The 57,671-nt window shown below is 43.3% G+C and carries 60 protein-coding genes (2 of these 60 cut by a window edge); 41 read left to right on the top strand and 19 right to left on the bottom strand.

Annotated features, from left to right (window positions below; genetic code table 11):
* Window positions 1-239: the 5' portion of an acyl-CoA thioesterase gene (locus KIT51_08660; protein ID UYN88536.1), read on the bottom strand. 160 nt of this gene lie to the left of the window's left edge; only the first 239 of its 399 coding nucleotides appear in the window; its start codon is at window positions 237-239; its stop codon lies off the left edge, out of view.
* Between the two features lie 26 nt (window positions 240-265).
* Complete coding sequence (locus tag KIT51_08655) at window positions 266-2,719, bottom strand: ABC transporter permease (GenBank protein ID UYN88299.1); 2,454 nt, start codon at window positions 2,717-2,719, stop codon at window positions 266-268.
* Between the two features lie 119 nt (window positions 2,720-2,838).
* Between KIT51_08655 and KIT51_08650 the strand changes: the two genes are divergently transcribed.
* Window positions 2,839-3,582 carry a sulfite exporter TauE/SafE family protein gene (locus KIT51_08650; GenBank protein UYN88298.1) on the top strand — a complete coding sequence of 248 codons (744 nt, stop codon included), beginning with the start codon at window positions 2,839-2,841 and terminating at the stop codon, window positions 3,580-3,582.
* Here the strand turns inward: KIT51_08650 and KIT51_08645 are convergent, their stop codons facing one another.
* The 7 genes from KIT51_08645 to KIT51_08615 all read right to left on the bottom strand — a co-directional run bounded on the left by KIT51_08645 (window position 3,583) and on the right by KIT51_08615 (window position 11,580).
* Window positions 3,583-4,524 (bottom strand): M48 family metallopeptidase, encoded by a 942-nt coding sequence (locus KIT51_08645; protein ID UYN88297.1) that lies wholly within the window; start codon window positions 4,522-4,524, stop codon window positions 3,583-3,585.
* Between the two features lie 3 nt (window positions 4,525-4,527).
* Entirely contained in the window at window positions 4,528-5,091 is a 564-nt protein-coding gene (locus tag KIT51_08640) for a LemA family protein (GenBank protein ID UYN88296.1), read from the bottom strand.
* Between the two features lie 94 nt (window positions 5,092-5,185).
* Window positions 5,186-5,680 (bottom strand): N-acetyltransferase, encoded by a 495-nt coding sequence (locus KIT51_08635; protein UYN88295.1) that lies wholly within the window; start codon window positions 5,678-5,680, stop codon window positions 5,186-5,188.
* Between the two features lie 2 nt (window positions 5,681-5,682).
* Window positions 5,683-6,519, bottom strand: coding sequence for an alpha/beta hydrolase (locus KIT51_08630; protein ID UYN88294.1), 837 nt, complete (start codon window positions 6,517-6,519; stop codon window positions 5,683-5,685).
* A gap of 300 nt (window positions 6,520-6,819) precedes the next feature.
* Complete coding sequence (locus tag KIT51_08625; protein ID UYN88293.1) at window positions 6,820-9,549, bottom strand: T9SS type A sorting domain-containing protein; 2,730 nt, start codon at window positions 9,547-9,549, stop codon at window positions 6,820-6,822.
* Window positions 9,550-9,569: 20 nt separating this feature from the next.
* Entirely contained in the window at window positions 9,570-10,334 is a 765-nt protein-coding gene (locus KIT51_08620; GenBank protein ID UYN88292.1) for a DUF1080 domain-containing protein, read from the bottom strand.
* Between the two features lie 220 nt (window positions 10,335-10,554).
* Window positions 10,555-11,580, bottom strand: a complete 1,026-nt coding sequence (locus KIT51_08615; protein UYN88291.1) for a tetratricopeptide repeat protein — start codon at window positions 11,578-11,580, stop codon at window positions 10,555-10,557.
* A 47-nt stretch (window positions 11,581-11,627) separates the two neighbouring features.
* On the opposite strand from KIT51_08615, the gene KIT51_08610 reads away from it, so the two are divergent.
* The 11 genes from KIT51_08610 (at window position 11,628) to KIT51_08560 (ending at window position 20,803) form a co-directional block, all read left to right on the top strand.
* Window positions 11,628-12,278, top strand: coding sequence for a DUF3592 domain-containing protein (locus tag KIT51_08610; protein ID UYN88290.1), 651 nt, complete (start codon window positions 11,628-11,630; stop codon window positions 12,276-12,278).
* A 220-nt stretch (window positions 12,279-12,498) separates the two neighbouring features.
* The gene (locus tag KIT51_08605) at window positions 12,499-13,359 is read left to right on the top strand and encodes an ATP phosphoribosyltransferase (GenBank protein UYN88289.1); all 861 of its coding nucleotides are present in this window, start codon (window positions 12,499-12,501) and stop codon (window positions 13,357-13,359) included.
* A gap of 68 nt (window positions 13,360-13,427) precedes the next feature.
* Window positions 13,428-14,711, top strand: a complete 1,284-nt coding sequence (hisD, locus tag KIT51_08600) for a histidinol dehydrogenase (protein UYN88288.1) — start codon at window positions 13,428-13,430, stop codon at window positions 14,709-14,711.
* A 36-nt stretch (window positions 14,712-14,747) separates the two neighbouring features.
* Window positions 14,748-15,776, top strand: coding sequence for a histidinol-phosphate transaminase (gene hisC, locus KIT51_08595; protein UYN88287.1), 1,029 nt, complete (start codon window positions 14,748-14,750; stop codon window positions 15,774-15,776).
* A complete protein-coding gene (gene hisB, locus KIT51_08590) occupies window positions 15,773-16,888 on the top strand; it encodes a bifunctional histidinol-phosphatase/imidazoleglycerol-phosphate dehydratase HisB (GenBank protein ID UYN88286.1) in 1,116 nt (371 codons plus the stop codon). Before hisC ends, hisB begins: the two co-directional genes overlap by 4 nt.
* 73 nt (window positions 16,889-16,961) lie before the next feature.
* Window positions 16,962-17,318 carry a four helix bundle protein gene (locus KIT51_08585; GenBank protein ID UYN88285.1) on the top strand — a complete coding sequence of 119 codons (357 nt, stop codon included), beginning with the start codon at window positions 16,962-16,964 and terminating at the stop codon, window positions 17,316-17,318.
* Between the two features lie 16 nt (window positions 17,319-17,334).
* Complete coding sequence (gene hisH / locus KIT51_08580) at window positions 17,335-17,919, top strand: imidazole glycerol phosphate synthase subunit HisH (GenBank protein UYN88284.1); 585 nt, start codon at window positions 17,335-17,337, stop codon at window positions 17,917-17,919.
* Window positions 17,916-18,641: a 1-(5-phosphoribosyl)-5-[(5-phosphoribosylamino)methylideneamino]imidazole-4-carboxamide isomerase gene (gene hisA / locus KIT51_08575; GenBank protein ID UYN88283.1), complete on the top strand. Its 726-nt coding sequence runs from the start codon at window positions 17,916-17,918 to the stop codon at window positions 18,639-18,641. Before hisH ends, hisA begins: the two co-directional genes overlap by 4 nt.
* A gap of 54 nt (window positions 18,642-18,695) precedes the next feature.
* On the top strand, window positions 18,696-19,451 hold the full coding sequence (gene hisF / locus KIT51_08570) for an imidazole glycerol phosphate synthase subunit HisF (GenBank protein UYN88282.1): 756 nt from the start codon (window positions 18,696-18,698) through the stop codon (window positions 19,449-19,451).
* On the top strand, window positions 19,448-20,038 hold the full coding sequence (locus tag KIT51_08565) for a bifunctional phosphoribosyl-AMP cyclohydrolase/phosphoribosyl-ATP diphosphatase HisIE (protein UYN88281.1): 591 nt from the start codon (window positions 19,448-19,450) through the stop codon (window positions 20,036-20,038). The genes hisF and KIT51_08565 overlap by 4 nt, the downstream gene beginning before the upstream one ends.
* A 75-nt stretch (window positions 20,039-20,113) precedes the next feature.
* The gene (locus tag KIT51_08560) at window positions 20,114-20,803 is read left to right on the top strand and encodes a nitroreductase family protein (protein ID UYN88280.1); all 690 of its coding nucleotides are present in this window, start codon (window positions 20,114-20,116) and stop codon (window positions 20,801-20,803) included.
* A 3-nt stretch (window positions 20,804-20,806) separates the two neighbouring features.
* Here the strand turns inward: KIT51_08560 and KIT51_08555 are convergent, their stop codons facing one another.
* Window positions 20,807-21,403 carry a hypothetical protein gene (locus KIT51_08555; GenBank protein UYN88279.1) on the bottom strand — a complete coding sequence of 199 codons (597 nt, stop codon included), beginning with the start codon at window positions 21,401-21,403 and terminating at the stop codon, window positions 20,807-20,809.
* A gap of 10 nt (window positions 21,404-21,413) precedes the next feature.
* Complete coding sequence (locus KIT51_08550; protein ID UYN88278.1) at window positions 21,414-22,889, bottom strand: NAD(P)/FAD-dependent oxidoreductase; 1,476 nt, start codon at window positions 22,887-22,889, stop codon at window positions 21,414-21,416.
* Between the two features lie 77 nt (window positions 22,890-22,966).
* Here KIT51_08550 and KIT51_08545 point away from each other — a divergent pair, with 77 nt between their 5' ends.
* Window positions 22,967-24,952 carry a hypothetical protein gene (locus KIT51_08545; GenBank protein ID UYN88277.1) on the top strand — a complete coding sequence of 662 codons (1,986 nt, stop codon included), beginning with the start codon at window positions 22,967-22,969 and terminating at the stop codon, window positions 24,950-24,952.
* Here the strand turns inward: KIT51_08545 and KIT51_08540 are convergent.
* Complete coding sequence (locus KIT51_08540; protein UYN88276.1) at window positions 24,949-25,872, bottom strand: amidinotransferase; 924 nt, start codon at window positions 25,870-25,872, stop codon at window positions 24,949-24,951. The genes KIT51_08545 and KIT51_08540 overlap by 4 nt on opposite strands.
* A gap of 53 nt (window positions 25,873-25,925) precedes the next feature.
* Here KIT51_08540 and KIT51_08535 point away from each other — a divergent pair, with 53 nt between their 5' ends.
* Window positions 25,926-26,495, top strand: a complete 570-nt coding sequence (locus tag KIT51_08535) for a phosphatase PAP2 family protein (protein ID UYN88275.1) — start codon at window positions 25,926-25,928, stop codon at window positions 26,493-26,495.
* A gap of 9 nt (window positions 26,496-26,504) precedes the next feature.
* Here KIT51_08535 and KIT51_08530 read toward each other — a convergent pair whose 3' ends face one another.
* From KIT51_08530 to KIT51_08520, 3 genes are all read right to left on the bottom strand, one after another.
* Window positions 26,505-27,203, bottom strand: a complete 699-nt coding sequence (locus KIT51_08530; protein UYN88274.1) for a DUF2807 domain-containing protein — start codon at window positions 27,201-27,203, stop codon at window positions 26,505-26,507.
* A gap of 61 nt (window positions 27,204-27,264) precedes the next feature.
* Window positions 27,265-27,849, bottom strand: a complete 585-nt coding sequence (locus KIT51_08525) for a riboflavin synthase (GenBank protein UYN88273.1) — start codon at window positions 27,847-27,849, stop codon at window positions 27,265-27,267.
* 1 nt (window position 27,850) lies between these two features.
* On the bottom strand, window positions 27,851-29,494 hold the full coding sequence (locus tag KIT51_08520; protein UYN88272.1) for an amidohydrolase: 1,644 nt from the start codon (window positions 29,492-29,494) through the stop codon (window positions 27,851-27,853).
* Window positions 29,495-29,661: 167 nt separating this feature from the next.
* On the opposite strand from KIT51_08520, the gene KIT51_08515 reads away from it, so the two are divergent.
* The 9 genes from KIT51_08515 to KIT51_08475 all read left to right on the top strand — a co-directional run bounded on the left by KIT51_08515 (window position 29,662) and on the right by KIT51_08475 (window position 35,529).
* Window positions 29,662-30,249: a hypothetical protein gene (locus KIT51_08515; GenBank protein ID UYN88271.1), complete on the top strand. Its 588-nt coding sequence runs from the start codon at window positions 29,662-29,664 to the stop codon at window positions 30,247-30,249.
* Window positions 30,242-30,526 carry a transcriptional regulator gene (locus KIT51_08510; GenBank protein UYN88270.1) on the top strand — a complete coding sequence of 95 codons (285 nt, stop codon included), beginning with the start codon at window positions 30,242-30,244 and terminating at the stop codon, window positions 30,524-30,526. Before KIT51_08515 ends, KIT51_08510 begins: the two co-directional genes overlap by 8 nt.
* Window positions 30,527-30,566: 40 nt before the next feature.
* Window positions 30,567-31,481: an alpha/beta hydrolase gene (locus tag KIT51_08505; GenBank protein UYN88269.1), complete on the top strand. Its 915-nt coding sequence runs from the start codon at window positions 30,567-30,569 to the stop codon at window positions 31,479-31,481.
* A complete protein-coding gene (locus KIT51_08500) occupies window positions 31,478-32,101 on the top strand; it encodes a DUF2306 domain-containing protein (GenBank protein ID UYN88268.1) in 624 nt (207 codons plus the stop codon). Before KIT51_08505 ends, KIT51_08500 begins: the two co-directional genes overlap by 4 nt.
* A complete protein-coding gene (locus tag KIT51_08495) occupies window positions 32,085-32,369 on the top strand; it encodes a 2TM domain-containing protein (protein ID UYN88267.1) in 285 nt (94 codons plus the stop codon). Before KIT51_08500 ends, KIT51_08495 begins: the two co-directional genes overlap by 17 nt.
* Before the next feature lie 71 nt (window positions 32,370-32,440).
* Complete coding sequence (locus tag KIT51_08490; protein UYN88266.1) at window positions 32,441-33,334, top strand: DUF72 domain-containing protein; 894 nt, start codon at window positions 32,441-32,443, stop codon at window positions 33,332-33,334.
* 76 nt (window positions 33,335-33,410) lie between these two features.
* Window positions 33,411-34,907, top strand: coding sequence for a cysteine--tRNA ligase (gene cysS / locus KIT51_08485; protein UYN88265.1), 1,497 nt, complete (start codon window positions 33,411-33,413; stop codon window positions 34,905-34,907).
* Between the two features lie 79 nt (window positions 34,908-34,986).
* Window positions 34,987-35,220: a membrane protein insertion efficiency factor YidD gene (gene yidD / locus KIT51_08480; GenBank protein ID UYN88264.1), complete on the top strand. Its 234-nt coding sequence runs from the start codon at window positions 34,987-34,989 to the stop codon at window positions 35,218-35,220.
* Between the two features lie 48 nt (window positions 35,221-35,268).
* The gene (locus KIT51_08475) at window positions 35,269-35,529 is read left to right on the top strand and encodes a hypothetical protein (protein UYN88263.1); all 261 of its coding nucleotides are present in this window, start codon (window positions 35,269-35,271) and stop codon (window positions 35,527-35,529) included.
* A gap of 6 nt (window positions 35,530-35,535) precedes the next feature.
* On the opposite strand, the gene KIT51_08470 is transcribed toward KIT51_08475, so the two are convergent.
* Window positions 35,536-36,930 carry an alpha-L-fucosidase gene (locus KIT51_08470; GenBank protein ID UYN88535.1) on the bottom strand — a complete coding sequence of 465 codons (1,395 nt, stop codon included), beginning with the start codon at window positions 36,928-36,930 and terminating at the stop codon, window positions 35,536-35,538.
* A gap of 79 nt (window positions 36,931-37,009) precedes the next feature.
* Between KIT51_08470 and KIT51_08465 the strand changes: the two genes are divergently transcribed.
* The 10 genes from KIT51_08465 to KIT51_08420 all read left to right on the top strand — a co-directional run bounded on the left by KIT51_08465 (window position 37,010) and on the right by KIT51_08420 (window position 48,126).
* Window positions 37,010-38,749 carry a GMC family oxidoreductase gene (locus KIT51_08465; GenBank protein UYN88262.1) on the top strand — a complete coding sequence of 580 codons (1,740 nt, stop codon included), beginning with the start codon at window positions 37,010-37,012 and terminating at the stop codon, window positions 38,747-38,749.
* Window positions 38,746-39,405 carry a gluconate 2-dehydrogenase subunit 3 family protein gene (locus KIT51_08460; protein ID UYN88261.1) on the top strand — a complete coding sequence of 220 codons (660 nt, stop codon included), beginning with the start codon at window positions 38,746-38,748 and terminating at the stop codon, window positions 39,403-39,405. Before KIT51_08465 ends, KIT51_08460 begins: the two co-directional genes overlap by 4 nt.
* Before the next feature lie 65 nt (window positions 39,406-39,470).
* Window positions 39,471-40,478 (top strand): amidohydrolase, encoded by a 1,008-nt coding sequence (locus KIT51_08455; protein ID UYN88260.1) that lies wholly within the window; start codon window positions 39,471-39,473, stop codon window positions 40,476-40,478.
* Between the two features lie 7 nt (window positions 40,479-40,485).
* Window positions 40,486-41,109 (top strand): hypothetical protein, encoded by a 624-nt coding sequence (locus KIT51_08450; GenBank protein ID UYN88259.1) that lies wholly within the window; start codon window positions 40,486-40,488, stop codon window positions 41,107-41,109.
* A 92-nt stretch (window positions 41,110-41,201) separates the two neighbouring features.
* A complete protein-coding gene (locus KIT51_08445; protein UYN88258.1) occupies window positions 41,202-42,251 on the top strand; it encodes a rhodanese-related sulfurtransferase in 1,050 nt (349 codons plus the stop codon).
* A gap of 10 nt (window positions 42,252-42,261) precedes the next feature.
* Window positions 42,262-42,801, top strand: coding sequence for a molybdopterin adenylyltransferase (gene mog / locus KIT51_08440; GenBank protein UYN88257.1), 540 nt, complete (start codon window positions 42,262-42,264; stop codon window positions 42,799-42,801).
* 12 nt (window positions 42,802-42,813) lie between these two features.
* Window positions 42,814-43,791, top strand: a complete 978-nt coding sequence (locus KIT51_08435) for a M23 family metallopeptidase (protein ID UYN88256.1) — start codon at window positions 42,814-42,816, stop codon at window positions 43,789-43,791.
* A 123-nt stretch (window positions 43,792-43,914) separates the two neighbouring features.
* Window positions 43,915-44,451 carry a hypothetical protein gene (locus KIT51_08430; protein ID UYN88255.1) on the top strand — a complete coding sequence of 179 codons (537 nt, stop codon included), beginning with the start codon at window positions 43,915-43,917 and terminating at the stop codon, window positions 44,449-44,451.
* Window positions 44,452-44,473: 22 nt separating this feature from the next.
* Window positions 44,474-45,418 carry a hypothetical protein gene (locus KIT51_08425; protein UYN88254.1) on the top strand — a complete coding sequence of 315 codons (945 nt, stop codon included), beginning with the start codon at window positions 44,474-44,476 and terminating at the stop codon, window positions 45,416-45,418.
* Between the two features lie 2 nt (window positions 45,419-45,420).
* A complete protein-coding gene (locus tag KIT51_08420) occupies window positions 45,421-48,126 on the top strand; it encodes a CHAT domain-containing protein (GenBank protein UYN88253.1) in 2,706 nt (901 codons plus the stop codon).
* Between the two features lie 41 nt (window positions 48,127-48,167).
* Here the strand turns inward: KIT51_08420 and KIT51_08415 are convergent, their stop codons facing one another.
* From KIT51_08415 to KIT51_08405, 3 genes are all read right to left on the bottom strand, one after another.
* Window positions 48,168-50,453, bottom strand: coding sequence for a TonB-dependent receptor (locus tag KIT51_08415; protein ID UYN88252.1), 2,286 nt, complete (start codon window positions 50,451-50,453; stop codon window positions 48,168-48,170).
* Between the two features lie 5 nt (window positions 50,454-50,458).
* Window positions 50,459-50,818, bottom strand: coding sequence for a cation transporter (locus tag KIT51_08410; protein UYN88251.1), 360 nt, complete (start codon window positions 50,816-50,818; stop codon window positions 50,459-50,461).
* A 70-nt stretch (window positions 50,819-50,888) separates the two neighbouring features.
* Complete coding sequence (locus KIT51_08405) at window positions 50,889-51,215, bottom strand: hypothetical protein (protein ID UYN88250.1); 327 nt, start codon at window positions 51,213-51,215, stop codon at window positions 50,889-50,891.
* A 187-nt stretch (window positions 51,216-51,402) separates the two neighbouring features.
* On the opposite strand from KIT51_08405, the gene KIT51_08400 reads away from it, so the two are divergent.
* The 8 genes from KIT51_08400 to KIT51_08365 form a co-directional block, all read left to right on the top strand.
* A complete protein-coding gene (locus tag KIT51_08400) occupies window positions 51,403-52,053 on the top strand; it encodes a protein-L-isoaspartate(D-aspartate) O-methyltransferase (protein UYN88534.1) in 651 nt (216 codons plus the stop codon).
* 45 nt (window positions 52,054-52,098) lie between these two features.
* The gene (locus KIT51_08395; GenBank protein UYN88249.1) at window positions 52,099-52,620 is read left to right on the top strand and encodes an acyl-CoA thioesterase; all 522 of its coding nucleotides are present in this window, start codon (window positions 52,099-52,101) and stop codon (window positions 52,618-52,620) included.
* A complete protein-coding gene (locus tag KIT51_08390) occupies window positions 52,617-53,009 on the top strand; it encodes a DNA polymerase III subunit psi (protein UYN88248.1) in 393 nt (130 codons plus the stop codon). The genes KIT51_08395 and KIT51_08390 overlap by 4 nt, the downstream gene beginning before the upstream one ends.
* Window positions 53,010-53,196: 187 nt before the next feature.
* The gene (locus tag KIT51_08385; protein ID UYN88247.1) at window positions 53,197-55,497 is read left to right on the top strand and encodes a sodium-translocating pyrophosphatase; all 2,301 of its coding nucleotides are present in this window, start codon (window positions 53,197-53,199) and stop codon (window positions 55,495-55,497) included.
* Between the two features lie 75 nt (window positions 55,498-55,572).
* Window positions 55,573-56,004, top strand: a complete 432-nt coding sequence (locus KIT51_08380) for a DUF2147 domain-containing protein (GenBank protein UYN88246.1) — start codon at window positions 55,573-55,575, stop codon at window positions 56,002-56,004.
* A 94-nt stretch (window positions 56,005-56,098) separates the two neighbouring features.
* The gene (locus KIT51_08375) at window positions 56,099-56,638 is read left to right on the top strand and encodes a sigma-70 family RNA polymerase sigma factor (GenBank protein UYN88245.1); all 540 of its coding nucleotides are present in this window, start codon (window positions 56,099-56,101) and stop codon (window positions 56,636-56,638) included.
* Window positions 56,639-56,642: 4 nt separating this feature from the next.
* Window positions 56,643-57,503 carry a hypothetical protein gene (locus KIT51_08370; GenBank protein UYN88244.1) on the top strand — a complete coding sequence of 287 codons (861 nt, stop codon included), beginning with the start codon at window positions 56,643-56,645 and terminating at the stop codon, window positions 57,501-57,503.
* Window positions 57,504-57,573: 70 nt separating this feature from the next.
* Window positions 57,574-57,671 carry the 5' end (the start) of a permease-like cell division protein FtsX gene (locus tag KIT51_08365; GenBank protein ID UYN88243.1) on the top strand. The gene runs 781 nt beyond the window's last position, so only the first 98 of its 879 coding nucleotides appear in the window; the start codon lies at window positions 57,574-57,576; its stop codon lies off the right edge, out of view.

The following is a 57,671-nucleotide window of genomic DNA, read 5'->3' as shown; positions in this document are numbered from 1 at the left end:
ACCCATGTCTTTACTATTAAAACATCATTCATTAAAGCAGGAGAAAAGTATTCTATCTCATGTTTCAAAACCACCCAGGAATACTTTTTCTGAATTTCCGCTGAGGCTAAACTTTGCCAGTGAGCCGTGGCAACATCTTGTACCCATTGAAGGTACACCACATTATTTACATGGTTAAGTCCATCAATATCATGTTGCTGAACGGTAATGGTTTGTTCAAACGCTTTCACGCTTTCAATTTACTCACTAAAGCGGGTCAGGCAAACTATTCGTATTTTAAGGTCTCTGCGGGCTGTGTCCAGGCCGTGCGAAAAGCCTGGTAGCTGATCGTAAGAAGTGCTATGCCAAGCGCAATACATCCGGAAAGAAGAAATACATCAACACCAATGGCTACACGGTATTCAAATCCCGCAAGCCAATCGCGCATGACTAACCAGGTTATGGGAATGGAGATCAGCATGGAAGCCATTACCAACAAAACATAATCTCTTGACAAGAGCAGCAACAAGGAACGTTCTGTTGCGCCTAATACTTTACGGATACCAATTTCTTTTGTGCGGCTCTGCATGGCCAACGAAGCCAGTCCGTATAACCCAAGGCTTCCAATAAGTATAGCCAACAGGGTAGCGATACGGATAATTTTACCCAGATTCTGATCACTGGCATACTGCGCTGCAATTGCCTGATCAACAAATGTAAAAGAGAATTCCTGGCTGCCGGTAAGCTTATTCCAAACCTCCTTAACCTGATCAATGGTTTGCGCCATATTACCGGGCTTCAACCGGATTAATAATTTTGGAATCGGTGAATTACTTATGGAAATATTTTCAACACCTGGAAAAATAATTGAAGGATCCATGACAAGTACCAATGGCTCAACCCGGGTATACAGCGAAGCATAGTTAAAATCTTTCACCACGCCTATAACCTCATGGTCTCCAAAATTTCTACCAGGAATTTTTTTACCGATAGCATCATCCCATTTTAGTTCTTTAGCGAAAGCCTCGTTTACAATTACTCCTCTTCGTACATCAGCAGTTGAGTTATTATCGAAATTTCTTCCGGCAGCAAATTCCATTTGTAATACCGTGAAGTATTCAGGTTCAACAGTATTCAGATTAAAATTGCGATACACGCCATCCAGATCAGTGTACCCTACGCCTGTCCAGTTACCATTTGCAAAATCATGAGATGTGCCGCATACCCCAGCCACATCGGGAACTTTTGACAGTTCACCCTTGAACTGCTGCACCATTTCAAATCCACGCTGAACGCGTTCTGTTAACCGACCCTCACGCGGTACATTGAGTTGTATAACGGCAAGTTGTACACGGTTAAATCCCAGATTCTTATCCTGAAGATAATTGAGTTGATTGCGCATGATTAATGTGCTGGAAATCAGAAAAACAGTTAGCACAAGTTGAATACCGACCAACGCCTTACGAAGCCCTTGACGGCTGCTTATTCCCTGCACACTGCCTTTGAGAATCGTAACCGGTCGAAAATTGGAAAGTACAAAGGCCGGATAGCTTCCAGCTATCAATCCAATAATTACCACCAACACAGTTGCTACTGACAACGTGAACACATCTAAACCAAGCGAAAGCTCTTTTGCTGCCAGTGTATTAAATACCGGTAAGCTCACTAAGGCTAAAATAAAACCCAAAGCAAGTGATACCAGCGTGATCAATACAGCCTCACTAATAAATTGAACGACCAGTTGGCTTCGAAGAGCACCCGCTACCTTTCGTATGCCTACTTCCTTTGCGCGCTTAAGCGACCGGCCAACAGACAGGGTAACAAAATTGATACACGCGACAAAAAGTATCAACAGGGCTACCGCGCTTAATATATATGCATAACGCGGATTGCTTACCGGAGCAATGCCGGTGGGAAAACTGGTGTCGAGGTGAATGCTGGTAAGGGGCTGCAAGCCTACTGTATAATTGCTTTCTTTATAATCATCCTCACCAAGCGCTGTTTTGAAAATCGGTGGAAATTTTTCCAATACATCAGCTACCTTAACTCCGGGCTTTAGCAACACATACGTTTCCGGATTTACATTAAACCACGATGAAGTGAGCACCTGCTCATTGAACATTTTGGGATAATTAAGATCGGAAATAAGAATTGTAAACTGGAGGCTGGAGTTAATCGGTGGGTTTTCAACCACCGCCTTAACAAAAAATTCCTCAGGCTTTTCGCTGATTTGAATGGTTATAACCTGGTTAATCGGATCATCCTCTCCGAAGTACTTCTCAGCAATCTGTTCTGTTATGATTACATTATTACTACCCCCAAGCACATTAGATTGTTCGCCTTTTAAAATCCTGAAATCAAACACATCAAAGAAATGTTCGCCTACAATGGTAGCACGCTCTGAAAATTGATTCTCTCCCACCTTCACCTGTGTACCAAAAGGGTTAAAGCGCACCTGATGTTCTATTTCCGGAAGATTTTCTTTTAGTGTAGGGCCGAGCGGAAAGGGTGTAACGGTATTGAAAAATTCCTGATTCTCACCATAGCTTTCCTTTACATACCCACGGTAAATGCGTTCCGATTTTTCATGAAATCTGTCGAAGGTCCACTCATCCTTTACAAAAAGTACAATTAAAATACAGCAGGCAATACCCAGGCTAAGGCCGGCTACATTTATAATTGAATGTGCTCTACTACGCCATAGGGCACGAAAAGCAATCTTCATATAGTTTTTGAGCATAAAACAAGTGTTTAGTGAGCAAGGGAATACGTAAAGTAAAGGATGTATCTAAATCTTCAAAAGTTGTATTGTTGGTCAATTTACTGAGTTTAAATTTTGGTTCTTAACTTGTCACCCGCATGGACATCAACCTTCTTATCATCAGTGGTATTCTCTTTCTAATTATTGCTTTCCTGTATTCATCTGTAGGGCATGCAGGCGCCTCGGGTTACCTCGCTGTTATGGCCTTATTGGCCTATCCGGTAGAATCCATCAAGCCCATCTCGCTTACCCTTAACATTATTGTTTCGCTGATCGCCTCCTATAAATTTATCAAAGCCGGGTACTTTGATAAAAAATTATTCGTTCTGGTTTCCATTACTTCAATACCCCTGGCTTTTTTAGGGGGATATCTGAATCTTGATCCTTACTGGTTTAAAAAACTCGCAGGTATTTTTCTTATTGCTTCCGGTGCGCTCCTACTCCTCCGGCAATTTATCAAGCCTACAGAAAATGTTCGCGAAATCCATCCGGCAACTGCATTGGTGTTAGGTGCTATAATCGGTTTTACTTCGGGCTTATTGGGTGTGGGCGGTGGAATTTTTCTTTCCCCCATTATTATCATGTTTGGTTTTACTACCCTGCGTAATGCCTCAGGCGTGGCAGCATTGTTTATACTCTGCAATTCTATCCTTGGACTCACCGGCAACTACATGGCGTTTAAAAACCTTCCGGTTGAAATTGTATACCTAATACCCATGGTGATAATAGGCGGCTATACAGGATCACATTTAGGCTCACTAAAACTCAACAATCAATATATTGTGAGTTTTCTTTTCCTGGTGTTGATATCAGCAGGGCTTAAGTTTTTACTAGTAGGTTAATCAGAATTGCTCCAACACCTTTATCCGCTTTTCAATAGGCGGATGAGTGGCGAATAATCCTTCAAGTCCGCCCATGAAACCGGATGATTTATCCGGATGGTTGTGAATAAACATTTCTTTCACGTCATCATTCTTAACGGCTTTTACTTCATAGTTTCCGGATACTTTGCGCAACGCAGAGGCAAGCGCCTGTGGGTTACGTGTCATTTCTGCAGCTCCGGCATCGGCCATGTATTCGCGCTTACGCGATAGACCAAAACGAAAAAGCAACGCCAGAAAATAAGCGACTGCTGCAATTACCAAAGCAACAATAGCTCCCTTATTATCCTTTTTACTACTGCGTGAGCCACCATACAACATATTGCGGAACAGTATCTGAACAACAAATGAAAAAATGCCTACAAAAATGATCGTGATCACTAATAACCGAACATCGCGGTTACGGATGTGCATTAACTCGTGGGCGATTACGCCTTCCAACTCCTGATCATTTAGTTTATCGATGATGCCACGCGTAAGCGTAACAGTATAACTTTTCTCCGACAGTCCGCTGGCAAATGCGTTCAATGCCGGATCTTCAATAATGTGAACTTTCGGCATGGTCATGCCTTCCGTCATGCAAAGGTTTTCCACCAGGTTATACACGCGCATGTTATCCTTTCGTGCCAGCGTATGAGCACCGGTGGCGGAGTCAATCATCTTGTTATGAAAGGCAAAGGCTATTAAAAACCAGACGAGTACAATACCGGAAACAATCGGGGCCACACTTATAAAAGCATTGTTAACCTGATCCACATCGGGCCCACGGTATTCATCGCCAGACACAAAATACAAGAAAGCATAAACGCAACCCAGCACCAGGGCCGGAAAGGCAATCAGGTAAAACACTGACATCCGGTTATTCCGGCTTATCTGTGCCTGAATTCCAACATAACCCGCCATAGGTTAATTGAAGTTGATGTCAGGAGCTTTGGTGGCTGCGGCACGTTCGTCACCTAATTCGAACATAGCAGCTGTTTTAAAGCCAAACATACCGGCAAAGATTACATTAGGGAAAACCTGAATAGCGGTATTGAGTTCTTTGGTTGCTGAATTGAAGAACCTGCGCACAGCAGCCAGTTTATTTTCGATATCAGAAATTTCAGTTTGCAGGTGCATGAAGTTGGTATTGGCTTTCAAATCAGGGTAAGCCTCTATTTGAATACGTAAACCAGCCATGGCCGTGGATAACTGCTGTTCTGCCATGATTTTATTATCGATACCCGTAGCACTCATAGCCCGGCTCCGGGCTTCTGTTACTTTGGTGAGCACACCTTCTTCGTGCTTCATGTAGCCTTTAACGGTGTTAACAAGTTGGGGGATAAGGTCGTGACGCTGTTTCAGTTGCACGTCAATATCTGCAAAGGCATTTTCCCTTCTGATTCTGAGTTTAACAAGGTTGTTGTAAATGCTGATGACGTAAATCACAATCACTACAACAATAACAATACTGATAATTAATCCGGTCATGTGTCAATGGGTTTTAATGGCACTAAAAATAGGATACCAGAGCGGTGTTTGAAAATTATTAGCTGACTTTAATTTACAGCGCTGAACAAAAGTATTAACCAATCTCCTTCTGATACGCCACCACATCCAGCACCTTCCCGAATTTCTCCCCTACATTTATAAAGTGGGCGCATTTTACAAAACCAGCCTTTTCAAACAGGGCCATGCTTGATGTATTATCACCGGTAATCACCCCCACCAGATTTTTCAACCCTAATTCTTTTGCTACCTGCTCCAGATGCGCCAGTGCTGTTTTACCAATTCCTTTGCCCATAAACTCAGGCTTCAGGTAAATGCTGATCTCGGCCGTACGGTCATAGGCCGGGCGTTTTTTATGGTAGGTTAAAAAGCAATAGCCGGCTAACGCACCATCTGCGTAAATCAAAAATGATTTGTAGAGTGGGTGACCAATAAAAATAAACTCCTGAAGCTGATCTAACGCGATCGGTTCTGTATGAAATGTGGCTGTGGAGTTTTTGATATACCAGTCGTAGATGGCTTTAATCTCAATGAGCTTATCTCCTGTTAAGGGTGTAAATGAAAGCTGCATATTTAATTCCTGTTTGACTTCATCCTTCTCTGATACCCCAACAATATCCTATAAAACTCCTCGGGCTGCTCTTCTATAATTTCATGTCCGCATTGCTCAATAACATGCATTTCATGGTTTCGAAAGCACTCCTTCTGCATGTAAAAGGTCGACTCGCCCTGATCATCCTGGCGGCCATAGATAATCAGGGCCGGGGTTTTCAGTTTCCTGAGCTTATTGGTGATGTCGAATTTTGTTTCCAACACTTCCTTGTCGATAAAGGGAATAGGTTGAAAATTAAACTCATAAAACAACTGCTCGTACATCGCTCGGGAAACTTTGCGCCTATCGTAATACATAGCCCGAACGTGTATGAGAATAAATTCTTTGTAGGCCACTACTTCTTTATTCAACGGGTCAGCACGCTTCAACGAATCAAGTTCGCGTTCCGTTTTTGCGGAAAAGATTTGTTGAAGGTGGTCTAGTGAATCCACCTCAGCCAAGGAACGCCTTGCAAACTGGTTATCATACAAAAAATGCCAGAGCTTGTAGGATGGCGGTGCAGAACACACGAGAATGATTTGCGAAACAAATTTTGAATACGTTGCGGTGTAATTCATCGCTAATAACCCGCCCCACGACACACCCAACAGGGTAATTTGTTTATCGCCACGGTGCTGGCGCAAGCGTTCAAGATCATCGGTGTAGCGGGTTATGGAAATGGTATTTTCATTAATGGGTATGTTACGCGATTTACCCGAGCCGCGCTGATGTACAATAATGCAGGTGTACCAGTTCTTCAGGCTATCAGCCAACTGGCGGTAGCTTTGGTTTGGATACTCGCCCGGTCCGCCAGACAAAATATACAACGCGGGGCCGCTGCCGTATTGTTCATAATAAAGCGTGTATCCATCACTGGTATAGCTATGAAGGGTTTAGCCTGAGCAAAATGAGATGGTGACGAAAAGAACTATTACCTGAACGATATGCCTCATATCCCTATTGTAATTGTATTAGATACAAGTTAGCCTTTGTTTGTGTTCTTTTCCAACAAAACACTTCCTTCACATATACATTGTTGGTCAAGAAGACCAACAATGGCTTAGTGGTAAGGGGAGTAAATGAAATATACATGCATCAGCAATATATTCTTTTCAGCATCAACGGATAATTATTTTTTTGAATCGACTAGTAACAGTGTCAGATATTTTCACAACGTAAACACCCTTTGGCCATTCAGCCGATGGCAAGCTAATTGTGATATTGCCTCTATCAAACACCGAATCATATACTTGCTTAAAAAAATGAGCGCCTTGGATACTATTTATAGTGATTTCCACTGGATAATTCCGGCTGTTAGAAAATACTATTTTAAATTCTCCGTGTGATGGGTTTGGGTAAACCAAAATAAAATCATCGATCGTTTCGCCTAAAACAGAGGTAATAGAAAAATTATAGCAATCTGCCACTTTGAAACAGGCTCCATCAGAAACCTTAACAGTGTATGATCCACTCGATGAAGGGGTAAAACTTGCCATTTTTTCATCCTGAATTACATCATTTGTATTACAATCAATCCATTGGTACTGCAAATCACCTCTTATACCTGCGTGTAATTCATTTCCTGATTGAGTAATCGTGGCTTCTGGGTCAAGACAGCCAATAATACGGGCTATTTTATTCCGCCATATATTATCAATCTTTGAAAAAGATCCCCCAATTATGAGTTTACCATCAGATTGTTCCGCAATTGCTTCAATGGTTCCGTTAAACCTCGCGCTCATATCATAAGAATTATCGAGCCCCCCATTTAAATTATACCTACTCAAAAAAATATTCGATGAAAGAACGTATATAAGCAACTTATTGTCGCTTTGTCTAAATATAATCGGCACAAAAGATTGCTGAATCGGTAACCTCAAATCAAAACTATTAAGGGTTCCATTTGCATTGAGCTTTGCAACACCGTGCCTGCTTATATTATTAAACCGATCAAAGTAGCCGCTAACTATTATTTTACCATCATCTTCAACTATCATATCATGCAGGTATCCATTAAAACCCTGATCAACACTAAAACTTAAGTCAATGTTTCCGTTAGAAGTCAGCCTGACAAGTTGTTTCCTTGGGTGACCATCAAATTCAGTAAAAGACCCGGCTGCAATAATTTTACCATCTTTAAGCAAGCCAAGTAGTCTTACACCATCATTGGAGCCCTCACCCGGATTAAAACTTAAATCAAGGGTACCATCAGTGTTAAGTCTGGCAATACGATTGACAGGTGCTCCATTATATTCAGTGAAGTACCCCCCTACTATAACCTTTCCATCCGGTTGAACAACCATACATTGCACAACATAATCAAATCCTGAACCAGGGTTAAAAGTTTCATCCAACGACCCGTCAGGATTCAACCGGGCAATGCCTTTCCTCGGATAGCCATTATAGGAATTAAAAAGTCCTGCTACGAGAATCTTCTCATCTTCTTGCAGGACCATACAATAGGGAGGCAAATCCAAACCAGCTCCAGGATTAAAACTTGGATCTAATGAACCATCTGAGTTTAGCCTGATGATATTATTTACTTTTACTCCGTTAAACGAAGTGAATTGGCCTGAAGCTACTATCTTATCATCACGCTGAATGCATATTTGGCCAATAGATGCATAGCCAGCGAAGCCAGTTCCAATATTAAAATAATCATCCAAGGTTGCATTCAATCGTAGCCTTGCAATCCTTCCTACTCTAGTTTCATCAAAAAGGCTAAACGTTCCACCTACCATCAAATCTCCATCGACCTGCTGGCCGATTGCATAAACCGAATTATCAAATCCTTTCGTTAAATCGAATGAAGTGTCTATAGTTCCATCTGTATTTAACACTGCCAATTTTTTACATGAAATGCCATCAATCGAATCGAACTCACCGCCAACAACCAATCTTTGGTCAGAAAGCAATAATAATTTATGGATGTAGCCATCAAACTCAGCTTCATTAAGGTATCCAGTATCTAGCGATCCATCCGTATTCAACCGTCTCACTCCGTTCAACATTCCTACCACTATTTTACCTTCGCCTGTGAGTACCATATCCCTAACAGCAGTTTCTATATTCAATCCAGGATCAAATCCCAAGTCAACTGTTCCATTGCTATTCAAGCGCACAATTTTTCTCCGCTCAATACCATTAATATCCTCAAATCCCCCACCAGCGAGTATCTTACCATCATCGTGCACTAAAACCGCATATACGGCCGCATCAAAACCGTAACCCGGATCAAAAGTTTCATCAATTGTGCCATCTTCATTTAGTTTACAAATATGATTTCTTGCGACTCCATTGAAAGAATTAAAGAAACCTCCAACGATGATCTTACTCTCAAATAGGTCAACAGATAGAATGTAACCTCCATTATCTGCACCGCTTCCTGGGTTAAAAGAAATATCCGGTGTTCCGTCTGAATTCAATCGGATAATTTTTGGTCTGTATACTCCATTGTAAGAAGTAAAATTACCACCAACCAAAATTTTTCCATCCATCAGGATTTTAATACACATTGGACTCAAGTTGAATCCAGAACCTACGTTAAAAGATTTATCAATAGAACCGTCACTATTTATCCTAACAATTCCTCGGCTCGGCTCGCCATTGTATGTCGTAAAATCGCCTATAGCTACTACCTTACCATCCGGTTGAACAGCAATAGACTTGACCTCTGTATTCCAAACTGAACTAAAACCCTTTCCATCACCATAAGTACCATCATCTATTAGATTGAAACTTGGATCGTACTGACCTGGGTTTTGGGCATAGCAAAAATTCCCAATTATAAAATTCAGGATGCACAGGATAATGATGAAGATGCTAGCTTTACTTATAAAAAACACCATAATAAATATCTCTGAAATATTTATTTACGTAATACCATCAACTCCACTTTCCTAAACTCCACCGGGTGGCTTTCGCTTTGCAATGAAATAGTTCCACGTTTTAGCGGAGCGCCATCGTTAGCAGTTTTGTAACTATCATCACCAATTACCGGGCGGGTATAGGTGATCACCGTGTCGCCATTAATAACATGATGAAGCAGGCTATCGCCATAGGCAATTACTTCCGCGGTTACCCATTCGTTTAGCATATAGGTTTTACTGGTGGAGTTAATACAATGTTGTTTGGTTAGGGTATCGGCCAGGTATACGTGTGTACCGGGTGTGCAGAGGTTACCGGTAGATCGTTTCCACTCGGGTGTGCCCGCCAGAAACTGCGCTTCCAATGATACCGGAAAGTCCTGATCAATACCCATCGTTTCAGGACGTTGGCCATGTACCATCACTCCGCTGTTCATGATAGCCCACCGCGGACCACCCGGCACCTGTTCACCCGTAAAGCGATACTCGATGCGCAGCCGGTAATGCGAAAATTCATCTTTATAGAATAAATGACCGAACTCCCTGCGGAAGGAATCGTACTCGCTATACGAAACTTTTAGGATTCCATCTTCCACGCGGAAGGTGTTGTTGAAATTTACATCGGTTTCGTAGCCGGAAATCTTGGGTATCCACCCGGCAAGGTCTTTACCGTTGAAGAGTTGCATCCAGGTATCCTCAGTTTCAGTTTTTTTTGTACAACCCGAAACAATGGTGAACACCAAAACAATCACTAAAATATTTTTCATGCTTAATGGTTTGCATGATGAAGATAAAGGGAATTTTCGGTTTGTGCTACACTAAAAAGCCCACCGTGTAGGTGGGCTCAAGCATTAACCGTTCTTCTTAGCGCGCTTTTCTGCACGCTTTTCTTTTAAGGTTTTCTTGGGAGCTTTCTTGGTCTCCTTTTTACGATCCATTGATTTTGACATAATTATATAAGTTAAGGATAATCAATATTACAAAATTCTATTTATTGATACAGGGGTTCAAATCAACTTTTACGTTTTCGCCCCGCGCTTTCGATTCGCTCCAGGCCACACAGGCATTGGTCCGGTCGCCTGTTTTCAGGTAGGCTTCGGCCAGGTAATAGAAAACTTCATCGATAAAGGGGTCAAGGTCTACTGCCTGTTTTAAAACACGCAGCGCAGCCGTAGCATCATCCGACTTTAAGTAATAAATACCTTTATTGCGATAGGCCCAGCCATTGTACGGATCGAGGGTTATACTTTTATTAATATCCTCCAGGGCGGCTTCACGATTATCCTGCAACAGGTATATAAATCCACGGTTATTCAAAAAGAAAGCATCGCGGGGTTTCAAATCCAGTGCTTTGGTAATCCAATTCATTGCCTCATCAAACTTTTCTTCCGCAGCGCTCAACAAGGCTAGTGTATTGTAAGCATTTGCCTCAGTATCATCAAGGGCATAGGCCTTAACCAAGGCGGCCCGTGACGCTTCAAAGTTATGGGCGTAATAATGCACTGTCCCGATATTCACCCACAATTCGGCATTTAACGAATCCATGGCAAGCGCCCGATCAAATGATGCCAGTGCGGCTGCATAATCGCGCTTCTTGGTGTAAACCAATCCTTCTAAAAAATACACAGTAAGGGTATCCGGCTTTTCACGCTTTATATACTGGATGTCACGTAAGGCATCATCGGGTTTACCCAATTCATAAAATGTATTCGCCCGGTTAAAATGGGCGTTTAAAAAACCCGGCTTGCAACCAATGGCCGTGCTGTAATACTGAAGCGCTTCGGCATATTGCTTTTGCCGGAAATATACAGTGCCCAGGTTATTCAGTGCATCGGCATAACACGAATCAAGGCGCAGGGCTTCTTCATAATTTTTATGGGCCAACGGGTAGTTTTGCTTTACCAAAAGTTCATTGCCTTTGAGCAAAAAGCGTTGCTGGCGGGTTTCCTTACTATCGGAACAAGCCACCAGCACAACCCACATAATTAAAGCAGCCCCAAACGGTTTCATCATTGTTTGTCTCATTTCTTTCCCAAAAATCATTAATTTCATGCTAAACCATGAGTATTAACCTCGAAATCAAACAACAAGTTATCGGTCTTTTACAACGTAGCCAACGGGTAAGGGCTAAAGAACTTTTGATGGAGAAATTTCAGATTGCCCCCGATGATGCCGAGAAGTTGATTCAGGCCATTGAACTGGAGCATCCGGAAGCGAAAAATGCACCCCCTAACATTGCTGAGCAGATTACGCTGGTAAAAACTCAGGGTGGTGGCTGTATTGTCTTTGGTATGCGTGCCCTTATGGTATTCTTCCTCATTTTCACCTTCGCGTTTTATGCCATAGCCATCGGTTTGCTGGTTTACTTTAACAGTTACACCGGTAATGCAGACAGCGTAACAGGAATAGTGGTTTCATTCAGAGAAAATGAGAGCGGTTCCCAAGCCCCGGTAGTGGAGTATACCTGGAAGAACGAGGTGAAGCGCTATGAAAGCACCATGTACTCCTCTCCACCCGATTACAGGGTAGGCGATCAGGTTCCGTTACTGGTAAACCCTGAAAACCCCGATGTTGCAGTAATCGACTCATTCACCGAACGGTATATGCTGAGTACTTTTTTCGCGGGATTCGGCACGTTCTTCCTGATCTTCAGCCTTGGATTATGGGTAGTCTCAAGAAAAATCAAAAGAAGTTTGGCCAACTCACAATAGTTATCTTTATTTGCTCACGAAATGAACAACACGTTAATCATAAACAATCATCACCACCATCATGTTAACAGCACGTTGCGTGGCAGGTTTATGTTTTAACTAAACTATAAAGACTTTGAGAAAAGGCTTGCCGCGATAACGGCAGGCCTTTTTTTATTCCCCTCTCCTAACAGGAGAGGGGTGCCCGAAGGGCGGGGTGAGGTTTAATAAATAAATTAAAATGAACAACATACTACGAATCGCTATTCAAAAATCTGGTCGCTTGCAGGAAGAATCACTAAAACTTCTGAAAGATTGCGGACTAAACATCAGCAATGGAAAAGATCAACTGAAAACACAGGCCGGTAATTTTCCGATTGAAGTCCTCTTCCTTCGCGATGACGACATACCCCAATACATTGAAGATGGTGTAGCCGATGCCGGTATTATCGGTGAAAATGTATTCATCGAAAAACAAAAGAAGGGCAACATCATTAAGCGGTTGGATTTTTCAAAATGCCGATTAGCACTTGCTATACCGCGCTCCGAAAGCTATACCGGACTCACCTGGTTTGAAGGAAAAAATATCGCCACCTCCTACCCCAACATCGTCAGCGATTACCTGAAGAAAAACAACATCAAGGCAGGCATTCACGAAATCAGCGGCTCAGTTGAAATTGCTCCCGGCATCGGGTTGGCCGATGCCATCTGCGATATTGTAAGCACCGGCAGTACATTGTTGAGCAATGGTTTAAAGGAAGTGGAACTGGTGATGAAGTCAGAGGCAGCTCTGATTTCCAGAATTCAGTTGGAAAAATCTAAACAAGATATCCTCGACAAACTGCTTTTCCGAATTGAAGCCGTTCAACAAGCACGAAACAACAAGTATATATTATTGAATTGCCCGAATGAATCGATTGAAGCCATCACGAATGTAATTCCGGGTATGAAAAGTCCAACGATACTACCCTTAGGCAAAGAAGGCTGGAGTTCATTACATTCCGTTGTGGATGAAAACGACTTTTGGGAAAAGATTGATCAACTGAAAGCGCTGGGCGCTCAGGGTATATTGGTAATACCGATTGAGAAAATGATTAAGTAGTTAGGAAGTACGAAATACGAGGTACGAAGTACGAACAACCAACAACCAACAACGAACAACCAACAAAAATGAAACGATACACCAACCCTTCCCGCCACACCTGGTCACAACTTTGCGAACGCCCGCAACTGCAGTTGGAGTTTCTGGAGAGTTCTGTCAAAAATATTTTGGTGCGTGTAAAAAAGAACGGAGATTTTGCTTTAAAGGAATTTACCAAACAGTACGACCAGGTGGAGATCAGCACCCTTCAGGTTACCGAAGAAGAAATTAAACTTGCTGCACATTCCCTTGAGCCTGCCTTAAAGAATGCTATTGAAACAGCCGCATCCAACATCGAAAAATTTCATAGGACTCAACTGCGCGAAGCAGTAATTACGGAAACCATGCCCGGTGTACAGTGCTGGCGTAAAGCTATAGCCATTGAAAAAGTTGGTATCTACATTCCCGGAGGAACTGCACCTCTGTTCTCTACGGTTTTGATGTTAGCCATTCCGGCCAGGTTAGCCGGATGCACAGAAGTTATACTCTGCTCACCCCCCGATAAACATGGAAACATTCACCCCGCCATTTTATTTGCAGCACAGCTAACAGGTGTAACTAAAATATTTAAAGCCGGAGGCGCACAAGCAATCGGTGCATTAGCATATGGTACGGAAAGCATCCCCAACGTGTATAAAATTTTTGGTCCGGGTAATCAGTATGTTACCAAAGCCAAACAATTGGTAAATCAGGATGGCGTGGCCATCGATATGCCGGCCGGTCCCAGTGAGGTATTGGTATGGGCCGATGAAACGGCTACACCTTCCTTTGTCGCAGCAGATCTATTATCGCAGGCTGAACATGGAGCAGACAGCCAGGTGATGCTGGTATTACCTAATGAAGCATTACTGGAGAAAATTAATGATGAATTAAAAAATCAGCTGGCAGTGCTCCCACGAAAAGCTGTTGCTGAACAGGCACTGTTAAACAGTCGCACAATTATTATTTATTCCGAAACAGAAGCGCTCGATTTTATCAACTCCTATGCACCGGAGCACCTGATCATCAATACCAAAAATGCGGATGTGCTAGCCGAAAAAATTATCAATGCGGGCTCTGTCTTTATCGGAAATTACACACCAGAAGCAGCCGGAGACTATGCATCGGGTACCAACCACACCCTTCCCACCAATGGTTACGCCAAAGCGTATGCGGGAGTATCGGTGGAAAGTTTTGTGAAGTATGTCACGTTTCAAAAAATATCGGAAATGGGTATAAAAAATTTAGGCCCTGTTGTAGAAGTAATGGCCGAAGCCGAGGAACTGCAAGCGCATAAGCAGGCTGTACGTTTTAGACTTAATTCCATTCGTTGATAGTTGTTAGTTATTAGTTGATCGTAAACATATATCATGGATATACTTTCATTAGTTCGCAAAAACATTCGAACCCTTAAACCCTACTCCACCGCGCGCGATGAGTTTAAGGGAACAGCAGAGGTTTACCTGGATGCCAATGAAAATCCGTTTCCTTCAGCCTATAATCGCTATCCTGATCCGCTTCAGAGAAAACTAAAGGATAGAATTGGTGAAATCAAAAACATTAACCCATCAAAGATATTTTTAGGCAATGGAAGCGATGAGGCCATCGACCTGATTATCCGTGCGTTTTGTGAGCCCGGTCAAGATTCAATATTGATTACAGAACCAACTTACGGAATGTATGCCGTTTGTGCCGGTGTGAATGATGTGAACGTTAAGAAACTAAAACTAACGGTTGATTTCGACCTGGATCTTGAAAGGCTTCAAAATAACATTGATAGTTCCGTTAAGATTATTTTCCTGTGCTCACCGAATAATCCTTCGGGCAATTTGTTATCAAAAGAAAAGATTTACACACTCATGGCAAGCTTTAAAGGTATCGTAGTAGTTGACGAAGCTTATATTGATTTCGCTAACGCGGAGGGATTCCTTCCTTCCCTCAGCAAATACCCTAATCTGGTTGTCCTCCAAACCTTCTCCAAAGCATGGGGATTAGCAGGGCTAAGGCTAGGGATGGCATTTGCCTCAGAAGAAATCATTTCGGTACTGAATAAAATAAAGTACCCGTACAACATCAATATACTCACGCAAAATACTGCGTTAAAAGAAATTTCATCTGTAAAGGAAAAGGACAGACAGGTAAAAGAAATTCTGGAGCAACGTTCATTTCTAATTCAACAATTACAAGCGATCCCAAATGTGCTGAACGTGTACCCTACCGATGCTAACTTTGTGTTGGTTAAAATAAAGCATGCAAAAAAAGTATACCATCAACTGATTGATTATAGCATCATTGTACGCGATCGCTCCTCGGTGGTATTGTGTGATGATTGCCTTCGCATTACGGTGGGCACACCGGAAGAAAATAGTAAACTCATTGAAACACTAAAGACACTATGAAGCGTGTATTATTTATAGACCGTGATGGCACACTCATTATCGAGCCACCCGATGAACAAATTGACAGTTTGGAAAAACTGGAGTTTTATCCCGGTGTAATTTCATGGCTAAGTAAAATCGTCAGCGAAAGTGATTTTGAATTGGTGATGGTCACGAATCAGGACGGCTTGGGAACGGAAAAATTCCCTGAACAAACGTTCTGGCCTGCACACACTAAAATGCTGAAGACGTTGGAAAATGAAGGCATTACCTTTTCTAAAATATTTATCGACCGCTCCTTCCCCCATGAAAACAAACCGACCCGCAAACCGGGTATCGGCATGTTACAGGAATTTTTATCGTCTGATTATGACCTGAAAAATTCGTTCGTGATTGGTGACAGGCTTACCGATGTGGAACTGGCAAAAAATCTTAACAGCAAGGCAATTCTGATCAACAATGGTTCATTAGAACAAAAATTAAAGGACGCAAGCCTTGAACCATACTGCGATCTGATTACCACATCATGGGCGGATATTTATACATTATTGAGCAAGCCCAACCGAAAAGCCAGTGTAAAAAGAAGAACCAAAGAAACAGACATCAGCATTGTGCTTAACCTGGATGGCTCAGGCAAATCATCGATACAAACTGGCCTTGCCTTTTTCGATCACATGCTGGATCAACTGGCACGGCATGGTAGTCTTGATCTTTCTATTGCTGTTAAAGGAGATTTACACATCGATGAGCATCATACTATTGAAGATACTGCTTTGGCATTGGGTGAAACTTTCTTAAAAGCACTGGGTGACAAGCGTGGTATCGAACGCTATGGTTTTTTGTTACCGATGGACGATTGCCTGGCACAAGTAGCCATTGATTTTGGGGGAAGGCCATGGCTGGTCTGGGAAACGGAATTTAAACGTGAAAAAATCGGTGAAATGCCTACGGAAATGTTTTTACATTTCTTCAAATCATTTTCCGATACAGCCAAATGCAACCTGAATATAAAAGCTGAAGGAACAAATGAGCATCATAAGATTGAAGCTATTTTTAAAGCCTTTGCAAAAGCAATTAAAATGGCGGTGAAAAAAGAAGGAAGTGAATTACCGAGTACAAAGGGGGTATTATGAGGTTAGAGGTACAAGGTTAGAGGTACGAGGTTGGAAGTACGAGATTGGAGAATAAGTTGAAAATTAAATTGAAATGCAAGATTTAAAAAAGCGGTTTAAGGAATTTGCCATTCATTGTGCTGAGCTTATACAAAAGCTACCTGGCACAACTGCTAATCGTGCCTATTCCAATCAATTAATTAGAAGCTCAAGTTCCACAGGGGCCAATTATCGCGCTGCATTACGCGGAAAATCCTCAGCAGATTTTATCAATAAACTTAAGATTGTCGAAGAAGAGATTGATGAGTCAGTGTATTTCCTTGAGCTGATTCTTCATTTTAACCAAGATCTGTCAATTGAAATTAATGAACTTATAAAAGAGGCCAATGAACTAACTGCAATTACAGTTCAATCGATTAAAACAGCGCGTTCAAAACTTCGTACTTCGTAATTCCCAATTCGTACTTATGCACACAGTACTACTAAAATACAACGCTGGCAATATCCAATCTGTGTCTTATGCATTGGAGCGATTAGCCATTGACTTTGAAGTAACAGACAACGTTGAAAAAATTCAGTCGGCTGACAAGGTTATTTTTCCGGGCGTTGGGGAAGCCAGCACAACGATGAATTACCTGAAGGATAAAAAACTGGATGAGGTAATTAAAAATCTCAAACAACCCGTATTGGGTATCTGCCTTGGTATGCAACTGATGTGTAAGGCATCGGAAGAAAATAACACCACCTGCCTCGGTATTTTTGATGAAACCGTGAAACAGTTTATCCCAACAAAAGAAAATAAGGTTCCGCACATGGGGTGGAATCAACTTACACTTACCAATTCGTGGCCTGATCGTACAGCAGAAAACAGCCGTGTATATTTTGTACACAGCTATTATGTGCCCGTAAATGCTTTCACTACAGCCATTTGCAACTACACGCTGCCCTTCAGCGCGGCCATGAAAAAAGATAATTTTTATGCTGTGCAATTTCACCCCGAGAAATCGGCTAAGGCGGGAGAACAAATCCTTAAAAGTTTCCTGGATCTATGAAGATCATTCCGGCCATCGATATTATTGACGGAAAGTGTGTAAGACTTTCACAGGGTGATTACGACCAGAAAAAAATCTACCATAAAAGACCTGTGGACATGGCTAAAGCTTTTGAAGATGCCGGGTTGAAAAATCTTCACATGGTTGATCTGGATGGTGCTAAACAGGGCAAAGTAATCAATTGGAAAACAATAGATGATATTTGTTCAGCCACAACACTTCAAGTCGACTTTGGTGGTGGTATAAAAACAAAAGCCGAAATCCGGCAACTGTTTGAAGCCGGTGTAAATCAAGTGAACCTGGGAAGTATTGCTGTTAAAGAACCCGAAAAGGTGAGCATCTGGATTGATGAATTCGGAGCTGCCAAGATTATCCTCAGTGCTGATGTACGAAACGAAATGATTGCCGTACAAGGTTGGACGGAGACCTCTGCCCTATCCATTTGGGATTTTGTTTCAAACTACCAACGTCTGGGTATTCAGTATGTAACCTGTACCGACATCAGCACTGATGGTATGCTTGCCGGGCCAAACATCACCCTCTATAAAAAGCTACTTTCTGAATTTCCTACGTTAAAATTAATTGCCAGTGGTGGCGTGAGTTCACTTGCTGATTTGAAAGCATTAAAATCCATTGGTGTATTTGGAACCATAGTGGGCAAAGCCATTTATGAAGGAAAAATATCATTACAGGAATTATACAATTTGGATAATGAGCCATAAAACTCTAACAACGAACAACTAACAACGAATAACCAACAACCAACAACGAACACCATGCTAACCAAACGCATCATACCGTGCTTAGATATAAAAGACGGTCGCACCGTTAAGGGCGTGAACTTTGTTGACTTACGTGATGCCGGTGATCCGGTGGCGTTGGCAGCAGCTTATGCCGAACAAGGCGCTGATGAACTGGTGTTTCTGGATATTTCGGCCACGCAGGAAGAACGCAAAACATTTACACACCTGGTAAAGGAAATCGCGCGGCATATCAATATACCCTTTACTGTAGGGGGTGGTATAAGTTCGGTAGAAGATGTTGCGCCTCTATTGGAAGCTGGCGCAGATAAAGTCAGCATAAATTCATCAGCCGTTAAAAATCCCAATCTTATCAATCAATTATCAAAAGCTTTTGGTTCGCAATGCATTGTGTTGGCCATTGATGCGCGCAAAGTTGACAATGCGTGGATCGTTCATACCCATGGCGGAAAAAATCCAACAGAAAAGAAACTTTTCTCCTGGGCTAAAGAAGGGCAAGATCGAGGGGCTGGCGAAATCTTATTCACCAGCATGAACCACGATGGAACCAAAAATGGATTTGCCATCGATCCGCTGGAAAAACTTCATGAACTGCTCACCATTCCCGTGATTGCATCGGGTGGTGCGGGTACCATGGGGCATTTTGCAGATGTATTTACATTTGGAAAAGCTGAGGCTGCCCTGGCCGCCAGCGTTTTTCACTTTGACGAAATAAAAATTCCTGATCTGAAATCATTTTTACATAACCACCACATACCGGTACGCTTATGACTGATATTAACTTTGATAAAGGCAACGGACTTATACCCTGTATTATCCAGGACAATGAAACCAACATGGTACTCATGTTGGGGTACATGAACAAAGAGGCTTATCAAAAAACCTTGGCTGAAAAACGTGTATCATTTTTTAGCCGTTCGAAGCAACAATTATGGACAAAGGGAGAAACCTCAGGCAACTACCTGGAACTTGTCACGATAAAGGTGGATTGTGACAAGGACACACTCTTAATTAAAGCCAAACCCAGGGGACCTGTATGTCATACCGGTACGGATACATGCTTTAATGAAAGAAATGATTCGTGGACGTTAAAATCATTGGAGAAACTTATTCAGGACAGAAAAGCAAATCCAAAAAGCGGCTCCTATACTACCTCGTTGTTTGAATCTGGAATAAACAAGGTGGTCCAAAAAGTTGGCGAAGAAGCTGTAGAACTGGTGATCGAAGCCAAGGATCAGGATAAAAGTAAATTCCTGAATGAAGCAGCCGATCTAATGTATCATTTCCTGGTATTGCTTGCGGCAAAAAACGCTTCCCTTACGGAAGTAGAACACATACTAAAAGAAAGGCATCGGTAATTCAACCCGTTGTCGCGTAGCTTACAGCCGGTTAATTCTTTATTAACTATCCTTCAGGAGTTTTAACTTGTCCGAATGAACACAACTGATGCAAAAGTTATTGATGGCTTCCCCTTTATCCGGTATAATCCAATAACCTATCCGGAACCGGAAATGCTTAAACGGAGCATTGATTTTTATCATGCTATGAATAAACGTAGAACGGTGCGCGACTTTTCACCAACATCGTTACCGCGTGAAATCATTGATAATATTGTTCGCACTGCCAACACCGCACCATCGGGTGCGCATAAGCAACCCTGGAGCTTCTGTGTTGTGTCTGACCCAGAAATAAAAAAGCAAATCCGCACCGAAGCTGAAAAAGAAGAGTATGAAAGCTACCACAACCGCATGAGCGATGAATGGCTGCAAGCCATTAGGCCCCTGCAAACCGATTGGCAAAAACCCTTCCTTGAAATTGCACCTTATTTAATTGTTGTTTTCAAAAAGGCATACGACCTTAAACCCGATGGCGCGAAAACCAACAACTATTATGTAAACGAGTCTGTCGGACTGGCTTGCGGATTTTTACTGGCTGCCATTCATCACGCAGGGTTGGTAGCGCTTACCCACACGCCAAGCCCCATGAATTTCTTAACCAAAATTTTAAACCGACCTGAAAATGAAAGACCATTCTTGTTAGTTCCGGTTGGCTATCCGGCAGATGAAACCTTTGTGCCAAAACTGGAGCGTAAAAAAATAGACGAAGTTGTTACGTACTATTGATCATCAATTCCGTACGCTTTCTTGTTGTGCCCTTGGATAAATTTTAAGGTACGACAATTTATAGCTGATGGTCTTGCGCTTTTCCATAAATGTATAACTGCCCTCCATCAGGTCGGATTGGTTGTGCAGCATGGTAAAGGTTATTTTTGTTCCATCGGGTTCTAAGTGCCTGTAGGTAAATCCACGGTCGTCTGTTAGGAAGGAAAACTCACCTACTATGGGGTACTTGTTAGCCACGTGATAACTCATCGAAACTTCAATAAAATCGCGCTTGGACCCAGGCCAGTCTTTCAAAATGGCAACACGTGCATAATTATCTTTACGGTCAATAACTTTTGTACGATCGTGACTGGCTAAAAAAGGTTTACTGGTTTTGGTAATTATGGCCGAAACGGAATAGATACCTTCCAACGAATTATAGGCGGCAGGGCTTTTACCGAAATAACGTTTGATCATCTCTTCAAGGTCTATTTCTTCGTAAACAACTTTCTTCGATCGCTTTTTTTCTACTTGTCCTTTTTGCTGGGCCCATACACCACACGCACCAAGCAACAGCAAACCCGCCAGGATATATTTTATTGATATTCCGATTACCTGCATATATCGGTTATTAAAAGTGCATGTTCTCGTAAACACCAGCCGTACTGGTGCGGCAGGTAACTTTTCCGGTAAGAACGCTGGGTTTAAAGAGTGATTTACCCAATAACATGCGAACACATTCCTGAATCCCTTCAGTAATGGAAGGATGCGGATGTACACATTCTGCTAATTCTTCAATTCCCTTGTCCATACTAATTAAAAGTGCCACTGCCTGTATCGCACTGGATGCATGATTACCAACCACTTTCATGCCGAGAATTTTCATGTAGTCATCGTTGGTAACTAATAATTTAATAAATCCCTGGGTATTGCGTTTGGCAATGGCCCGAGGAATACAACTATAATCTAACGTAACTACCCGGTAATCGATACCCTTTTCGCGGGCTTGTGTTTCGTTTAGCCCTACTCCGGCTACCTCGGGGCTTAAAAACATAATGGTGCTTATATTTTCGTAAACCAGCTTACGGTTTGGATTACCAAAAATCTTTTCTACGGCATAGCGCCCTTCCAACTCGCCAACATTCACCAGGGAAATATCGGCTGTTATATCCCCAACGGCATAAATATTCGACACATTGGTTTGGGTATCATTATCCTCAATGCCGCGTTTTGAAATATGGATATCCACTTTATCGTGATCCCACAACAATTCGTAGTTCGGAACGCGACCAACCGAAACCAGGGCCTTTTCAACGTTAAAGATTTCGCGGTGTTTATCATTATACTCAAGTTCGTATTCAACCCGGCCGTTTTTTATTTCCATACGAACCAGGTGTGAATTCCGGTGGATGAGCACACCATTGTTTTCCATATTACGTTCAATCACCCGCACTACATCTTCATCTTCAAAGGGAAGTATTCGGTCGCCCTTGTCAATCAGGTGCACCTTGGTTTTTCCAAAACCCGAAAAGATAGTGGCATACTCACAACCGATAACCCCAGCACCAACAATAACCATACTTTCGGGAAAGTCCTCCATCCCTTCAATGCCCTCGCTGGTCATTACAATTTTTTCATCGATAGGCAATTCGGGTAAATAACGTGGACGGCTACCGGTGGCCAAAATAATGTAGTCAGTCTCAACCACTTCACTTTTATCTTCAGTAATAATTTGAACATGATGCTGGCTTATCAATTTAGCCACTCCCCGCTTGAAAGTAAAATGGCCGGAACCTTTAAGTAACTCCATATGCTCTTTTAGCATATCCTTACGTTCGGCCACTGCGCGTTGAACCTCGGCCTGTATCTCTTTATAATCGATACTGGGTGCTTTAATATTATAGCGTTTCAGGTTTTTGCGAAAAGATGAAGCTTCGCGCGAAAGTTCCCACCAGGTTTTAGAAGATAAGGCCCCATTGGTTACACCGGCTCCACCTACCCTGTTCTTTTCCACCAGCAATACCTTCTTCTTAAAATCAATGGCGCGCATGGCAGCCGCATAGCCGGAAGGCCCGGCACCGATCACCACTAAATCAAATTTTTCCATACTATAGACAAATAAGGGTGAAATTACACATATTCTATTTAACAAAAGGGGGTATATTGGGCGTTAGTAAAACGTTTATGAAGTTTTGGAAGGTTCTATCCAATTTGGGTGTTTCTGATAAAGTAGATCATTACTTGCACAGGAGCATCATCCTGTCCAACAGGATTTCATTGGTCCTTTTTATCCTTACCAGCATTATTATTATCTCCTTAACGCTGCTTGTTGGCTTTACCGTTGGCATCCAGCGTATCCTTTACATCCTCATTTTATTTTCCATCATCCCGCTTCTCAATCGAGCGGGGTTTTACATAATAAGTCGATTGGTTATATCCACAATAGTACCAATTTATATAGTGGGTCTGATAGCGGCCAGTTCAGCCGAAGCAACACCGTTATTAAATGCAACGTCCTATTTTCCTTCCCGCATTATTGCACTGGCAACATGCATTATGCCCATGTTTGTGTTTGACACGTTAAAAGAAAAACGATGGATGTTTCTGGCCCTTTTCATTTGCATGGCGTGTGTGTTGGGCTTCGACTTTATTATTGAGCTTTTTGGAAGGGAGGTAGAGATGTATCGCAGGAAGGATCTATTCATCTACTATAATATTATTTTTACGGTCAACTTCCTTATGGTCACTTCGGCATCGTATATGCTCAAGCGTTCGGTGGACAAATCCGACAATGAAAATTTTAAACTACTCCAGGAGAAAGATGCGATCAATAAACAACTAAGCGAACAAAACTTAAAGCTTCAGCAACTCAACAACGAGATTGAAACTCAAAATGAAGAAATGGTTTCGCAAGCCGAAGAGCTTCACACCAACCAGGAAAAACTGGAAGAAGCTTACCAGGTGATCCAAAACCAAAAACAACAATTACACCTGCACAATGAGCACCTGGAAGACCTGGTGGCAAAAAAGAACAAAGAACTGATCGACACAAACGAAGAACTATCTAAATACAATAACGAACTCCGCCAGTTTTCCTATACCATTTCACACAACCTGCGCGCCCCTGTTGCCCGATTGATAGGGCTTGAAAACCTGTTGTTCCTCAAATCGGAGGGGATGACGGAGGAGCAACGCGAATTGCTGGACTTACTTAAAAAATCTTCGTTGGAGCTTGATGTTATCATTAAAGACCTGAACAAAATCATCGATATCCGCAACGATATTTACAAAATCAAAGAAAAAGTAAGTTTCGAACAGGAGTTTGATCGGGTACGGCAAGGGCTGGAACATCAGTTTCCGCAAGGCACCAGTATTAACGCTGATTTTTCGAAAGCACCCTTTATTTACACCATACGCCCCATGCTCAACAGTATACTTTTCAACCTGATGAGCAATGCCATTAAATACCGGGCGCATACCCGGAACTTAGAACTTTCCATCAACACTCAATCCGATCATGAATGTGTGACCCTTAAATTTTCCGACAATGGGTTAGGCATGAACCTGGATCAATTTGGCAAAGACTTATTCACTATGTATAAACGCTTCCACACCCATACCGATGGAAAGGGGTTGGGATTGTATTTAGTAAAATCGCAGGTTGATGCCATGGGCGGAAAAATTTCGGTAACCAGTGAGCTGAATAGAGGAACTACGTTTACGCTGGAATTCGCCAAGCCAGACGATGTGGAGGGACAGATTTGTTACGACAGTGAGTACGGTCAGATTTATTACAATGCACGGCTAAACACAGCGGGCATACGCTGGAAGAAACAAGTCATCAGCGAAGCTTATCGCGAGCTTTTTTTAAAATCGCAGGATGTGCTCCGTACCTACAACACACCCTACTGGATCTCAGACTTGCGCAAACAAGGATCCATTAAGCAAGAAGATCAAATGTGGATGGTCACTACCATTATCCCTGAGTCTGTACGCATTGGGCTTACCTGGATCGTTGGAATTTACGATCCTGCCCAACACAATGAAGATTACCGTGAACGGATAAAAGCCGCCATTGAAAAAGCCGGGGCACTGGTTCATTTTTGTACCGAAACTAAAGAAGCGGAAGCCTGGATTAATGCCCGCATTAAGGAGTTGGACCAAAATTAACGCGGAGGGTTAAATATCCCTGCCACCATACACCGCACACTACCCCCACCATAGGTTTCAATGGTGTCAATCGGGATAGGTATCATTTCCGAAAAACGGGAGATCGCATCGATCTGGCCAGGTAAAAGCGAATGAAATGCCCTTTCCGAAAGCAGTACATAGGACTCTCCTCCCCTGCTTTTAACCTCAATCATATTCCCGGCAAATGCCGCCATCTGTTCATAACTTATCGCAACAACTTTATGCCCAGTCTCTTTAAAGCTGCGCAATAAAATCTCCTGGTCATTCTCATTTTGAATAGCATCCAGGCCAACCACGGCAAATTTTGAACCCACACACATCACCACGTTAGTATGATAGATTGGCTTACCATGCTTATCGATGGCATCAAAGATCAGCGGCTTATACCCCAACCGTTCACAGGCTTGCAACACCAGGGCTTCGTCAGTACGGGCAGAACGATTGGCATAAGCAATACAGTTTACATAGTCTAACACCAGGCTGCCTGTGCCTTCCAAAAAACGATTATTGCGTTCTTCATCGGTAAGGTCGATTATCTCATTCACCAAAAATTTTTGCTGTAAGGATTGAATAATATCGGTCCTGCGCTCTAACCTGCGGTTTTCGGCAAGCATCGGGTACAGGATAACCTTACCATCGGCATGAAACGAAATCCAATTGTTCGGAAAAAGTGCATCCGGTTTTATCAGCTCCGCTGAATCGTCAAAAACATGCACAGCAATGTCGTGCGATTCCAACAAATCCACCATCCGGTTAAATTCATCAAGCGCTCGTTGTTGAATAACTTCAGTACGGTCGTGAAGCGGGTTTTGAAAAGCATTTGAAGATGCCGTTTGGGCATTGAACCCAAACGCTGCCGGGCGTATCATCATAATGCTATGCGGAGCCTGATCTGTCATGAAACCTGATTTACCGGCATAATTAACTAATTTTGCATGACTTAGAAACATTCATGGATGCCATAGCACAATTAGATACGCAGGTATTTTTCTTTTTAAATGGGTTACATGCTCCCTGGCTTGACCCTGTTATGTACTATCTCTCTAAAACCGCAACATCACTTCCGGCATATACTCTGATTATTTATTTGCTCTATAAAAAATTTACTACCAAAATCTGGGTTCCGCTTATTTGCATCATGCTGTGTATCGGCTTAACCGACCGTATTACGAGTGGCCTTATGAAACCGGCTTTTGAGCGTTTGCGTCCCACGCATGAACCGTTGCTTAAGGACAAAATACACACCGTGAATAATTATAAAGGAGGAAAGTTTGGTTTTGCATCCAGTCATGCCGCGAACACCTTTGGAATTGCCATGCTTACTTTCCTGTTGCTAAGAAAAGATAACCGTTTAATTGGGTGGTTGTTTTTATGGGCAGCGGTGATCAGTTATACCCGCATTTACCTGGGCGTACATTATCCCGGTGATGTTTTAGCTGGAACTGTTATAGGACTGATTGGTGGACTGCTTATGTACAAAGTCTTCAAATCGGTCAGTCAACGTTTGGCGTTAAATGTGTAAGGTGGTTACCTAGTACCTCCTTACTTCTGCCCCGAAATTCCTATTGGTGTGTCGCACATTAGGATTGCCCGTATAATCTACCGTAGCCCCAAATCCGGCACTCACTTCAATTTCATCCAGCGCTTTCACTTTTACCTCAGCACCCATGTTGGCATTCACATATACTATTTTACTGAGCAACTGCGAAGCCTTCAACACTGCGCCCATGTTGGCTTTTACCTCAAAGGTTTCGGCCTGACCGGTTAGGTTTACTTCGGCACCCATATTGGCCTTCGTATACAAGTTCTTGGAAACAACATCCAGTTGCATCACAGCACCCATGCTGCAGTCGAGTGCCAGGTTTCTGGATTTTAGGGTACCCTGTGAAAATATTTCTGCTCCGGCCTGGGCGCGCAAATCCGTAAGCTCAGTATAGTAAACTTTCGCCCTTATATATTTTGATCGTGGGAAATCATCTTTCCACTCATTCATATAATGCTTATTGCGTAACTTCAGTTTTAATTCGCCTCGGTTAACCTCGGTCACAATATGTTCCGGATCAATACCCCGATAATCCAATTCCAAAGACTCCCGGTCGGCTTTTATAAGCTCAACTTCAAACGGGCCAAAAACATCGATTTTGGTGAAGGACCCAATTGTTTCAGTAGACTTTTGTGCGGTTGCTGAAAGGCCGGTAATGAGAATAAGCAGGGTGATTAAATGCTTCATAATGCGGTTTTAACCCATAGACGACTGAGGTTTTGAAAACGTTGCATGCCGCGGAATCTTTTTATTTGCCCAACAAGCGTTTCACATACTTGCCGATAATGTCAAATTCAAGGTTTACCCGCTCACCTGCTTTTAATGTCCCAAAGGTTGTGTGTTCGAACGTGTAGGGTATAATGGTAACCCGAAAACCATTTTCTTTGGCGTTAAAACATGTTAGGCTTACCCCATCAATGCTTATGGATCCCTTTTCAACCGTCATGTTTCCAGGTGATGGGTCATACTCAAAGTCAAACAACCAACTGCCCCCAACTTCCTGAACGCGCACGCAAGTACCCACCTGGTCAACATGCCCCTGAACAATGTGGCCATCGAAGCGGCCATTGGCCACCATGCATCGCTCAAGGTTAACATGGCTTCCCTCCTTCAAAATACCCAATGTCGATTTCATTAATGTCTCATCCACTGCGGTAACCCAATGTTTACCATCCTCCGCCTTTGTTACCGTAAGGCACACACCATTATGTGAAACACTTTGATCAGTTTTCAATTCATGGGAGATCGGACTACTGATACAAAAATGTTTGTTGGTTTGATCGGTAACAATACGTTCAACTTTGCCTATGGCTTCAATAATTCCGGTAAACATGCTATTTCTTCGACTCTAACTTTTGAATGGCTTCCTTTTGATCAGGCCGCAAGGTAGGGTATTGAATACCCAATTGCTCAAGATAGGTTTTATATTTTGTCGGATTGTAATACAGCGGCTTGAGCTTGGGTTTGTACTCCTCCATGATTTTCTGGTTCAGGTAAATAGCCGGATTGTCTTTCTCGCCCACCAACGGAGTGTACTGGATTTCCTTGGTCTGTTCAGTGCGGTAGTATGTCCAGGCATTGGCTATTATTTCAGGCTTCAATAACATATCGAGTAATGTCATGGCTTCGGCCCGGGCTCCGTATAAAATCCCCTTGTGTGCAATGGGCGTGGCCATGGTAATGGCATTACTCCAATGATGACCCGGCAAGCCTGGGATATTGGAAGGATAGCGAAGCACAATGGTAGGCAACGACCAACTGATGTCGGCAATATCATCGGAACCCCCGCCCATGGCCATAAGTTGGCGACCCATTACGTTGATTGTACCGGTTGGGCTCGGAAGACCAAGCGTATCGAGTTTTACCGCGAGACCTTCCACCTTTGGTGCTTTCATTTCCAACTGCACTGCTTTGGCCAGCAGTTGGTCTTCGGCCGACCACTGGGGTAAACCAACTTTCTTGATGTTTTCGTACATCGCTTCGGCAAGCGGTTTGTTAAAATGACCGGGCCATGCCGAGCCAAGAATTTCGTAGGTAAACCTGGTGTCGGTCATCATGGCGGCACCTTCAGCAATCTTTACACCGGTGTCGAACAATTTTTTGATATCCGGATAGGTACGCTCGCGGAAATAATACCATACCGATGCTTTAGAGGGAACAACATTCGGTTGGTCGCCTCCATCGGAAATAACATAGTGCGATCGCTGGGTAAGTTCAAGGTGCTCGCGCCTGAAGTTCCAGCCTATGTTCATTAACTCCACCGCATCGAGTGCACTTCGTCCACGCCACGGTGCGCCCGCGGCATGAGCGGCAGATCCTTCAAAATTAAACCGAACGGAAACCAATCCGTTCATACCCGAATCGCCATACGAAACGCCAAGGTTATTGCCAACGTGGGTGAAAATGCAGGCGTCAACATCTTTGAAATAGCCGGCACGAACGTAATAAGCCTTTGTGCCCACCAACTCTTCGGCAATACCGGGCCACAACATTAATGTCCCTGAAATTTTTTCGCGCTCCATTATTTTTTTGAGTGCCAGTGCAGCAATGATGTTAACGGCTTGACCGGAGTTATGCCCTTCACCATGGCCGGGTGCACCTTCCACCAGCGGATCATGGTACGCAACACCCGGCTTCTGCGAAGCTTTAGGAATGCAATCCACATCCGAGCCTAATGCAATCAAAGGTTTACCCGAGCCCCATGTGGCAATCCATGCGGTAGGCACACCGGCTATCCCCTTCTGCACTTTAAATCCGTTTTTCTCCAGCAGCGTGGTGAGGTAATTAAAGGTTTCAAACTCCTGAAAGCCTAACTCCGCAAAGCTGAAAAGCATATCATTGATTTGCTGGCCAAGCGGGGCAAGTTTTTCAACTTCGGCAACGGCTTCCGTTTTAAGTTTTTCAAGCCGCTGCACCTCCGGTTGGGAGTAAAGCAGAAACGATGAGCACAACAGGAAGAAGGTAAAAATCCGGGTCATGATAGGGATAGGTTTAGATTGTACTTTCCGAAAGTAGCGTATTCTACAGGCTCAACCAAATGCATTTATATTACCGGAAAAATTCGATTTTGGCCTAAAATCAAATAAAAATTCAATATTTAGTTTATATTATAAACTATTTTATGTTTGTGCCGTTAATGCCGTATATGGAAACCAAAAACGACAACCTGAATCCGCAGGAAAGCCTGGAACTGATTGCCAACATGATCAACCAGGTTAAAGGCAACATCGGACGGAGCAGCTTTTACTTTTTGCTATGGGGCTGGGTCATTGCCATCTGTAATTTCGGCATGTATTTGATTTTTAAATTTTCAAGTTTTCCTCAATACGCACCCTATGTCTGGATACTTGTTGTACCGGCCTGGATTGCCACCGTGATCTATGCCAATAAGCAACAAAAGCAAAAAGGCGCTACAACACATCTTGCCGAGATAAATAAGTGGCTCTGGATTACCATGGCCATCAGTATTTTGCCGGTTTGGTTTTTTGGAGCGAAGTTAAACTGGATGATTAACGCCATTGTTATGATGCCCATTGGTTCGGCCACTTTTCTTTCGGGAATCATTATTCGATTCAGGCCACTCATACTTGGCGGCATAACCTTTTGGTTAGCAGGCATTGCATGTTACCTGGTTAATCCTACCGAACAAATTCTGATTGGAGGCCTTGCTGTTATGCTGGGCTATCTAATTCCGGGGTACATACTGAAAAATCAGCGGGAGAACAATGTTTAAAGAACTTGATCCACTGCTGCATTCACAATTACGCCTGGGTATTATGTCAATACTTATGAGCGTGGAGTCGGCAGAGTTTACGTTTCTAAAAGAGAAAACAAATTCAACCGCAGGCAACCTGAGCGTGCAATTGGATAAACTTTCGGAAGCAGGTTATATAGTTATTGAAAAATCCTTCAAAGGAAAAAAACCGCTGACTACATGTATGATTACAAAAAAAGGAATGAAAGCTTTTGAAGAATACGTAAACGCCTTGAAGCAATACATCAAACCATAATTTTTTTATTCATTTAGTTTATAAAATAAACCAGTTTAATATGAGAACCATAACAAAAAAAATCTATCTCGTAGCAGGCTTGATTACCTGTATAATCGCCCTCTGCTTGCTTCAATCAGAAGCAACCGCCAGTCCATCGTTTAAAGTTGAAAAAGTTGGAAAAGGAAAACAGCACATCATCCTTATTCCCGGACTGACCTGCCCGGGTGACGTTTGGAATGAAACCATAGCCCGGTACAAAAGCACCTACACCTTGCACGTGATTTCGCTTCCGGGTTTTGCAGGAACACCAGCTATTGAAACGGCTGAGTACCTGAAAACCATGCGCGATGAATTGATTGGATACATCAAAGACAACAAACTAAAGAAGCCGATTCTGGTTGGTCATAGCTTGGGCGGTTTTTTAAGTCTGTGGATCAGCGCGGTAGAACCGGATTTAGTCGGACCCAATTTCATTGTTGATGCGCTCCCCTTTCTGCCGGCCATTCAAAATCCTGCGGCTACGGTTGAGACCATAAAACCCATGGCCGCCAGTATGCGCGACATGATGAAGAACGCAACACCTGAACAAATAAAGCAAAGTCAGCAGTATTACCTGAGCACCATGGCATCTTCACCCGATAAACTTGAATTAATTGGCCGCTGGGGACTTGAATCGCACGCGCCTACCGTGGCGCAGGCCATGTATGAACTTCAAACCATCGACTTGCGAAATGATGTTGCCGCCATTAATGTACCGGTAACCGTTTTAGGTGCATGGATTGCCTACAAAGACTATGGTGTAACACATGAAAGCGCGTTAAAGAACTTCTCCGATCAATATCAACATGTGAAAAATGTAACTATCCAGTTAACCGATACTGCGAAACACTTCATTATGTACGATGACCCGAAGTGGTTTTTTGAACAGATGGATAAGTTTCTTAGCACCAACAAAAATAGATACTATCAATGAAATCATTAATTATCATCGTCATCACTTTTCTGGGAACGGTGCTGGCAAAAGCCCAGGGTACCGCACCTGAAGCCTTAAAGCAGGAAATGCAAAAACTGGCTTTCATGGCCGGCAATTCATTGGTTCACAGCCCAACCGGATTGATCCATTTATTCAGTGCAATCCTTGCACTAATCACAGGAACAATCGTTCTCTTCAGCACGAAAGGAACACGGTCGCATCGTAGTACCGGCTATGGGTATATTGCTTCGATGCTCATACTAAACGGCACAGCCTTCGGACTGTACCGGCTATTCGGGCGGTTTGGCCCCTTTCATGTTGCAGCATTAGTGAGTATGTTAACGCTATTGATGGGAATATTACCGTTGATTAACCGGCAATCATCAGGCAGATGGTTGGTGCGCCACTTAACATGGATGTACTATTCCGTCATCGGGCTGTACGCAGCCTTTGCATCGGAAATCATTGTACGTATACCGGGCTTACCTTTCGCTGTCATGGTGGTTACTGCCTCCGTTACGGTAACTGGTGTTGGAGTCTTTATCTTTATAAAGAACCATCAATCGTGGATTAAAAATATTCATACACAAAAACTCCATTCACATGAACAACAACGATGACAAACTCTACCGCGAAGCACGCAAACGCGTAAAACGCAAAAAAGAATTTTACAGTCACCTGTTAAGCTACATAACCATTTGCTTGTTTTTAACCTTTATCAACTGGTACTCTAATCCCGGGCATTGGTGGGTACAATGGGTATGGCTTGGCTGGGGCATCGGTATTTTCTTCCACGGCCTTAGTCTGTTCAGGAAAAATTTCGTGTTTGGAGATGAATGGGAAGAGAAGGAAATACAAAAAGAGATGGAGAGGATGAGAAAACAATGATTCAATTTTTCAATTAGCCAATTTGGAGACCCATGGGCTAATTGATACATTGGCTAATTGAAAATTGAACAATGGAATTCGGCCGTGTTTCATCTGATGAGTTAGAAAAAATAGATTTCACCCTCCCACCCGACAGGCCTGAAACTACTGCGCTTCTTAAAAAGCAAGCAAAAAAATCCAAGCCCACTGTTTTTGTAGGCTGTGCCAAGTGGGGCCGGCCCGACTGGGTTGGGGAAATTTATCCGAAAGGAACCAAGGCTGGTGATTTTCTTGAACACTATGCGCGACAATTCAACTGCATTGAGTTAAATGCCACCTTCTACCGCATGCCCACACGCAAGCAAACCAGCGGATGGAAAAGCAAAGTAGGCAATGACTTTAAATTCTGCCCCAAGTTTGTTGACCAGATTACGCACATCAAACGGCTGAAAGATGTGGATGAACTTACGGATCGTTTCCTGGATGGCATCTCCGGTTTCGGAAAAAACCTTGGCCCGGTTTTCCTGATGCCGCACCCCGGGATGGGACCAAAAACACTGGAGATCCTGGAAACTTTTATCCAGTCCCTTCCCAAAGACATTGAACTCTATACCGAGTTACGTCATAAAGACTGGTTCGCTAACCCGGAAGCCTTCGATGCTGTTTTCACCATGCTCGAACGGAACCAATCAGGCACCATTATTACCGATGCCTCCGGCCGAAGGGATTGCGTGCACATGCGCCTAACCACCCCATCGGCATTTATCCGCTTTGTCGGCAATGGGCTCCATCCAACAGATTACACGCGCTGTGATGAGTGGATCAATCGAATGAAATCCTGGTCTGATCAGGGTATAGATTCGATGTACTTTTTTATGCACCAACACGAAGAACTTCACTCACCCGAACTATGTCGGTACCTCATCCCGAAAATCAATGAGCAACTGGGAACAACCATCCATGTTCCCGAGTTTGTTGAGCAGTAAAGTTTATTACGAAAAACCAACAACCAACAACCATCTACTATTCACTTTTTAGTAGTTTCGCTCCGACTTTTGTATTATGAGTTTATTTGAAAAATACCCGGTTTCCATAACCAATTCGCTTTCGGGCAAAAAAGAAGTATTCACTCCGTTGAAATCGCCTTTTGTGGGACTGTATTCCTGCGGACCAACCGTATATAATGAAGTACACCTGGGCAACCTGCGCACCTTTTCAGCCTTTGATGTAGTGTACCGGTACTTAACACACATCGGCTACAAAGTCCGCTACGTGCGCAACATTACCGATGCTGGTCACCTGACCAACGATGCCGGTGAAGGCGTTGACCGCATTGAAGAAAGCGCCAAGCTTGAACAACTGGAGCCTATGGAAATTGTTCAAAAGTACACCTTCAGTTTCCATGAAGTATGCCGGATATTCAACATCCTTCCGCCCTCTATTGAGCCCACTGCAACCGGGCACATTGTTGAGCAGATTGAGATGGTGAAGAAAATTTTAGCCAACGGTTATGCATACGAAGTAAACGGCTCGGTGTACTTTGATGTGCGCAAGTTCATGGAAAAGTATAAGTACGGAGAACTTAGCGGCCGCAACATTGATGAACTGCTGGAAGGCACACGTGAACTGGACAGGCAGGATGAAAAACGACATGCCGTTGACTTTGCCATCTGGAAAGCAGTGTCTCCCAACCACATCCAGCGTTGGCCATCACCCTGGGGTGAGGGCATACCCGGCTGGCATCTGGAGTGCTCGGCTATGGGCACAAAATACCTCGGAGAACAATTTGATATTCACGGTGGCGGTATGGATTTAAAATTCCCACACCACGAATGTGAAATTGCGCAAAGTATAGGCGCCTACGGCAAAGCACCGGTGCGCTACTGGATGCACGCCAACATGCTTACCGTAAACGGTGAGAAGATGAGTAAGTCGAAAGGAAACTCCTTTTTACCGCGCGAACTTTTCACGGGCACTCACCCCCTGCTGGCAAAAGCCTACAGTCCCATGGCCGTACGGTTTTTTATGTTGCAATCGCATTACTCAAGCACCCTTGATTTTTCGAACGAAGCGTTGCAGGCCGCAGAGAAAGGCTATAAGAAATTAAGCAACGCATTGAGTACCATTAAAAAACTTGAACATCCGGGTGGGGGTGGGAAACAAGATGAAGAGTTGCTAAAGCTCATCGATGAAGCTTATCGCAACATGAGCGATGATTTCAATACAGCAAAAACACTTGCGGTATTGTTTGAAATGTCATCCCGAATCAACGACATCAAATCAGGCAATTATAAATTAACTGATGTTGATGTTGACACCTTCCAAAAATTCAAGTCGGCCTACATTACCTTTATGGAAGATGTATTGGGTTTACAGGAAGAGGGCAACCAGAACCAGAAACTGCTGGACGGTGTTATCCGGGTGATGATTGAACTCCGTAAAAAAGCCCGCACCGACCGGAACTATGCCTTGTCGGATAAAATCAGGGATGATTTAAAAGCGCTGGGTGTACAATTGATGGATGGGAAAGATGGAGAGATAACATATACTATTGAATAGCTTCGAGTTACGAGCTGCGAGTTTGTGAATATTGATACAGCAAACTTGTAGCTCACGGCTCGAAACTTGCAACTAAAAAATGCTAAAAAAAATTTTCATCCTCCCCATCCGTTTTTACCAGCTCAGCATTTCTCCGTTTCTGGGTCCGCATTGCCGTCATACGCCTTCATGTTCTCAATATACAATAGAGGCTATACAGGAATGGGGTGCATTGAAAGGCACATGGATGGGTATGAAGCGTATAGCACGATGCCATCCCTGGGGAACGAGTGGGTATGATCCGGTACCAAAGAAAAAAAATATCGCTGATTAAACCTTTTCGGGTGAGTTCAATCAAAGACAGCGTTAAAACACAACTAAAATGAAAACCAGGATTTTAATCAGCCTTTTTGCACTATTTCTAATAACAGCCAACACTGTTATGGCTCAGTCTGACCAAAACATACGCCAGAAGAATTTGCAAAAGCGTGAAAACGTAAACCAAAATCGCCAGGAACGTATTGAGAAGCGCAACCCCAATGGTTACGGCCGGGTTGACAACCGCGTTGAAAGGCGGGGCGACCGGATTGACCGTAAACAAACCAGAACTGACAGAAGGGTAAAACGCAGGAGAGGTGAATAATTATTGTTACTCAACTTTAAAGAGTTGAATTCCATCCAACACAGGTGGAGCTTTTGCTTTGGTGATTCTTACCCTGACTTTGGTTGTGGTAAGATCATCGAAGCTTAAGATTCTTTTGTAACCAAGAGTTGTTTGTCGATCAAGCTCTTCATAACGATCATTTCTCCATACATCCACTGCAAATTCTTTCACCCGCTGCCCGTATTCAATTCCTTCCTGAAGAACAATCCTGTTAAAGGTTATTGCTTCACTAAATGTCAGTTCGATTTCAGATAACAAGTCAGCAGAAGCCCAGTATGTGCGGGGATTATTGTCAATGAGATTGCCTGCCTTGTAATTTCCGAGAGAAGATGATGAACGTACATAGGCATGCACAGCCAAATTTTCTTTAAAAGATTTATTGATCACCTCAGCCAATTCCATCAGCCGTACCGAATCAGCATACGGAATCAGTCCTCTCCTGTCCACCGGCACATTCAGTAATAAATTTGAACCGCGGCCCACTGAGCCGTAGTATATCTCAACCAACTCTTCCAATGATTTTACTTTGTCATCAGTATCCGGACTGTAAAACCATCCTGGTCGTATCGACACATCACATTCGGCAGGCACCCAATGCGTTCCATCTTCGTGCCCTGATGTAAGTTCATGAAAATCGGGGTAACCCGGATAGACCTTATCAACGTTTAGTGTATTCCAATTGGTAAGTCCTGCAAAACCATTTTCATTTCCAACCCAACGACAGCCCGGCCCAGCATCACTAAAAATGATTGCATTTGGTTGATGCTTATACACCGTACTGTTAAACAAGGGCCAATCGTATTCCTGCTTCTTACCATGAGGCCCCTCCCCGTTTGCGCCATCAAACCATTGTTCAAACACTTCACCATAATTGGTAAGCACTTCTTCTAACATGTTCACAAAAACCTGATTGTATTCTGGAGTACCGTAATCGGGATGGTTGCGATCCCAGGGAGACAGGTAAACACCAAACATCAATCCATACTCCCGACAAGCTTCCGACAATTCCCTGAGTACATCACCCTCTCCATTTTTCCACGCACTTTCACGAACAGTATGCGTGCTGAATCTACTCGGCCACAAACAAAAGCCATCGTGGTGTTTGGCCGTGATGATGATACCTTTCATTCCTGCTTGTTTTGCGGTAGCCGCCCATTGCCTGCAATCGAGTTGTGTGGGGTTAAAAACTTCAGGGTTTTCGTTGCCATGCCCCCACTCCACATTGGTAAAAGTATTCGGACCGAAATGGATAAACATATAGTACTCCAGTTCATGCCACTTCAACTGACTTGCTGAAGGCACTGCACCAAATGGTTTTAATTCAGGTCGCGAACAACCATAAACTATGAGTAATGAAGCTGCTATGAAAAATCTTTTCATGAAAATTTCCTTCATACAAAAACCGGTTTTTAAACTTAAAAGAAAATTCTACATTTATCGAATATAAAAAATTCACTTCATGCCTTTTCAGATCAAAGAGAACAGTACCGTGTATGATGTCTGTATCGTAGGTTCCGGTGCGGGTGGCGGAATGGCCGCTTATGTATTGAGCCAGGCAGGACTAAAGGTAGTTGTGCTTGAGGCCGGTCCCTGGTACGATCCTGCAAAAAATGTAACACAGTTAAAATGGCCTTGGGAATCGTTGCGCAGAGGTGCCGGTACAACCTTTCGCCCTTTTGGCGATTTTGATGCTGCCTATGGCGGGTGGGAAATGGAAGGCGAACCGTACACCCGTGTACCCGGCACACAATTCGATTGGTTTCGATCGCGTATGTTGGGCGGAAGAACCAACCACTGGGGAAGAATTTCACTTCGTTTTGGTCCGAAAGATTTCAAAGGCAAAAGTCATGATGGCCTTGGTGAAGACTGGCCAATCGGTTATGATGATGTTGCCCCCTATTATGACAAAGTCGATGACCTGATCGGTGTTTTTGGAAGCAAAGAAGGAATTCCTAATGAGCCTGATGGAAAATTTCTACCACCACCAAAGCCCAGGCTTCACGAACTCATGATCAAGGAGGCGGCAACCAAACAGAGTATTCCGGTTATCCCCTCGCGCCTATCCATTCTTACCAAAAAAATTAATGACGATCGTGGTGCATGTTTCTATTGCGCACAATGTAACAGAGGTTGTACGGTATATGGCGATTTCTCATCGTCATCGTGCCTGATTAAGCCGGCCACAAAAACCAACAACCTTGATGTGATCGTTAACGCCATGGTGCGCGAAGTACTAACCAATGAAAACGGAAAAGCCACTGGCGTTTCATACGTGGCGAAAGATGATTTTCAGGAATACCAGGTAAAAGCAAAGGTAGTGGTGTTGGCAGCCAGCGCATGCGAGTCAGCCCGATTGTTATTAAATTCAAAATCAAAAGCGCATCCCAACGGATTAGCCAACTCAAGCAACGTAGTTGGAAAATACCTGCACGACTCAACCGGTGCTGCCATTGGCGGTGTGCTTCCTAAACTGTTTGGCCGGAAACGCTATAACGAAGATGGTGTGGGTGGTATGCATGTTTACACGCCCTGGTGGTTAGACAATAAGAAACTGGATTTTCCAAGAGGGTACCACATTGAATACTGGGGCGGCATGGGCATGCCCGGTTACGGATTTGGTTTTGGTATTCAGGGATTGAACGGTCGCTTTCCCGATAGAAACGGAAACCAGAAAACAGGTGGGGGGTATGGTACAGCGTTGAAAGATGACTACCGCTATTACTGGGGCGCATCGGTGGGCATGGCCGGCCGGGGTGAAGCAATCGCCCTGGAAAGTAACTATTGCGAAATTGACCCGAATGGTGTGGTCGATAAATACGGCATTCCTGTTTTACGATTCCATTATAAATGGAGCGACCACGAAATAAAACAGGCCAAACACATGCAGGAAACCTTTCAGGAACTGATGCACAACATGGGTGCTGTTATTACGTGGGGAGTTGCCGGACCTGAAACAAATTACGGACTGGAAACACCCGGAAGAATCATTCACGAAGTAGGCACAACACGCATGGGGAATGATCCTAAACGTTCGGTGGTAAACAAATTCAACCAGGCCCACAATTGTAAAAATCTTTTTGTGGTGGATGGCGGACCATTTGTTTCACAGGCTGATAAAAATCCAACATGGACCATACTCGCATTATCCTGGAGAGCATCCGATTATATTATTGAGCAGTTTAAACAACAGAACATATGAAGAGAAGAGAGTCTCTCAAAGCAATAGCCTTAACGGCCATATCATCCGGTGTGCTGCTGCAGTCGTGCGACACTGATAAAAAAGAAACAGCATCAATTCCAGTAAAAACATCCGGAATAGACAGGCACCCCTTTGAACAGGTGCGCGATGAAAAACTGTTGGCTGACAAATTCTTTGACGACCATGAGATGAGTACCATCAAAGTATTGATCGATATCATCATACCAAAAGATGAAACCAGTGGCAGCGCTACCGATGCAGGCGTTCATGATTTTATTGAATTTATTGTAAAGGATATGCAGCGCCATCAACTGCCGCTTCGCGGTGGACTCAAGTGGCTTGATGTTAAGTGCCTCAAGCGACATAACAAAATATTTATTGATTCTTCATCCGAACAACAGCTTGCACTTGTAGATGAGATTGCCTACCCCGAAAAAGCAAAACCGGAAATGAAACAGGGAGTAGCATTTTTTAACTTGTTACGCGATTTAACCGCCACCGGATTTTTCACCAGCCAGATGGGGTTAAAAGATCTTGGCTATGCAGGCAATACGCCTAACCGTTGGGATGGTGTACCGCAAGATGTGTTGGAACAGTATGGGTTGCGTTATGATGAACATACACTTAAGGAAAGTGTACCATGGGATGATCAATAAACTTTTCTATCCACCTTCAGACTAACTCAAAAATCCCCGATATTGCAGGATTGTTAATTCAGTCCATGCTTAAAATCGATACCCATACGCACATCATTCCCAAAAAGCTACCCAACTGGACGGATAAATTCGGGTATGGCGATTTTATTTATTTGCAACACCACAAAAAAGGTTTTGCCAAAATGATGCGGGGTAACCAGTTCTTTAGGGAAATAAAAGAAAATGCATGGAACCCGAAATTAAGAATTGATGAGTATGCCCAATTTAATACGCAGGTCCAGGTAGTGTGTACAATACCTGTTATGTTTTCCTATTGGGCCAAGCCCTTAGATTGCCTGGACCTTTCGCAATTCCTGAACGACCACCTGGTAGAACTCATTGAAAAATATCCAAAACATTATTTAGGGCTGGCCACTGTGCCCATGCAAGACACCGAACTGGCCATACAAGAATTGGAACGCTGTAAGAAAATCGGCTTGCAGGGAATTCAAATCGGTTCAAACATAAACGACCTCAACTTAAATGAAGAACGCTTCTTCCCCATTTTTGAAGCCTGCGAACGGCTAAGCATGTGCATAATGGTGCACCCTTGGAATATGATGGGCCAAAAAAACATGCAACGCTACTGGTTGCCCTGGCTGGTAGGCATGCCGGCTGAAACGACCCGGGCCATTTGTTCTATGATTTTTAGCGGAATTTTTGATAGGCTGCCAAAACTAAGGGTCATGTTCTCACATGCCGGTGGCTCGTTTCTGGCAACGCTTGGTCGCATTGAACATGGCTTTAACTGCCGACCCGATTTGGTGGCCATTGATAATCCTGTAAACCCGCGCAACTACCTGGGCCGGTTTTGGGTTGACAGCATAACCCACGACCCGATAATGCTGGAGTACGTATTGAAGATGGTTGGCCCCGATAAAGTAGTGTTAGGTTCCGATTATCCTTTTCCACTTGGCGATTTGGAAATTGGCAAGTTTATTGAAGACATGAATCTCGACCCATCCATTAAAGAAGATATTTTTTATAAAGCCCCTTTACAATGGTTGGGGGTTGACAACAACAGATTTGGATAAAATAACTATGAGGCACAGTCTCCTGCTTTTGCTTTTTCTTTCAATGGTCACATCCTATGCCCAGCAGGGCGATAAAAATGCTGTTCAACAACTGCGGGCAGATCAGGAACAAGCAAGAAGGGCTACGTTATTACGAACTATGGACGAAGGAATTGAAGACCTGAATGAAGGACGTTACGAACAGGCCGATGAAAAATTTCTATACGTCATCAACAATATAAAAGGTGTCCCGTCCGATCTTACTTTTTATTTTGGTAAAAACTCATACTATTTAAATAAATACAAGCAAAGTGCCGATTGGCTAAGCAAATACATTCAATTGAAAGGTACAACCGGCCAGCATTATGCCGAAGCTGTTGACATACTGAAAAAAGCAGAAGCCGAAGTTTTAACCGAGCGCTCAAAAGAAGCATCCAAAGCCAAACAAGTGCTTTCACAAAGTTATGACATTGATTGCGGCCCTTCCGGAAAAGTGATATGCCCCGTGTGTAAAGGCACGACTGTAATTGTAAAAAAGGGCACCTTTGGTAACGAATACAAGTCGTGCATGTATTGCGATAAACACGGACTTCTAACATGCGATGAGTACAATCAATTGGTACGTGGAGAATTAAAGCCCCGGCAGAACTGATTACCAGGTCAAACACTTTAGATTTTACGGGCTCCAGCGATTACGCTATATTTGCAGTCTATTAGGTTTTCCTGCGAAAGACACTAATAACCATGCAATTATTTAACCGAATTGAAGGAAAAGTCCTCAAGGAGCGGCTTTACCTTACTCCCAACCCCGAAAGGACTACGCTGTCCTTTTATAAATATCATCACATTGAAGACCCCAAAGCCTTTCGGGATAAACTCTACCTTGATTTTGCTTCAGTTGATGTTTGGGGTAGAATTTATGTGGCCCACGAAGGCATCAATGGCCAGATAAGTGTACCTACTATAAAATTTAATGCGTTCAAATCGTTGCTGTACGCCACACCATGGCTAAACGGAATACGGTTGAACATTGCCGTTGAAGACAATGGCAAATCATTTTTCAAACTGAAGATATTGGTACGCAAAAAAATTGTTGCCGATGGACTTGACGACAGTTCATTTGACGTAACCAACAGTGGTATACACCTCAACGCACCCGACTTTAATAAACTTACCGAAGATCCGGACACCATTGTGGTAGACATGCGCAATCATTATGAAAGCGAAGTAGGGCATTTCAAAAACGCCATCTGTCCGGATGCTGATACTTTCCGCGAAGCGCTTCCGGTTGTTGAAAAAATGCTGGAAGACAAAAAAGAAAAAAAGGTAATCATGTATTGCACGGGAGGAATTCGGTGCGAAAAAGCAAGCGCCTGGATGAAGCACCGCGGATTTAAAAATGTATATCAGTTAAACGGAGGCATTATTGAGTATGCTCGCCAGGTAAAAGAACAAGCATTGGAGAATAAATTCATCGGTAAGAATTTCGTTTTCGATGAGCGCCTTGGCGAACGTATCTCCAATGAAATCATCAGTACATGCCACCAGTGTGGCTCACCCTGCGATGACCACACCAATTGTAAAAATGATGGTTGCCACTTGTTGTTTATCCAATGCAAAGCTTGCGCTGAAAAATTCAACGGCTGTTGCTCATCAGAATGCAAAGAGGTTATTACCCTGCCAGTCGAACAACAAAAAAATATCCGGAAAGGAATCAATAAAGGAAGGCAGGTATTTAAAAAAGGAAGGTCGGAAAAGTTAGGCCTTAAAGTAAAGACCGAACAAATACTATGATTATTTAGCAATGAACACACAACCAATAATTATCGGTATTATCAACGTTAGCGACCGGGCCAGTAAGGGTATTTATGAAGATATACCCGGAAAAGAAATTGAGGCCGCGCTTCATGAATATATAAAGAGTCCATGGCAAAAAGTTTACGCAGTGATACCCGATGAACAACACCTGATCGAACAAACCATTGTCGACATGGCCGATAATAAAGGATGTTGTTTGGTTGTTACCAGCGGAGGAACCGGACCCGCCAAGCGTGACGTGACCCCGGAAGCAACCGAGGCGGTGTGCCATAAAATGATGCCAGGCTTTGGCGAGCTTATGCGCCAGGAAAGCCTCAAATACGTGCCTACGGCCATCCTTTCAAGGCAAACCGCAGGAATTCGGGGAAAATGCTTAATTTTGAACCTTCCGGGTAAGCCTAAGGCAATCCGGCAGTGCCTGAATGTTATTTTCCCAGCGATCCCATATTGCATTGATCTGCTGGAAGGACCGTTCATCGAATGCAATGAGGAGGTCATAAAACCGTTCAGGCCGCATTCACTATAATTGCAAGTTTTTATGAAAATCAAATACTACTACGACACCGAAACCTGCAAGTACGAGCGTGTCAGGACCAAAACCAGCGACATAATTTTGAATGCGTTAGGGTTATTTTTTCTTACCCTGCTCATGGCCGCGGGCATTTACCTCATGTTCAGTACCTACTTCGAATCACCCAAAGAGCTCCTGCTGAAAAATGAAGTGAAGGAATTGGAATACTATTACGAAAGGTTGAACGAAGAAGTAGAACGGTTAAGTACAACATTAGACGGCATGGAACACCGCGATGATAATATCTATCGTGTTGTGTTAGGGGCTGAACCCATTGATAAATCAGTTCGGAATGCCGGTGTTGGTGGTGCCGAACGTTATGCTGAAATAAAAGAGAAAAATATGCTTCATAAAGAAGCTATCGTTAGTCTCCATGAAAAAATAGATAAGCTGCGCAGGAAAATTTACATCGAATCAAAATCACAAGATGAGGTAATTGAACTGGCTGAAAATAAAGAAAAACTTTTTGCAGCCATTCCCGCAATCCAGCCCATAGCCAACAAACAACTTGTTGCCTTGGCATCGGGTTTTGGTATGCGTATCCATCCTGTTTATAAGGTTAAAAAAATGCATACCGGGGTGGACTTTGCCGCACCGATAGGCACACCCATTTATGCCACGGCTGATGGTGTAATTGAAGAAGTGAACGTAAAGTTCAGCGGCTACGGTAAAATGATTGTTATCGATCACGGTTTTGGCTATAAAACACGCTACGCACACATGCATGATTTTGCAGTGCGGCAAGGCCAGAAAATCAAACGTGGTGATTTGATCGGTTATGTTGGTAACACCGGGCTTTCAACTGCACCACACCTGCACTACGAAGTAATGCTGCACGGAGTAATGATCAATCCGGTACACTATTTTTACAGCGACCTTTCTCCGGCAGATTACGAAAAAATTATTGAGCTGGCCTCAATCGAAAACCAGTCGCTGGGAATGTAGTACGCTACTGCAATACATAATATTTAGATTTACCAAAAGCCTGCACTAACCTGCAGGCTTTTTTATGATAGGAATTTTCTGGTGAGGTTTGTACCTTGAACCACCATATCCTAATCCATCCAGATGAAAAAGACCCTCCTCCTGCTTTTCATCAGTTTAACTTTCAGCCGATGCTCGAACGTAGAAGAATTTAAGGGAATCAAAAACCGGCAATTCGCCAGTTCGGTAATTGACTTCAGCTCGCATTACACCGCGGTACCCGGCTACACAGCCGTTGAAGCACTGGGAGAAAATGATGTATACCCCAACTATGGCGACCTTCCCAAAGCATGGTCGCCTTTAACACAAGACAACCAGCGCGAATACCTCGTGCTTGGGTTCAACCCCGTTCAAACGGTCCACACCATTGAAATCTACGAAACCTACAACCCTGGGGCTATCGACACTATTTATATACGGCATGCCGATACCAAAAAATGGGAGAAAGTTTATTCCAAACCAGCCCGCACCGATTTACCGGCTGCAGCCCGGATATTCACAATCTATTTTAGGGAAACTACCTACCTGGTTGATGCCGTTCGGTTGGCGTTAAACTCACCAGCCGTAGAAGGTTGGAATGAAATAGACGCAGTAGCCATAAGTGGGCAGCGTGCAGACTAATGCAAATTTAAAAAATGAACCTATGAGAAAACTAATTCTACTCACACTGCTTGCAGGCTTAACCGCTAACGGTTGGGCACAAGGATGCAGTGACGCAGGGTTCTGTACCATGGGTGCCATGAAACCCGACCAGCCTTTCAATAAAAAGGTGCCGTTAAAACTTCGTTCTATGGAGTTAAGTTTTTACCGTGGCACCACTACCCTATCTCCGGTTGTGTATGTAGCCAACCTGGACATGAGCTTTAACATTATTGATAACAAGACTTTTTTCCAGGTTAAACTTCCTTACCAGGCCGTTAAAGGAAATTTTGGGAGCACAGGCGGTATGGGCGACATCTCCTATTGCTTAACCCGGAATTTGTATTCATCGGAAGAATTTGATATCGGCATCACCCTTGGAGGCAAGATACCTTCAAACAACGCCAACCTCAAAGACGATAAATTTGGCCTTCCTTTACCCATGTATTATCAAACCAGCCTGGGCACTTACGATGCCATTGCCGGTATATCGTTAGTAAACAGAAAGTGGCTGTTTGCTACAGGCATTCAACATCCATTTAATAAAATCGGAAACCAATTCAAATGGTCTGAATGGATACCCGTGTACGAAGGCGGGCCGGATTATGTGCGTAAAAATAATTTGTGTTACGAATTAAAACGCGGCACCGATGTTATGTTCCGTGCCGAACGTAACTTTCGTTTTTCTCAGTTCAACTTTTCAATCGGGTTGCTTCCTATTTGGCGGATAACGAAAGACGAAATCCTTAATACCAATACGGAGGAACGCATAAAATTAGAGGGTACCTTAGGCATGGCCCTTTCGGGCATTGTTACAGCAGGTTACAGCTTTAACGTGAAATCGGGTGTTCGTTTGCTGGCCGGTAAAAAAATTACCCAACGTGATGTAAACCCCGATGGACTGACCCGTGAAGACGTTATGACACTTAGTTATTTTTACCGGTTCTGACCATGGCAAGGAAATTCGTATTATATAGTTTGTTGCTGCTTAGCCTGGCAACGCAAGCCCAAAAAACAAATCAGGTACTGGTTAATGAAGTTGATGCCCTCCTTGTTGAATCGCGCTACCAGGATGCTATCCAGAAAATCGAACAAACCAGCACAAAGGATACTGACACGAATATTATTCTTTCCAACCGAAAGGCAGAAGCGTTGATTGGTTTGGGCAAGTTTGAAGATGCCGATAAAGTACTTCGCGATATCCTGTCAAAGACCAATCAATCAAAAAATTCAGCACTGTTAAGTGCCATTACACAATCAACCATTGGCTTTTTATATGTAAACCAGGGGCGATACGATTTAGCAATTGAACAACTGGCTGAAGCGACCGCCATCCTGCAACGCATGAACCAACCCCTTGAAACAGCGAAAGCTTTATCAAACCTGGGACTGGCTTATATCGGCACAGGCAAGTACCAGCAAGCCGAAGAGCAACTTCAAATGGCCTTAACGTTGCGCCAAAGTGTTTTGCCTGACGAACATGAATTAATCGCATCATCCTACAATAACCTTGGCTTTGCCAATAATATCCCGAATCCTGATAAGGCCATCGAGTATTATGAAGCAGCTTTAGCCATCTATGAAAAGCTGTATCGAAAAGACCACCCAAAGCTTGCCGTTGCCAACTCAAACCTTGGCTTTGCTTATGCACAAATTGAACTCTACGGTGATGCCATCAACTACTACGAAGCCGCCCTGGCCACTTGGGAAAAAATAAATCCACAACCAAATGCCTCTAAAGCTTTCGTGCTATCAAGCCTGGGCTATACCTATACCAAATTGGACGACAAGAAAACAGCCATGGAGTTTTACGAAAAAGCTTTGGCCATGTACATAGCCTCGCACGGTACCAAACATCCGGATGTTGCCGCCATGTATAACCGCATTGGCAACATCCACCAATCGAATGATCGTTACAACGAAGCTTTAAAAAGTTATCAGCAGGCATTGATTGCCAACGTTGCCGATTATAATTCGGAAGACGTTGGAACAAATCCGGGTGGCGAAAATTTTTACAACGGTAACCAGTTGCTGTACTCCATGATGTACAAAGCTCAAACCCTTGAAGCCCGTCATTTTGGAAAAACATTAAAACAAAGAGACCTTGACCTTGGCTTAAAAACTCTTCAAGAATGTGATTCCCTGATTGACCGCTTACGCAAACAAGCCTCCAACGAATCGGATAAGATTGCCCTTGGCGCCATTGCCAATGAAGTATATGCCGATGGTGTTCGGATAGCGTATACATTAAGTGACATTGCCTTTAGAAAACGCAAAAATTACCGTCAACTGGCTTTTTACTTTGCCGAAAAAAGTAAATCGGCTGTATTGCTGGATGCCATAGCCGACACAAACGCCAAATCCTTTGCCAGTGTTCCCGATGAATTGCTGCAGGAGGAGATGAGCCTTAAAACAGCGTTGGCGCTCGTATCGCAAAAGCTGGCGCAAAAACCATCCGAGGAGGAAGAAAAGTACCTTCGTGAAACAGCTTTTCATCTCAACCAAAGCTATCAGGCTTTTGTACAAAACCTCGAAAAACAGTATCCCGAATATTATAATCTAAAATATAACACAACGGCACCCACCATTAGTGAAATACAAAGTACCATCCCTGAAAAGACAGCTGTAATCAGTTACTTTATTGATGACAGTAAACGAAATGCAGCCAGGCTATACATACTTACGCTTACCAAAAAAAACTTCCGGATAACGGATAAAGCATTGCCTTCCGATTATGACCGCAGCATTACAGGTTTGCGCAACGCTTTGTTCTATATGGGCGAAGAGGTGTATATACCCACTGCGCGCAAACTATACCGGTTGTTAATACCCAGGCGCATACCCTCATCCATCAACGACTTTGTCATTCTTCCCACGGGCAGGTTAAGTGTAATACCTTTTGAAGTTCTGCTAACAAAAAATGTAAAAGACACCAAGGCACCATACGCTTCATTGCCCTACCTGGTAAAACGACACAGTATCCGTTATGAATTTTCTGCTGGCTTATTACTTCAGAAAAAAAGTCAGTCAACCACTATTAAATCTGCACTGCTTTGTGCGCCAGTAACGTTTCCCGCAAACGAATACCTTAACGATTTACCGGCAACAAAAGAAGAGATAAATACCATACAACAACTTTTTGCAAGCAAGAACATAGCCACCGAAGTATTGTTGAATAACCGGGCAACAGAAACCAACCTGAAGGGAGGAAACCTGAAAAACTTTTCGGTGGTGCACCTTGCCACACACGGTATTGTGGATGAGAATAACCCTGAACTTTCGCGCATATACCTTCGTGGCGATTCGGAGGCCGAAGATGGAAAACTGTTCTCGGGCGAAATCTACAACCTTCACTTAAATGCTAACCTGGTTACACTGTCCGCCTGCCAAACCGGGCTGGGTAAAATTTCAAAAGGTGAAGGCGTTATTGGGTTATCGCGCGCGCTGGTATATGCTGGGGCTAAAAATATAATGGTGTCGTTTTGGAGCGTGGCGGATGAGTCGACCGCACAACTAATGACCGACTTTTACAAAATGCTGCTTGAAAAACCATCTGGCGATTACAGCAAAAAGCTACAGCAGGCAAAGTTAAAAATGATTAATTCAACTTATAGTGCCCCCTACTATTGGGCCCCATTTATTCTTGTTGGGTTTTAGAAACGCATGCCTGATAAAATTTTCAGGCATGCGTCTGTATTTTATTTGATCCTGAACCGAAAGCCTGCATACGCCATGGTTCCAAAAATCGGGCCCCACACCAGGGAAGTATCAAAATACTGACTGAACGGTTGGTCAGCAGCTATAATGGGATTATCCAGTGTATAATTGTTCAGGTTTTCCACGCCCAGATAAACACTCCATTTATCTTTAATGTCTTTTGTGATTTGCGCATTCATTAAAAAGTAATCGGGCGAGTATGCTGGAAGTTGATAGTCGGAAATATTCTGTGAAGTATCAGGTATGCGTTGTTTCCCCATCCATTGCACGGTGTAGTCAAACTTCCACTTATTTTTTGTTTCATACGCCAGGTTTACAAATGCGCGGTGCTCCGGAATGAGCGGCCGCGCTAACCTGCCTTCTGTATAATCAGTTTGTACGTTCAGCCAGCGATAAGCCATACGTAAATCAAACCTGCGCATCAACTCATAGTCAACCTGAAATTGAAAACTGTGCGAAAATGATTTACCATTAAGTCCGAAAAATCTTGCTTCTCGTGCCGTGTTATCAAGGTCAAGAACAACCTGGTTTTCAAAATCCGTAAAGAAGTAATCCATGGTGATCGCACCGGGGCGATAATCCAAGGTAAAATCCTGCGATAGGGTTATCCCAAAATTCCAGGCCTGGTCGGGCTTAAAACCATATGCCTTGCCAGACTGCAGTCCTGAAAAAACAAGCTGACGGGAAGAGGCCAGTATACCTGTATTTTCGGTAAGGATATTTGCAACCCGAACACCTTTACCTGCCGATAAGCGTAATGTAGTTGTTTCAGTAGCATCATATTTTAAATGGATGCGGGGATTAAACAACGTACCAAACAAACTGTGATAGTCAGCACGGGCCCCCACAATGGCCGAAAATTTTCCATTGCCATCATAGCTATACTCCGCAAAAATTCCGGGCACCATTTCGGTACGGTTAAAAGTAATGTCATTTAACAGGCTACCATTATAATTGATCGCCAAGACAGGATTAGCCAAAGATTCTTTAAAATCATCGTACAAAAAACTAATACCGGTTTTAAACTTATGGTAGGTTGAACCGATAATAGACTGATAAATCAGGTTGACATAAAGAGACTTTTCATCCGCAGCATGGATATTGAAACCATAATAGCTATCGTGATCATGCCGCGTGGCCGAAAGTTGCAAGCCTATGCTTTTATAAGGCTTACCGGTAAACTGATAACCTAACTTTCCCCAGGCTTCATAGCGTTGAGTATTAATTTCAAATCCGTAACGGTTCGTTGTTAGCTTATCCTGTTCGGGATTAAAATCAGTTTGGCCGCCTTGTTTGGTGTCGGTTAATACTTTAATACCAAATTGCCCTAATAACCCTTTATTGTTGTTATACACCCATCGGTTTATAAAATTAAGTTGCGATCCGGTGGGAAAATCCAAAAATGAGTCATCGTTGCTGTCCATCTCAAATGGACGCGTGCTGCCATGAAGCAAAAATGTTGTCGCCCATTTATCGCTGGTGTGTGCCGTATAATTTACATTTAATTCCGATCGGGCAGCATTGTTAACATATCCATTAATGTACAGTCTTTCGCTCTCCTCAGGCTTCTTCATCTCAACATTGATCTGGCCGGCAATACTTTCGTATCCATTAATTACCGAGCCCACCCCTTTGGTTACCTGTATCGAATTGATCCATGTACCCGGAATGAATTGAATACCCTGGCTTGAAGCCAGGCCCCGCACCCCCGGCATATTTTCAATGGATATCATGGTGTTGGGTCCTGATAAACCGAGCATTTGAATTTGTCGCGTTCCGGTAATGGCGTCCGTAAAGGCCACATCAACGGATGGATTGGTTTCAAAACTTTCAGACAGGTTACAACATGCAGCTTTGAACAATTCTTTCTCCGTCATGATAACCGTATTGATGCCTCGCGCATGATCTATTCCCGAAGAAGGTCTCCAGCCCACTACGGTAACCTCCTGCAAGTACTCATCAGAAACGAGTGTAACTTTAATGCGGGTTTGATTGGTAATGGTCAACGTATCGGATTTATAACCCACATAGCTCACCACCAGTTTTGATGTACCTTCCACCCGATCGATCATGAATACTCCATTGCTACCGGAGGTAGTACCCGTTGTAGAACCCATCCAAACAATATTGGCACCTGCCAATGGCTCATCAACACCATTAGCGTTCTTCTCCACCACAACACCCATCAGCTTCTGCGCATTCACCGAAATGGAATACAGCACAACCGCCAACATTATAGCGATTCTAAAATTTGAATTTCTGAACATAACCCTTAATTGTCGTCCATTCCTTCGTGATCGTGATCACGATATAAGCAACAAAAAGGCAGATCAGCATAAATGGTATCCTTCGCCTTTACTTTATCCGTATCATGACCAACGGCTGCTACCAACTCATGGATTTTCTGTTCGGTTATTTTGGACGGACTATAGACTACTGAAAGATTTTTAGTTTTAGCATCCCACTTTGCAGTCTTGATGCCTTTGTAATCGAGCGCTGCTTCAATGCGCTCTTTGCACATACCGCAGTTTCCGTAGACTTTAATATTTGCCGTAATAACTTTCGATTTTGATTGTGCAAAAGCAACGACAGAGCCGATCAGAAGAAATATGATAATGATGTTTGATTTCATAAAATGTTTACGATTTGATAGTTGAACAAAATGATACTGTAGAAGTGCAACAAACCACCTTGATGGTAGCTTAAACTATCAAATCGTGACCATCGTAAAAAAGAAAACTGCAATTAACCTTGAATAAGGCTTCGGGTGGAGGAATATAATCGTCTATGTGAGTATATACACTCGTTCTATCGATTATAGATACAAATTCTAACTGATCATTCACTGTTCTGATGGAGAACAGCGCAGGAGCATCCAAAACTAATGAAACCGTAAATGACTGATTATCATCAACTTTGATGATTTCATGCTCATCTTGACAACATCCTGAATTTTCGGGGGTAAAGCCACTACAGGCGCATTTTTGGGCCTCAAAACTGAAGATTTCCGCGGATTTTGCCCGCCCCATGCAGTAGTGTGTGGTTTTGGCCACACCCACTGTCAGGAGCAGGTAAATACACGTGAACGCTATGGCAAAAAGCTTATTCACTGTGCATGAGAGAACCCTAAAGTACGCGGGTTGGTTTCAATTTTCCTAAAGATTTTCTGAAACTTTGTTTATGGGCAAAAAATGCCCTTTTTTGCGCAAAAACGAAATGTTGGAGGATAATTACAAGCAGCGCGGACTGCGAAATAAGCTGGTTAAAATTATCCAAAACAAGGGTATAAAAGACGAGCATGTTTTAGCTGCTATAAGCAAGGTTCCCAGGCACGTTTTTTTTGATAATGCCCTGCTGGAGCACGCTTACCAGGACAAAGCCTTCCCCATTGGGGAAGGTCAAACCATATCCCAGCCGTATACGGTAGCCTTCCAAACGGAAAAACTGGAAATAAAACCTGGCGATAAAGTATTGGAGATTGGAACGGGTTCGGGTTATCAGGCCTGCATTTTACTGGAACTTGGTGCGAAAGTTTATACGATTGAATACAACAAAAAGCTTTACGAAACAGCAAAGTCATTTCTGCCAAAACTGGGGTATAAACCATACTTCTTTTATGGCGATGGATCAAAAGGCCTTCCTGCAAAGGCTCCCTTCGATAAGATTATTGTTACGGCAGGCGCACCTGTTGTTCCGGATGCACTGATTAACCAATTAGCCGAAGATGGGATTTTAGTAATACCCGTAGGTAATCGCGAAAAGCAAGTGATGGTGAAGATACACAAAAACAATGGTCAGCTGATAAAAGAAGAGTTTGATTACTTTAGTTTTGTGCCGCTATTGGGTGAGCAAGGTTGGAAAAAATAGTCATTAATCATTAATCATTAATCATTAGTCATTACTCAAAATAAGATGCCAAGAAAAAAGAAATTTCCCCGTGAATCGTTTGTGAGCATGACTGAGTTGGTGCTTCCCAATGATACAAACACCTTAAATAATTTGATGGGCGGAAGACTCATGCACTGGATGGATATTGTTTCAGCCATTGCTGCGCAAAAACATTCGAACCGAATTGTTGTAACAGCCTCTGTTGATAACATTTCGTTTAAACATCCCATTCTTTTGGGTAATGTGGTCACACTTAAAGCCAACGTGACCCGCGCGTTTAATTCATCCATGGAAGTACGCATTGATGTAGATGCCGAGGATATTCCGTCCGGAAAAAAGATGGAGAGCAATAGTGCGTATTTTACTTTTGTTGCTGTTGATCAAAGTGGCCGCCCGATTGATGTGCCGGAAATTGAACCTGAAACTGAAAAGGATAAAGAGTTTTACAATGGCGCCCTTCGAAGAAGACAATTACGCCTTATACTGGCCGGTCGTATGAAACCTCAGGATGCCCACGAATTGAAATCTATATTCAACATTGAATGATGAGTTTACAACGGGAGGCCATTGAACAGACCTTTACAGAAGACCTGTATAAAATTCCAGGACGAGTAATTATACTGGTCCCGCAAGAGTGGTCATCCCTCAGTCCAAACGAAATTGAATTGTTAAGCAAAATTCTTGGCGCTGTAAAACTTAAAATGGCACAAGTACAAATACTTGTAAAAGAGAAAGCAGATATGGCCGAGTTACTGGTCTTTAATCCACCTGTTGTTTTATCATTTGGAAGTAAAATCGCGCAGGTAAACACACCGTATCAGGTAAGTAATTGGAACGGTGTGCATGTGCTTGAGGCCGACTCATTGAGGGCATTTGATGAGGCTAAAAAGAAACAATTATGGAATGCCCTTCGGGAGCTATTCAACCACGGCTGACCAAGTCATTCAAAACCTCAAATTCTGTTAATTCTGATCGTTTTTGCAGGTTTTATCAGTTATTCTATCTTTGCGCTGCTTTTTAAAGGCAGATTATAGAAATAAGCCTGTACTCGTTTCACAACAGGCATAAAGAACGCTGACAGAAAGTAGAAAATAAACTGAATCGATAACCTTAATTCGTAACATGGAAAATTTACTCTATTACCTTCCGGTATTTGGTGTGCTGGGGATCATCTTTGTTTTGTGGAAAAGCGCCTGGGTTAATAAACAGGATGCCGGCACAGATAAAATGAAAAAAATTGCAGGCCATATTGCTGAAGGCGCAATGGCATTTTTAAAAGCCGAGTATAAAGTACTGGCAGTATTTGTACTGTGTGTTGCTGTTCTTCTTGGTGTAACGGCCAATACTGAAACATCATCTCCCCTGGTAGCTGTATCATTCGTATTGGGTGCATTTTGTTCGGCCTTAGCAGGCTTTATTGGAATGCGTGTTGCCACAAAAGCTAACGTGCGTACAACCAATGCAGCACGCACAAGCCTTGGACGCGCACTTGAAGTTGCTTTTGCCGGAGGTTCCGTTATGGGCATGGGGGTTGTTGGCCTGGGGGTCCTGGGCCTTAGTACGCTGTTCATCATATACTCAAGCATGTTTGGGATTGACACCCAGGCAAATCTTACACAAGTTATTACGATCATTACTGGTTTTTCGTTTGGTGCATCATCCATTGCCCTCTTTGCACGTGTAGGTGGTGGTATCTATACAAAAGCAGCTGATGTGGGTGCTGACCTCGTTGGTAAAGTTGAAGCTGGTATACCAGAAGATCACCCGTTAAACCCGGCTACTATTGCCGATAACGTGGGCGATAATGTAGGGGATGTTGCCGGTATGGGGGCTGACCTTTTTGAATCATACGTAGGCTCTATCATCGGTACTATGGTGCTTGGAGCCGCCTTTATGGTTCCCGGTTTTGTTGATAACTTCAATGGACTTTCCGCTGTATTGTTGCCATTGGTATTAGCCGGTGTAGGTATTGTGATGTCATTCCTCGGAACTTTCTTCGTTCGTGTTAAAGAAGGTGGTGATCCGCAGCGCGCCTTAAATATGGGCGAATTTGTTTCGTCAGGTTTAATGATTGCCGCGTCATATTTTATCATCACCTATATGCTCCCCGCGCAATGGACCTTTACTGATCCTTTGTACACCGATGGAAATGGTAATAACATTGTTCGGACCATGACTGCCATGGGTGTTTTCTGGGCCACTGTTATCGGCCTCATAGCCGGGCTTTTGGTAGGTCTGATTACCGAATACTATACCGGTATGGGCAAAAAGCCAGTACTATCCATTGTAAGACAATCTTCAACCGGTGCAGCAACCAATATTATTTCAGGTCTTGGTGTAGGTATGATGTCCACCGCACTCCCGATCATCATCATTGCGCTCTCCATTATTGGCGCATTCTATTTCGGTGGTCTTTATGGAATTGCTATAGCAGCTGTGGGCATGCTTTCAAATCTTGGTATCCAATTGGCCGTTGATGCTTATGGACCCATTTCCGATAATGCCGGTGGCATTGCTGAAATGGCTGAGCTACCAAAAGAAGTTCGCTCACGCACCGACAAGTTGGATGCTGTTGGCAACACTACAGCCGCCATTGGTAAAGGTTTTGCCATTGCCTCTGCAGCGCTTACGGCACTTGCCTTGTTTGGTGCCTTTATGACAACGGCCAAACTTGGCTCAATTGACGTTTCCAAAGCTAACGTAATGGCTGGGTTGTTTATTGGTGGTATGCTTCCATTCGTGTTCTCAGCATTGGCTATGGGAGCCGTAGGCCGCGCAGCCATGTCAATGATCGAAGAAGTAAGAAGACAATTTACCACCATACCTGCACTTAAGGCAGCTTTGGAGGTGATGAAACGAAATGGTGATAAAGCGAAAGAAGAGTGGTCAGTCGAAGATCAAAAAACTTTTAACGAAGCAGATGGCAAAGCAGAGTACGGTAAATGCGTTGAAATATCCACACAAGCTGCCATTCGCCAAATGGTAGTACCCGGACTTATGGCCGTTATCGCACCTGTACTCATTGCCTTCCTTCCGGGGTTTGGTGTGGAAGCATTAGGCGGTATGCTTGCCGGTGTAACCGTATCGGGCGTGTTGATGGCTATTTTCCAATCGAATGCCGGTGGCGCATGGGACAACGCAAAGAAGAGCTTTGAAGAAGGTGTAGAAATAAACGGGCAGAAGTATTACAAAAAATCCGAGCCACACAAAGCCGCTGTAGTGGGTGACACCGTGGGTGATCCGTTCAAAGACACTTCAGGGCCTTCGCTGAACATCTTGCTGAAACTAATGTCGGTTGTGGCACTGGTTATAGCCCCACTCCTGGCACCATCCACTTCAACACAAGCTTCGTTGAACGAAAATAAGCCTCAAACAGAGGTTGTAAGCGTTACTCCGGTAGAGAATACAGAAATCGCTGAGTAATTTTTTAGTTCAAGATTTCAAAACCCTGACGAAACCGTCAGGGTTTTTTATTTTAGCACCTAAAGACTTCGAAATATGAAAAAAGTATTGTTGACAGTTACACTCCTGTGGATTTCCGTTTCCTTATCAGCCCAACAATCCATTCTCGGCAGGTGGAAATCAATTGACGATAAGACCGGTGAAACCAAGTCGATCGTGGAGATTTTTGAACAAAATGGGCTGGTGTATGGCAAGGTGATCAAAATTTTCCCAAAACCCGGAAACGATCCCGACCCGATTTGTGACAAATGTCCTGAAGATGACGACCGGTTCAAAAAGAAGATACTCGGCATGGAAATCATCCGTGGAATGAAAAAGAGCGGCAGTGAGTACTCCGATGGCCATATTTTAGATCCCGAAGCCGGCAAAGTTTACCGCTGCAAATTGTGGTTGGAATCGAACGACCTTAAAGTACGGGGTTATTGGGGACCGGTATGGCGCACCCAAACGTGGAAAAAGGTATCTTAACCACGTCAAAAACTTCTAATCGATAAAAAAGAACCCAACCTTTGTTAAAAGGTTACCACCCGAACACCTAATGGTATACAGGTCGAGCTCAGTAATGGAAGAAAAGGAGATCTTTGAACGCATCTGTAAAGGCGATGAAAAGGCTCTTGAAACGCTTTATAAGAAGTACTACCGGATGATGACCAAACTGGTCATTACCAATAGTGGAACCGAGGAGGAAGCCCGGGATATTTATCAGGATGCCCTCGTTGTCTTCTGGCAAAAGGCCACTTCGGGAAACCTGGTCATGACCTCCAAAATCAGTACATATATTTACAGTATATGTCAGAATTTATGGCGGAAAGAACTTGACCGGAAAAAGCGCCTCTCCCGTGAGGAAAAAGATGTATCGGTAACGATCGATACTGAAACTGAGGAACGAAATAAGATTATTGCCCGTTGTATTGACCAATTGGGCGATACCTGTAAAAAGGTTTTGATGTATTATTACTTTGAGGAAATGTCCATGCAGGATATCGCAGAAAAACTTGGCTTCGCCAATACCGATACCGCTAAGACAAAAAAATATAAGTGTAAAAAGAAACTGGATGAATTGGTGAAGGCTCAGTATTCAGAGCATGATTTTTTAGATTAAGAACATGGCGTTAGAAAAGGATTTGGAATTACTTGACGACTACCTGTCGAATCGCATGAGCGAAAGCGATAAGGCCGCGTTTGAACAAAAGCTTGAGGCCGACCCTCAACTAAAAAGCGAACTGCAATTTCAGCAACAATTGGTTGAAGGCATCCGGAATAAACGTTTGCTTGAACTTAAAACCATGCTGAACAATGTTCCGGTATCGCCTGGTATGGGTGGCCAAACTGCCCTGTTCACTAAAATAGCATCGTCTATTATTGTTGCCGGCCTGGTAACAACTGCGGTGTACTGGTATGTAACTGACAGCGAAGTTACCGATAACATGGTTGCCATTTCCGAAGAGATTGAGGAAGGCACCGAAGAAATTGATTTACCGGAAGATCCCCAACCTGACAAACAACCCATCAGCAAGGAAGAACAGATTGAAGAAAAGAAATCGGCCAACGTAGCCGCAAGCCCTTTAGCCCAAAACACTGAAGCAAGTCCTGCCGAGCGTCCTAAGCTGGAAGTTTTTTCCCCCGAATCGGAAGAAGAATCGGCCGCCCGAAAAAAAGAACAGGAACAGGTTGAGTTTATCGCGAAAGCCTTTGTTACGTCTTCCATTGAAGTCGACATTGAATCAACTAATAAAAAGTACAATTTCCACTACATCTTCCGTGGCGGAAAGCTTGTGCTCTACGGTTCATTCGAAAATAATTTGTACGAAATACTGGAATTCATTGCCGAGAATAAACGAACCGTATTCCTGTATTACAAAACAAGTTATTACTTGCTTGACGAACAGGTTGATACCCCCACTCTATTAGTGCCTATCCGAGATGCCAAACTGATAAAAAAATTGAAAGAGCACCGAGCAGATTGATTTGAGGCGCTTGAATAAAAAGCCTCTGGGTAATTTCCAGAGGCTTTTTTATTTCCTAACTTTGGCCGCCATGCAAAAGATATATGCGAAGAAAAAACTGGGTAATTATCCGTACGCAGGTGTTATCGCCAGCATAACATTAGCTCTTTTTGTTACCGGTCTTTTTGG

It is taken from the genome of Cyclobacteriaceae bacterium (assembly GCA_025808415.1).
GTDB lineage: Bacteria > Bacteroidota > Bacteroidia > Cytophagales > Cyclobacteriaceae > UBA2336.
The sequence above is the reverse complement of the archived record's forward strand: the minus strand, read 5'-3'. Positions and strand labels throughout refer to the sequence as shown.

What these genes read in the sequence shown, in the direction of transcription:
- cysS (UYN88265.1), top strand. Translation starts at nt 33,411, where the DNA reads ATGAGTTTATTTGAAAAATACCCGGTTTCCATAACCAATTCGCTTTCG.
- KIT51_08475 (UYN88263.1), top strand. Translation starts at nt 35,269, where the DNA reads ATGAAAACCAGGATTTTAATCAGCCTTTTTGCACTATTTCTAATAACA.
- KIT51_08535 (UYN88275.1), top strand. Translation starts at nt 25,926, where the DNA reads ATGGATGCCATAGCACAATTAGATACGCAGGTATTTTTCTTTTTAAAT.
- hisC (UYN88287.1), top strand. Translation starts at nt 14,748, where the DNA reads ATGGATATACTTTCATTAGTTCGCAAAAACATTCGAACCCTTAAACCC.
- KIT51_08585 (UYN88285.1), top strand. Translation starts at nt 16,962, where the DNA reads ATGCAAGATTTAAAAAAGCGGTTTAAGGAATTTGCCATTCATTGTGCT.
- KIT51_08390 (UYN88248.1), top strand. Translation starts at nt 52,617, where the DNA reads ATGATGAGTTTACAACGGGAGGCCATTGAACAGACCTTTACAGAAGAC.
- KIT51_08415 (UYN88252.1), bottom strand. Translation starts at nt 50,453, where the DNA reads ATGTTCAGAAATTCAAATTTTAGAATCGCTATAATGTTGGCGGTTGTG.
- KIT51_08435 (UYN88256.1), top strand. Translation starts at nt 42,814, where the DNA reads ATGAAAATCAAATACTACTACGACACCGAAACCTGCAAGTACGAGCGT.
- hisB (UYN88286.1), top strand. Translation starts at nt 15,773, where the DNA reads ATGAAGCGTGTATTATTTATAGACCGTGATGGCACACTCATTATCGAG.
- KIT51_08375 (UYN88245.1), top strand. Translation starts at nt 56,099, where the DNA reads ATGGAAGAAAAGGAGATCTTTGAACGCATCTGTAAAGGCGATGAAAAG.
- KIT51_08430 (UYN88255.1), top strand. Translation starts at nt 43,915, where the DNA reads ATGAAAAAGACCCTCCTCCTGCTTTTCATCAGTTTAACTTTCAGCCGA.
- KIT51_08520 (UYN88272.1), bottom strand. Translation starts at nt 29,494, where the DNA reads ATGACCCGGATTTTTACCTTCTTCCTGTTGTGCTCATCGTTTCTGCTT.
- KIT51_08530 (UYN88274.1), bottom strand. Translation starts at nt 27,203, where the DNA reads ATGAAGCATTTAATCACCCTGCTTATTCTCATTACCGGCCTTTCAGCA.
- KIT51_08635 (UYN88295.1), bottom strand. Translation starts at nt 5,680, where the DNA reads ATGCAGCTTTCATTTACACCCTTAACAGGAGATAAGCTCATTGAGATT.
- KIT51_08405 (UYN88250.1), bottom strand. Translation starts at nt 51,215, where the DNA reads ATGGGGCGGGCAAAATCCGCGGAAATCTTCAGTTTTGAGGCCCAAAAA.
- KIT51_08655 (UYN88299.1), bottom strand. Translation starts at nt 2,719, where the DNA reads ATGCTCAAAAACTATATGAAGATTGCTTTTCGTGCCCTATGGCGTAGT.
- hisF (UYN88282.1), top strand. Translation starts at nt 18,696, where the DNA reads ATGCTAACCAAACGCATCATACCGTGCTTAGATATAAAAGACGGTCGC.
- hisH (UYN88284.1), top strand. Translation starts at nt 17,335, where the DNA reads ATGCACACAGTACTACTAAAATACAACGCTGGCAATATCCAATCTGTG.
- KIT51_08400 (UYN88534.1), top strand. Translation starts at nt 51,403, where the DNA reads ATGTTGGAGGATAATTACAAGCAGCGCGGACTGCGAAATAAGCTGGTT.
- KIT51_08460 (UYN88261.1), top strand. Translation starts at nt 38,746, where the DNA reads ATGAAGAGAAGAGAGTCTCTCAAAGCAATAGCCTTAACGGCCATATCA.
- KIT51_08465 (UYN88262.1), top strand. Translation starts at nt 37,010, where the DNA reads ATGCCTTTTCAGATCAAAGAGAACAGTACCGTGTATGATGTCTGTATC.
- KIT51_08425 (UYN88254.1), top strand. Translation starts at nt 44,474, where the DNA reads ATGAGAAAACTAATTCTACTCACACTGCTTGCAGGCTTAACCGCTAAC.
- KIT51_08625 (UYN88293.1), bottom strand. Translation starts at nt 9,549, where the DNA reads ATGGTGTTTTTTATAAGTAAAGCTAGCATCTTCATCATTATCCTGTGC.
- hisA (UYN88283.1), top strand. Translation starts at nt 17,916, where the DNA reads ATGAAGATCATTCCGGCCATCGATATTATTGACGGAAAGTGTGTAAGA.
- KIT51_08640 (UYN88296.1), bottom strand. Translation starts at nt 5,091, where the DNA reads ATGACCGGATTAATTATCAGTATTGTTATTGTTGTAGTGATTGTGATT.
- KIT51_08450 (UYN88259.1), top strand. Translation starts at nt 40,486, where the DNA reads ATGAGGCACAGTCTCCTGCTTTTGCTTTTTCTTTCAATGGTCACATCC.
- KIT51_08560 (UYN88280.1), top strand. Translation starts at nt 20,114, where the DNA reads ATGAACACAACTGATGCAAAAGTTATTGATGGCTTCCCCTTTATCCGG.
- KIT51_08555 (UYN88279.1), bottom strand. Translation starts at nt 21,403, where the DNA reads ATGCAGGTAATCGGAATATCAATAAAATATATCCTGGCGGGTTTGCTG.
- KIT51_08410 (UYN88251.1), bottom strand. Translation starts at nt 50,818, where the DNA reads ATGAAATCAAACATCATTATCATATTTCTTCTGATCGGCTCTGTCGTT.
- mog (UYN88257.1), top strand. Translation starts at nt 42,262, where the DNA reads ATGAACACACAACCAATAATTATCGGTATTATCAACGTTAGCGACCGG.
- KIT51_08395 (UYN88249.1), top strand. Translation starts at nt 52,099, where the DNA reads ATGCCAAGAAAAAAGAAATTTCCCCGTGAATCGTTTGTGAGCATGACT.
- KIT51_08380 (UYN88246.1), top strand. Translation starts at nt 55,573, where the DNA reads ATGAAAAAAGTATTGTTGACAGTTACACTCCTGTGGATTTCCGTTTCC.
- KIT51_08510 (UYN88270.1), top strand. Translation starts at nt 30,242, where the DNA reads ATGTTTAAAGAACTTGATCCACTGCTGCATTCACAATTACGCCTGGGT.
- KIT51_08550 (UYN88278.1), bottom strand. Translation starts at nt 22,889, where the DNA reads ATGGAAAAATTTGATTTAGTGGTGATCGGTGCCGGGCCTTCCGGCTAT.
- KIT51_08545 (UYN88277.1), top strand. Translation starts at nt 22,967, where the DNA reads ATGAAGTTTTGGAAGGTTCTATCCAATTTGGGTGTTTCTGATAAAGTA.
- KIT51_08455 (UYN88260.1), top strand. Translation starts at nt 39,471, where the DNA reads ATGCTTAAAATCGATACCCATACGCACATCATTCCCAAAAAGCTACCC.
- KIT51_08610 (UYN88290.1), top strand. Translation starts at nt 11,628, where the DNA reads ATGAGTATTAACCTCGAAATCAAACAACAAGTTATCGGTCTTTTACAA.
- KIT51_08470 (UYN88535.1), bottom strand. Translation starts at nt 36,930, where the DNA reads ATGAAAAGATTTTTCATAGCAGCTTCATTACTCATAGTTTATGGTTGT.
- hisD (UYN88288.1), top strand. Translation starts at nt 13,428, where the DNA reads ATGAAACGATACACCAACCCTTCCCGCCACACCTGGTCACAACTTTGC.
- KIT51_08525 (UYN88273.1), bottom strand. Translation starts at nt 27,849, where the DNA reads ATGTTTACCGGAATTATTGAAGCCATAGGCAAAGTTGAACGTATTGTT.
- KIT51_08515 (UYN88271.1), top strand. Translation starts at nt 29,662, where the DNA reads ATGGAAACCAAAAACGACAACCTGAATCCGCAGGAAAGCCTGGAACTG.
- KIT51_08505 (UYN88269.1), top strand. Translation starts at nt 30,567, where the DNA reads ATGAGAACCATAACAAAAAAAATCTATCTCGTAGCAGGCTTGATTACC.
- KIT51_08605 (UYN88289.1), top strand. Translation starts at nt 12,499, where the DNA reads ATGAACAACATACTACGAATCGCTATTCAAAAATCTGGTCGCTTGCAG.
- KIT51_08565 (UYN88281.1), top strand. Translation starts at nt 19,448, where the DNA reads ATGACTGATATTAACTTTGATAAAGGCAACGGACTTATACCCTGTATT.
- KIT51_08645 (UYN88297.1), bottom strand. Translation starts at nt 4,524, where the DNA reads ATGGCGGGTTATGTTGGAATTCAGGCACAGATAAGCCGGAATAACCGG.
- KIT51_08420 (UYN88253.1), top strand. Translation starts at nt 45,421, where the DNA reads ATGGCAAGGAAATTCGTATTATATAGTTTGTTGCTGCTTAGCCTGGCA.
- KIT51_08445 (UYN88258.1), top strand. Translation starts at nt 41,202, where the DNA reads ATGCAATTATTTAACCGAATTGAAGGAAAAGTCCTCAAGGAGCGGCTT.
- yidD (UYN88264.1), top strand. Translation starts at nt 34,987, where the DNA reads ATGCTAAAAAAAATTTTCATCCTCCCCATCCGTTTTTACCAGCTCAGC.
- KIT51_08650 (UYN88298.1), top strand. Translation starts at nt 2,839, where the DNA reads ATGGACATCAACCTTCTTATCATCAGTGGTATTCTCTTTCTAATTATT.
- KIT51_08620 (UYN88292.1), bottom strand. Translation starts at nt 10,334, where the DNA reads ATGAAAAATATTTTAGTGATTGTTTTGGTGTTCACCATTGTTTCGGGT.
- KIT51_08500 (UYN88268.1), top strand. Translation starts at nt 31,478, where the DNA reads ATGAAATCATTAATTATCATCGTCATCACTTTTCTGGGAACGGTGCTG.
- KIT51_08615 (UYN88291.1), bottom strand. Translation starts at nt 11,580, where the DNA reads ATGATGAAACCGTTTGGGGCTGCTTTAATTATGTGGGTTGTGCTGGTG.
- KIT51_08490 (UYN88266.1), top strand. Translation starts at nt 32,441, where the DNA reads ATGGAATTCGGCCGTGTTTCATCTGATGAGTTAGAAAAAATAGATTTC.
- KIT51_08495 (UYN88267.1), top strand. Translation starts at nt 32,085, where the DNA reads ATGAACAACAACGATGACAAACTCTACCGCGAAGCACGCAAACGCGTA.
- KIT51_08370 (UYN88244.1), top strand. Translation starts at nt 56,643, where the DNA reads ATGGCGTTAGAAAAGGATTTGGAATTACTTGACGACTACCTGTCGAAT.
- KIT51_08385 (UYN88247.1), top strand. Translation starts at nt 53,197, where the DNA reads ATGGAAAATTTACTCTATTACCTTCCGGTATTTGGTGTGCTGGGGATC.
- KIT51_08540 (UYN88276.1), bottom strand. Translation starts at nt 25,872, where the DNA reads ATGACAGATCAGGCTCCGCATAGCATTATGATGATACGCCCGGCAGCG.